Source organism: Curtobacterium sp. PhB172 (genome assembly GCF_003752545.1).
Classification (GTDB): Bacteria; Actinomycetota; Actinomycetes; order Actinomycetales; family Microbacteriaceae; genus Curtobacterium.
The window spans coordinates 562,571-620,241 of record NZ_RKIF01000005.1; the positions used below are offsets into that span (position 1 = coordinate 562,571).

The 57,671-nt window shown below is 70.5% G+C and carries 49 protein-coding genes and 1 tRNA gene (2 of these 50 running past the window's edge); 27 read left to right on the top strand and 23 right to left on the bottom strand.

Annotation, left to right across the window (positions count from 1 at the left end):
• The 7 genes from pstB to EDF42_RS03790 form a co-directional block, all read right to left on the bottom strand.
• A protein-coding gene (gene pstB, locus EDF42_RS03760; RefSeq protein WP_123671492.1) for a phosphate ABC transporter ATP-binding protein PstB crosses the window boundary here: on the bottom strand, positions 1–690 show its 5' portion. The gene continues 90 nt to the left of window position 1, outside the view; only the first 690 of its 780 coding nucleotides appear in the window; it begins with the start codon at positions 688–690; the stop codon falls past the left edge of the window.
• A 34-nt stretch (positions 691–724) separates the two neighbouring features.
• On the bottom strand, positions 725–1,810 hold the full coding sequence (pstA, locus tag EDF42_RS03765) for a phosphate ABC transporter permease PstA (RefSeq protein WP_123340920.1): 1,086 nt from the start codon (positions 1,808–1,810) through the stop codon (positions 725–727).
• A 12-nt stretch (positions 1,811–1,822) separates the two neighbouring features.
• Complete coding sequence (gene pstC, locus EDF42_RS03770) at positions 1,823–2,773, bottom strand: phosphate ABC transporter permease subunit PstC (RefSeq protein WP_123340919.1); 951 nt, start codon at positions 2,771–2,773, stop codon at positions 1,823–1,825.
• Between the two features lie 173 nt (positions 2,774–2,946).
• Positions 2,947–4,050 (bottom strand): phosphate ABC transporter substrate-binding protein PstS, encoded by a 1,104-nt coding sequence (gene pstS / locus EDF42_RS03775; protein WP_123340918.1) that lies wholly within the window; start codon positions 4,048–4,050, stop codon positions 2,947–2,949.
• A gap of 210 nt (positions 4,051–4,260) precedes the next feature.
• A complete protein-coding gene (locus tag EDF42_RS03780; protein ID WP_123671493.1) occupies positions 4,261–5,208 on the bottom strand; it encodes an NUDIX domain-containing protein in 948 nt (315 codons plus the stop codon).
• Entirely contained in the window at positions 5,205–7,370 is a 2,166-nt protein-coding gene (locus EDF42_RS03785) for an RNA degradosome polyphosphate kinase (RefSeq protein WP_123293277.1), read from the bottom strand. Before EDF42_RS03785 ends, EDF42_RS03780 begins: the two co-directional genes overlap by 4 nt.
• Before the next feature lie 75 nt (positions 7,371–7,445).
• Positions 7,446–8,441: a DUF418 domain-containing protein gene (locus EDF42_RS03790; protein ID WP_123671494.1), complete on the bottom strand. Its 996-nt coding sequence runs from the start codon at positions 8,439–8,441 to the stop codon at positions 7,446–7,448.
• A 213-nt stretch (positions 8,442–8,654) separates the two neighbouring features.
• On the opposite strand from EDF42_RS03790, the gene EDF42_RS03795 reads away from it, so the two are divergent.
• The 3 genes from EDF42_RS03795 (at position 8,655) to EDF42_RS18620 (ending at position 14,825) form a co-directional block, all read left to right on the top strand.
• Positions 8,655–8,936, top strand: coding sequence for a hypothetical protein (locus EDF42_RS03795; protein WP_027466625.1), 282 nt, complete (start codon positions 8,655–8,657; stop codon positions 8,934–8,936).
• A 106-nt stretch (positions 8,937–9,042) separates the two neighbouring features.
• Entirely contained in the window at positions 9,043–14,436 is a 5,394-nt protein-coding gene (locus EDF42_RS03800; protein WP_123671495.1) for a DUF6531 domain-containing protein, read from the top strand.
• Positions 14,437–14,456: 20 nt separating this feature from the next.
• Entirely contained in the window at positions 14,457–14,825 is a 369-nt protein-coding gene (locus tag EDF42_RS18620) for a hypothetical protein (RefSeq protein ID WP_148053891.1), read from the top strand.
• 66 nt (positions 14,826–14,891) lie between these two features.
• Here the strand turns inward: EDF42_RS18620 and EDF42_RS03810 are convergent, their stop codons facing one another.
• Positions 14,892–15,305, bottom strand: coding sequence for a hypothetical protein (locus EDF42_RS03810; RefSeq protein WP_123340913.1), 414 nt, complete (start codon positions 15,303–15,305; stop codon positions 14,892–14,894).
• 351 nt (positions 15,306–15,656) lie between these two features.
• On the opposite strand from EDF42_RS03810, the gene EDF42_RS03815 reads away from it, so the two are divergent.
• Positions 15,657–16,004 carry a hypothetical protein gene (locus tag EDF42_RS03815; RefSeq protein WP_185021209.1) on the top strand — a complete coding sequence of 116 codons (348 nt, stop codon included), beginning with the start codon at positions 15,657–15,659 and terminating at the stop codon, positions 16,002–16,004.
• A gap of 18 nt (positions 16,005–16,022) precedes the next feature.
• On the opposite strand, the gene EDF42_RS03820 is transcribed toward EDF42_RS03815, so the two are convergent.
• Positions 16,023–16,616, bottom strand: a complete 594-nt coding sequence (locus EDF42_RS03820) for a hypothetical protein (protein WP_123340911.1) — start codon at positions 16,614–16,616, stop codon at positions 16,023–16,025.
• Positions 16,617–16,868: 252 nt separating this feature from the next.
• Here EDF42_RS03820 and EDF42_RS03825 point away from each other — a divergent pair, with 252 nt between their 5' ends.
• Genes EDF42_RS03825 through EDF42_RS03835 form a run of 3 tightly spaced genes read left to right on the top strand, consistent with a single transcriptional unit; the run spans position 16,869 to position 25,324 of the window.
• The gene (locus EDF42_RS03825) at positions 16,869–19,625 is read left to right on the top strand and encodes a hypothetical protein (RefSeq protein ID WP_123671496.1); all 2,757 of its coding nucleotides are present in this window, start codon (positions 16,869–16,871) and stop codon (positions 19,623–19,625) included.
• Positions 19,622–21,034, top strand: a complete 1,413-nt coding sequence (locus EDF42_RS03830) for a hypothetical protein (protein ID WP_123671497.1) — start codon at positions 19,622–19,624, stop codon at positions 21,032–21,034. The genes EDF42_RS03825 and EDF42_RS03830 overlap by 4 nt, the downstream gene beginning before the upstream one ends.
• Before the next feature lie 36 nt (positions 21,035–21,070).
• Complete coding sequence (locus EDF42_RS03835) at positions 21,071–25,324, top strand: FtsK/SpoIIIE domain-containing protein (protein WP_123671498.1); 4,254 nt, start codon at positions 21,071–21,073, stop codon at positions 25,322–25,324.
• A 90-nt stretch (positions 25,325–25,414) separates the two neighbouring features.
• Here EDF42_RS03835 and EDF42_RS03840 read toward each other — a convergent pair whose 3' ends face one another.
• Genes EDF42_RS03840 through EDF42_RS03850 form a run of 3 tightly spaced genes read right to left on the bottom strand, consistent with a single transcriptional unit; the run spans position 25,415 to position 29,000 of the window.
• Positions 25,415–27,421 carry a serine/threonine-protein kinase gene (locus EDF42_RS03840; protein WP_123671499.1) on the bottom strand — a complete coding sequence of 669 codons (2,007 nt, stop codon included), beginning with the start codon at positions 27,419–27,421 and terminating at the stop codon, positions 25,415–25,417.
• Positions 27,422–27,477: 56 nt separating this feature from the next.
• The gene (gene mshD, locus EDF42_RS03845) at positions 27,478–28,317 is read right to left on the bottom strand and encodes a mycothiol synthase (protein ID WP_123671500.1); all 840 of its coding nucleotides are present in this window, start codon (positions 28,315–28,317) and stop codon (positions 27,478–27,480) included.
• A complete protein-coding gene (locus EDF42_RS03850; protein WP_123293289.1) occupies positions 28,317–29,000 on the bottom strand; it encodes a winged helix-turn-helix domain-containing protein in 684 nt (227 codons plus the stop codon). Before EDF42_RS03850 ends, mshD begins: the two co-directional genes overlap by 1 nt.
• Positions 29,001–29,157: 157 nt before the next feature.
• On the opposite strand from EDF42_RS03850, the gene EDF42_RS03855 reads away from it, so the two are divergent.
• The 3 genes from EDF42_RS03855 to EDF42_RS03865 all read left to right on the top strand — a co-directional run bounded on the left by EDF42_RS03855 (position 29,158) and on the right by EDF42_RS03865 (position 31,273).
• Complete coding sequence (locus EDF42_RS03855) at positions 29,158–29,439, top strand: hypothetical protein (RefSeq protein WP_123936868.1); 282 nt, start codon at positions 29,158–29,160, stop codon at positions 29,437–29,439.
• Positions 29,440–29,576: 137 nt separating this feature from the next.
• Positions 29,577–30,179, top strand: coding sequence for an FABP family protein (locus EDF42_RS03860; RefSeq protein WP_123293291.1), 603 nt, complete (start codon positions 29,577–29,579; stop codon positions 30,177–30,179).
• Complete coding sequence (locus EDF42_RS03865; RefSeq protein WP_123671501.1) at positions 30,179–31,273, top strand: folate-binding protein YgfZ; 1,095 nt, start codon at positions 30,179–30,181, stop codon at positions 31,271–31,273. The genes EDF42_RS03860 and EDF42_RS03865 overlap by 1 nt, the downstream gene beginning before the upstream one ends.
• A gap of 99 nt (positions 31,274–31,372) precedes the next feature.
• On the opposite strand, the gene EDF42_RS03870 is transcribed toward EDF42_RS03865, so the two are convergent.
• The gene (locus tag EDF42_RS03870; protein WP_123671502.1) at positions 31,373–32,149 is read right to left on the bottom strand and encodes a class I SAM-dependent methyltransferase; all 777 of its coding nucleotides are present in this window, start codon (positions 32,147–32,149) and stop codon (positions 31,373–31,375) included.
• A 45-nt stretch (positions 32,150–32,194) separates the two neighbouring features.
• Between EDF42_RS03870 and EDF42_RS03875 the strand changes: the two genes are divergently transcribed.
• Complete coding sequence (locus tag EDF42_RS03875; protein ID WP_123293294.1) at positions 32,195–32,941, top strand: phosphoglyceromutase; 747 nt, start codon at positions 32,195–32,197, stop codon at positions 32,939–32,941.
• 188 nt (positions 32,942–33,129) lie between these two features.
• On the opposite strand, the gene EDF42_RS03880 is transcribed toward EDF42_RS03875, so the two are convergent.
• Both EDF42_RS03880 and phoU read right to left on the bottom strand, forming a co-directional pair.
• Positions 33,130–33,669: an AAA family ATPase gene (locus EDF42_RS03880; RefSeq protein ID WP_123340902.1), complete on the bottom strand. Its 540-nt coding sequence runs from the start codon at positions 33,667–33,669 to the stop codon at positions 33,130–33,132.
• A gap of 45 nt (positions 33,670–33,714) precedes the next feature.
• Positions 33,715–34,383, bottom strand: coding sequence for a phosphate signaling complex protein PhoU (gene phoU / locus EDF42_RS03885; RefSeq protein ID WP_123293296.1), 669 nt, complete (start codon positions 34,381–34,383; stop codon positions 33,715–33,717).
• Between the two features lie 146 nt (positions 34,384–34,529).
• On the opposite strand from phoU, the gene EDF42_RS03890 reads away from it, so the two are divergent.
• The gene (locus EDF42_RS03890) at positions 34,530–35,696 is read left to right on the top strand and encodes a cell wall metabolism sensor histidine kinase WalK (RefSeq protein ID WP_111085243.1); all 1,167 of its coding nucleotides are present in this window, start codon (positions 34,530–34,532) and stop codon (positions 35,694–35,696) included.
• Positions 35,693–36,373, top strand: a complete 681-nt coding sequence (locus EDF42_RS03895; RefSeq protein WP_111085241.1) for a response regulator transcription factor — start codon at positions 35,693–35,695, stop codon at positions 36,371–36,373. The genes EDF42_RS03890 and EDF42_RS03895 overlap by 4 nt, the downstream gene beginning before the upstream one ends.
• Before the next feature lie 79 nt (positions 36,374–36,452).
• On the opposite strand, the gene EDF42_RS03900 is transcribed toward EDF42_RS03895, so the two are convergent.
• Positions 36,453–36,917, bottom strand: a complete 465-nt coding sequence (locus tag EDF42_RS03900; RefSeq protein ID WP_148067609.1) for a hypothetical protein — start codon at positions 36,915–36,917, stop codon at positions 36,453–36,455.
• 209 nt (positions 36,918–37,126) lie between these two features.
• Between EDF42_RS03900 and EDF42_RS03905 the strand changes: the two genes are divergently transcribed.
• Genes EDF42_RS03905 through rlmB form a run of 4 tightly spaced genes read left to right on the top strand, consistent with a single transcriptional unit; the run spans position 37,127 to position 41,308 of the window.
• Positions 37,127–37,609: a CarD family transcriptional regulator gene (locus EDF42_RS03905; protein WP_017888066.1), complete on the top strand. Its 483-nt coding sequence runs from the start codon at positions 37,127–37,129 to the stop codon at positions 37,607–37,609.
• A 41-nt stretch (positions 37,610–37,650) separates the two neighbouring features.
• The gene (gene ispD / locus EDF42_RS03910) at positions 37,651–38,841 is read left to right on the top strand and encodes a 2-C-methyl-D-erythritol 4-phosphate cytidylyltransferase (protein WP_123671504.1); all 1,191 of its coding nucleotides are present in this window, start codon (positions 37,651–37,653) and stop codon (positions 38,839–38,841) included.
• Between the two features lie 18 nt (positions 38,842–38,859).
• A complete protein-coding gene (gene cysS, locus EDF42_RS03915) occupies positions 38,860–40,269 on the top strand; it encodes a cysteine--tRNA ligase (RefSeq protein ID WP_123671505.1) in 1,410 nt (469 codons plus the stop codon).
• Positions 40,270–40,297: 28 nt separating this feature from the next.
• Positions 40,298–41,308, top strand: coding sequence for a 23S rRNA (guanosine(2251)-2'-O)-methyltransferase RlmB (gene rlmB, locus EDF42_RS03920; protein ID WP_111085235.1), 1,011 nt, complete (start codon positions 40,298–40,300; stop codon positions 41,306–41,308).
• Positions 41,309–41,566: 258 nt separating this feature from the next.
• Here the strand turns inward: rlmB and EDF42_RS03925 are convergent, their stop codons facing one another.
• Both EDF42_RS03925 and EDF42_RS03930 read right to left on the bottom strand, forming a co-directional pair.
• The gene (locus EDF42_RS03925) at positions 41,567–42,877 is read right to left on the bottom strand and encodes a DUF4032 domain-containing protein (RefSeq protein WP_123671506.1); all 1,311 of its coding nucleotides are present in this window, start codon (positions 42,875–42,877) and stop codon (positions 41,567–41,569) included.
• 88 nt (positions 42,878–42,965) lie between these two features.
• Positions 42,966–44,066, bottom strand: coding sequence for an ABC transporter ATP-binding protein (locus EDF42_RS03930; protein WP_123293301.1), 1,101 nt, complete (start codon positions 44,064–44,066; stop codon positions 42,966–42,968).
• 264 nt (positions 44,067–44,330) lie between these two features.
• On the opposite strand from EDF42_RS03930, the gene EDF42_RS03935 reads away from it, so the two are divergent.
• Positions 44,331–45,281, top strand: coding sequence for a thioredoxin domain-containing protein (locus EDF42_RS03935; protein WP_123671507.1), 951 nt, complete (start codon positions 44,331–44,333; stop codon positions 45,279–45,281).
• A 3-nt stretch (positions 45,282–45,284) separates the two neighbouring features.
• Here EDF42_RS03935 and EDF42_RS03940 read toward each other — a convergent pair whose 3' ends face one another.
• Complete coding sequence (locus EDF42_RS03940; RefSeq protein WP_123340896.1) at positions 45,285–46,178, bottom strand: neutral zinc metallopeptidase; 894 nt, start codon at positions 46,176–46,178, stop codon at positions 45,285–45,287.
• Between the two features lie 112 nt (positions 46,179–46,290).
• On the opposite strand from EDF42_RS03940, the gene EDF42_RS03945 reads away from it, so the two are divergent.
• Positions 46,291–47,433, top strand: coding sequence for a glycerol dehydrogenase (locus tag EDF42_RS03945; protein ID WP_123671508.1), 1,143 nt, complete (start codon positions 46,291–46,293; stop codon positions 47,431–47,433).
• Positions 47,434–47,459: 26 nt separating this feature from the next.
• Here the strand turns inward: EDF42_RS03945 and EDF42_RS03950 are convergent, their stop codons facing one another.
• Positions 47,460–48,158 carry an NAD(P)H-hydrate epimerase gene (locus EDF42_RS03950; protein ID WP_123671585.1) on the bottom strand — a complete coding sequence of 233 codons (699 nt, stop codon included), beginning with the start codon at positions 48,156–48,158 and terminating at the stop codon, positions 47,460–47,462.
• 34 nt (positions 48,159–48,192) lie between these two features.
• Here EDF42_RS03950 and EDF42_RS03955 point away from each other — a divergent pair, with 34 nt between their 5' ends.
• Both EDF42_RS03955 and EDF42_RS03960 read left to right on the top strand, forming a co-directional pair.
• A complete protein-coding gene (locus EDF42_RS03955) occupies positions 48,193–48,972 on the top strand; it encodes an alpha/beta fold hydrolase (protein ID WP_111085229.1) in 780 nt (259 codons plus the stop codon).
• 81 nt (positions 48,973–49,053) lie between these two features.
• Positions 49,054–50,085: an aldo/keto reductase gene (locus tag EDF42_RS03960; protein ID WP_123340894.1), complete on the top strand. Its 1,032-nt coding sequence runs from the start codon at positions 49,054–49,056 to the stop codon at positions 50,083–50,085.
• A 199-nt stretch (positions 50,086–50,284) separates the two neighbouring features.
• Here the strand turns inward: EDF42_RS03960 and EDF42_RS03965 are convergent.
• Both EDF42_RS03965 and msrB read right to left on the bottom strand, forming a co-directional pair.
• A tRNA-Thr gene (locus EDF42_RS03965) sits at positions 50,285–50,360 on the bottom strand.
• Positions 50,361–50,397: 37 nt separating this feature from the next.
• Positions 50,398–50,805, bottom strand: coding sequence for a peptide-methionine (R)-S-oxide reductase MsrB (gene msrB, locus EDF42_RS03970; protein ID WP_123340893.1), 408 nt, complete (start codon positions 50,803–50,805; stop codon positions 50,398–50,400).
• 65 nt (positions 50,806–50,870) lie between these two features.
• Between msrB and EDF42_RS03975 the strand changes: the two genes are divergently transcribed.
• The 6 genes from EDF42_RS03975 (at position 50,871) to groL (ending at position 55,730) form a co-directional block, all read left to right on the top strand.
• Positions 50,871–51,344, top strand: coding sequence for a GNAT family N-acetyltransferase (locus EDF42_RS03975; RefSeq protein WP_185040749.1), 474 nt, complete (start codon positions 50,871–50,873; stop codon positions 51,342–51,344).
• Positions 51,344–52,423: a DUF2332 family protein gene (locus tag EDF42_RS03980; RefSeq protein WP_123671509.1), complete on the top strand. Its 1,080-nt coding sequence runs from the start codon at positions 51,344–51,346 to the stop codon at positions 52,421–52,423. Before EDF42_RS03975 ends, EDF42_RS03980 begins: the two co-directional genes overlap by 1 nt.
• 97 nt (positions 52,424–52,520) lie before the next feature.
• Positions 52,521–52,862, top strand: coding sequence for a DUF3263 domain-containing protein (locus EDF42_RS03985; protein ID WP_123671587.1), 342 nt, complete (start codon positions 52,521–52,523; stop codon positions 52,860–52,862).
• On the top strand, positions 52,859–53,461 hold the full coding sequence (locus EDF42_RS03990; protein ID WP_123671510.1) for a LytR C-terminal domain-containing protein: 603 nt from the start codon (positions 52,859–52,861) through the stop codon (positions 53,459–53,461). The genes EDF42_RS03985 and EDF42_RS03990 overlap by 4 nt, the downstream gene beginning before the upstream one ends.
• 181 nt (positions 53,462–53,642) lie before the next feature.
• Positions 53,643–53,846, top strand: a complete 204-nt coding sequence (locus EDF42_RS03995; RefSeq protein ID WP_111085222.1) for a cold-shock protein — start codon at positions 53,643–53,645, stop codon at positions 53,844–53,846.
• 261 nt (positions 53,847–54,107) lie between these two features.
• Positions 54,108–55,730: a chaperonin GroEL gene (gene groL / locus EDF42_RS04000; RefSeq protein ID WP_111085221.1), complete on the top strand. Its 1,623-nt coding sequence runs from the start codon at positions 54,108–54,110 to the stop codon at positions 55,728–55,730.
• Between the two features lie 529 nt (positions 55,731–56,259).
• Here the strand turns inward: groL and EDF42_RS04005 are convergent.
• A protein-coding gene (locus EDF42_RS04005) for a cell wall metabolism sensor histidine kinase WalK (protein WP_123671511.1) crosses the window boundary here: on the bottom strand, positions 56,260–57,671 show its 3' portion. 313 nt of this gene lie beyond the right edge of the window; 1,412 of the gene's 1,725 nt are visible here — the last part of the coding sequence; the start codon falls outside the window, past its right edge — the gene reads right to left on this strand; the stop codon is at positions 56,260–56,262.

Genomic DNA, 57,671 nt, shown 5'->3' on the forward strand with positions numbered 1-57,671 from the left:
GCCCGGCGCACCGGTGCCGGCGATGTTGAAGAAGGCCGTCTTGTCGCTGACGCGCGAGGCCTGCTGCATGTTGTGCGTGACGATGACGATCGTGAACTCCTTCTTGAGCTCCTCGATCAGGTCCTCGATGGCCAGGGTGGAGATCGGGTCGAGTGCCGAGCAGGGCTCGTCCATCAGCAGCACGTCGGGCTGCACCGCGATGGCGCGGGCGATGCAGAGACGCTGCTGCTGCCCACCGGACAGGCCCATGCCGGGCTTGTCGAGGCGGTCCTTGACCTCGTTCCACAGGTTCGCGCCCTGCAGGGACCGCTCGACGATGTCGTCGGCCTCGGACTTCGAGACGCGCTTGTTGTTGAGCTTCACGCCCGCGAGCACGTTGTCCTTGATGGACATCGTCGGGAACGGGTTCGGACGCTGGAAGACCATGCCGACCTGGCGACGGACGAGCACCGGGTCGACCCCGGGGCCGTACAGGTCGTCGCCGTCGATCTTGACCGAGCCCTCGACCCATGCGCCGGGGATGACCTCGTGCATGCGGTTCAGGGTGCGGAGGAAGGTGGACTTGCCGCAGCCGGACGGGCCGATGAAGGCGGTGACGGTGCGGGGCTCGATGGTGATGTCGACACCCTCGACCGCCTTGAACTTCGAGTAGTAGACGTTGAGGCCGTCGACCTCGATGCGCTTGGACACGTTGATCCTTCTGGTGGGTGGGGAAGTGGGTTCGCTAGCGCGAGAGCTTGGGGGCGAAGAGTCGGGTGACGAACCGGGCGAGCAGGTTGAGCACCATCACGATGAGGATGAGCACCAGCGCGGCGGTCCAGGCACGGTCGACGAACGGCTGCGGGTTGGCACCCTGCTGCGAGTACTGCGTGTACGCGTACACCGGCAGGGTCATCATCGGGTCCTTGAACAGGTCGTAGTTCATGCTCGCGGTGAAGCCGGCGGTGACGAGCAGCGGGGCCGTCTCGCCGATGACGCGGGCGATGGAGAGCATGACGCCGGTGGTGATGCCGGCGAGCGACGTGGGGAGGACGACCTTGAGGATCGTGAGGTACTTCGGCACCCCGAGGGCGTAGGACGCTTCGCGGAGCTCCATCGGCACGATCTTCAGCACCTCTTCGGTGGAGCGCACGACGATCGGGATCATCAGCACCGACAGGGCGACCGAGCCGACCAGGCCGAAGCGGGCACCGGGGCCGAGGAACAGCGCGAACAGTGCGTACGCGAACAGACCGGCGACGATCGACGGGATGCCCGTCATGACGTCGACGAAGAACGTGATGCCCTTCGCCAGTGCGCCGCGGCCGTACTCGACCAGGTAGATCGAGGTGAGCAGCCCGATCGGCACCGAGATGAGCGCCGCGAACAGCGTGATCTCGAGCGTGCCGATCAGCGCGTGGATCGCGCCGCCGCCCTCGGAGATCACCCCGCGCATCGAGTACGAGAAGAAGTTCGCGTCGAAGCGGGCGAGACCGTCGGCCAGGACCGTCCAGAGCAGCGACACCAGCGGCAGGACCGCGATGACGAAGGCGGTGATGACGAGCGAGGTGATGAGCCGGTCGACGGCCTGGCGTCCGCCTTCGACGATGCGCGAGACGACCACGATCAGGACGTCGAACAGGACGGTGCCGAGGAAGAGCGCTGCGACGACGTTGAAGTCCTTGACCGAGCCGCCGGCGTTGAGCAGGGCGAACACGGCCACCAGGGCGACCCAGCTGCCGACCAGCAGCAGCCACGGAACCGAGCGGTGCAGCTTGCCGTTGGCGTAGACGTTGCCGGCGGTGCCGGTCTGACGGAGGGCGAGGGACATCGGGTGGACCTCTCAGCTGACCCGCGTGCGGACGATGTACCGCGCGAGCATGTTGATGACCAGGGTGATGACGAACAGGATCAGACCCGACGCGATCAGGGCGTTCAGGGCGGTCCCCGATGCCTCGGCGAACTGCAGCGCGATGTTCGCGGCGATCGTCGAGGGGTTCTGCGAGGTCAGCATCTGGAAGGTGACGTTCGTCGAGACCGACAGCACCAGGGCGATCGCCATCGTCTCACCCAGGGCACGTCCGAGCCCGAGCATGATCGCGGACACGATGCCGGACTTCGCGAACGGCAGCACGGACAGTCGGATCATCTCCCAGCGCGTCGCACCGAGGGCCAGGGCGGCTTCCTCGTTGAGCGTGGGCGCCTGCAGGAAGATCTCGCGCATGACGGCCGTCATGATCGGGATCGCCATCACGGCGAGGACGATCGACGCGGTCAGGATGGTGCGGCCGGTGCCGGACACCTGGCCGGAGAAGAGCGGGAACCAGCCGAGGTACTCGTTCAGGAAGCCGTAGAAGGGCTTCACGAACGGCGCCAGCACCACGATGCCCCAGAGGCCGTAGACGACCGACGGGACCGCGGCGAGCAGGTCGATGACGTAGCCGAGCACCGGGGCGAGGCGCCGCGGTGCGTAGTGCGAGATGAACAGGGCGATGCCGAGGGCGAGCGGGACCGCGATCACGAGCGCGATGAGCGCGGACCAGACGGTGCCGAAGACCAGGGGGCCGACGTAGTCCCAGAAGTTCGTGGCGTTGTTCGGCAGCTCGCCGACCTTGGCGGCGAACGCCGGGATGCTCTGCCAGACGAGGAACGCGGCGACGAGCACGAGCACGAACAGGATGAGGCCGCCGGCGATCACCGAGGCGGCGGAGAACACCCGGTCACCGACGCGGACGACGGCCTTCGGCTTGGTCGGGGTGACGGTGGCCCCTGGCTGGGCCGGTGCGGTCGTCATGGGACTCCTGTCGGAGGAACGCCGGGGGAGGCGACGGGTTCGGGTGGTGGAGCGTGGAACGGGGTGCTGGTCGGACGGGCGCTGGCGGTGGAGCCGGGCTGCTCGCGTCGCGACGAGCAAGGGCCCGGACGCCGGTCAGGTGGGTGGGACCGGCGTCCGGGCGCTTGGGGGTCTTACTTGATGGAGTCGACCGCGGCAGCGGCCTTCTCGGCCAGGTCGGACGACAGGGCGGCCGACTTGGCCTCCTTCGCCGCGGCGTCCTGGGCGTCGCCGGTGACGACGTAGCTCAGGAAGCCCTTGACCAGGTCGGCCTTGTCCGAGTCCTTGTACTCCTGGCACGCGATGGCGTAGGAGACGAGGACGAGCGGCCAGGCACCGTCAGCGGTGTCCTTGCGGTCGATGTCGATCGCGAGGTCGTTGTCCTCGCGGCCGGTGGCGACCTTCGAGTCGGCGACGACCTGCGCGGCGCCGTCGGCCGAGATCTCGGTGGCCTTGTCGCCGACCATCAGCTTCGCCTTGTCGAGGTCACCCGCGCCGGAGTCGTCGATGTAGGTGATCGCGTTGGAGGCGCTGCCCATGGCGGAGGCGACACCGGAGGTGCCCTTCGCGCTGTCACCGACCGAGTACGGGAAGGTCTGGCTCGGCTCTTCGGTCCAGACGTCGCCGGCGTTCGCGGAGACGTACTCCGAGAAGTTCTGCGTGGTGCCCGAGTCGTCGGAGCGGTGCACGACCGTGATGTTCGCGTCCGGCAGCTTCGCGTCCTTGTTCAGCGAGGCGATCTCGGAGTCGTTCCACTTGGTGATCTTGCCCGAGAAGATGCCCGCGATGGTCTTCGCGTCGAGGGTCAGGTCGCTGACGCCGTCGACCTTGTAGGCGATCGCGATCGGGGAGATGTAGACCGGGATGTCGATGGCCTTGGTGTCGGCCTTGCACAGGTCGAAGGAGCCCGAGAGCTCCTCGTCGTTCAGTGCTGCATCGGAGCCGGCGAAGTCCGCGGCACCCGAGATGAAGTTCTTGCGGCCGGCGCCCGAACCATCGGGCGTGTAGTTGACCGTGACGCCCGAGGCCTGGTCCTGGAAACCGGCGGCCCAGGTGGCCTGCGCGGTCTGCTGGGCGGACGAGCCGGAGCCGGTCAGGGTTCCGGTGAGGCTCGAGGAGCCGGAGTTGCTCGAGGAGGACTCGGTGCTGCCCGCGTCCTCGTTCGCCGCGCACGAGGAGAGCACGACTGCGCCGGCGATCGCGATTGCTGCGATCGAACCGATTCGCTTGATGTTCACAGGGGTCCCTTCGGGGATGGGGTGCAGTGGGACCACTGCGGTCCCTGGGCCGGTGCCGACCCGGGAGCGACTGTAGGGACGCGAGGTGACGGGGATCACGCGCGTTGGTGAACGGAAGGTGAACGAGGGGTTGTGCCGACCGGGAGGCGCGGATCGCGTTCCGGGCGCGGCGGACGCCCGGCACGTGGCCGGGTGCAGGGCGTGTGGTCGCTACGCCGGGATCGTGTTGCGGTGCGTCTCGACGGCGACGAGGGTCTCGCCGGCGATGTGCATCACCGAGAAGTCGCCGACCGAGAGCATCGCGGCGCGGCGGAGGTCGAACCGGCCGGAGTCGTCGGCGGTCGCGGTGGCGATCCGGGCGATGATGTCCGGCACCACCGGCCCGTGCGAGCACAGCACCGCGGTCTTGCCCTTGTCGAGCCGGCGGCGGACGACGCCCTTGACATCGGCGGCGCCGCGGTCGTGGGCGTCCTGGCTGATGTCGGGGGTGCTCGAGACGCCGAGCTTCGTGGTGGCGGACAGCGGTTCGACGGTGGCGAGGCACCGGGCCGCCGTGCTGCTCACGATCTTCTTCGGGCCGAACGCGGCGACGGGCGATGCCGCGGCCTTGGCCTGCGAACGACCGACGGGCAGGAGTGGACGGGTGGCGTCCGGGCCGTTCCAGTCGGAGCCGGGCACGGTCTTCGCGTGCCGGAGCGCGATCAGGGCGAACGTGCGGTGGTGGCCGGCGGCGGCGCGTTCGGCGAACCGGTCGAGGATCGCCACGTCGCGCTCGTACGTCAGACGGTTGCGGGCGTCGTCGATCGTGACCCACTCGAGGGCGGCGACCTCGTGGTTCGGGGTGAAGTCACCCGCGCGGGCGTACTCCTTCGACGAGACGCGGGCGGCCCAGTAGTGCACGACCTTGTCGCGACCGTTCGGCAGCACGTACTCCGCGGTGCCGAGCGGGGCACCGAGGTGCACGCGGTACCCGGTCTCCTCGTCGATCTCGCGCACGGCGGTCGTCGGGACGGCCTCGCCCGGGTCCACCTTGCCCTTGGGCAGGGAGACGTCCTTGTGGTGGTCGCGGTGGATGAGCAGCACGAGGGGCGTGCCGTCCTGTTCGCGCCAGACGACTGCGCCGGCGGCGAGGACGGGGCCCGAGGGACCGCCGCTCACCGAGTGGAGCGCTTCCGAGCCGAGATCTTCCGCATCGTCACATTCTGCACGTCTTCGAGCGGGCGACCGTCATCGTCGGTCGAGTGGCGGGTCCACTCACCGTCGGACTCGAGGTGCCACGAGCTCGCGGTGTCGGCCATCGCCAGGTCGAACATCGCGAGCACCTCGTCGATGTGGTCCGGTGCCGTCAGTCGCACGAGTGCCTCGACGCGGCGGTCGAGGTTGCGGTGCATCATGTCGGCGCTGCCGATGAAGACCGCCGGGTCGCCGTCGTTGTGGAACGCGAACGCGCGGGAGTGCTCGAGGTACCGCCCGACGATGCTCCGCACGCGGATGGTGTCGCTCACGCCTTCCATCCCCGGCTTGAGCGAGCAGATGCCGCGCACCCAGACGTCCACCGGCACGCCGGCCTGGCTGGCCAGGTACAGGGCGTCGATGATCTGCTCGTCGACCATCGAGTTGACCTTGATCCGGATGCCGGACGGCTTGCCGGCGCGGGCGTTGTCGGACTCGGTCTGGATCCGCTTGAGCAGCCCCTTGCGCAGGTGCAACGGCGCGACGAGCAGCCGCTTGAACTTCTTCTCGATCGCGTAGCCGGACAGCTCGTTGAACAGGCGGGTCAGGTCCTTGCCCACGGTGTCGTCCGCGGTGAACAGGCCCATGTCCTCGTAGATGCGTGAGGTCTTCGGGTTGTAGTTGCCCGTGCCGATGTGGCTGTAGTGCTTGAGCGTGCCGCCCTCTTGCCGGATGACGAGCACGAGCTTCGAGTGCGTCTTCAGCCCGACCAGTCCGTAGACGACGTGCACGCCGGCCTTCTCGAGCTTGCGGGCCCACGTGATGTTGTTCTGCTCGTCGAAGCGCGCCTTGATCTCGACGAGCGCCAGGACCTGCTTGCCAGCGGCCGCCGCGTCGATCAGGGCCTCGACGATGGGGCTGTCACCCGAGGTGCGGTACAGCGTCTGCTTGATCGCGAGCACGTGCGGGTCGGCCGCGGCCTGCTCGAGGAACGCCTGCACGCTCGTCGCGAAGGACTCGTACGGGTGGTGCACGAGGACGTCGTTCGCCTTGATCGCACGGAACAGGTCGGGCTTCGTGTTCGGCTCACCCGGCTGGAACTGCACCGGGGTCGTCGGCACGTGCTTCGGGTAGTGCAGGTCCGGGCGGTTGATCTTCGAGAGCTCGAACAGGCCACCGAGGTCGAGCGGCGACGGCAGTCGGAAGACCTCCTGCTCGGTGATGTCGAGTTCGCGCACGAGCAGGTCGAGGGTCACCGGGTCCATGTCCTCGGTGATCTCGAGGCGGATGGGCGGACCGAACCGGCGACGCAGGAGTTCGCGCTCAAGGGCCTGGATGAGGTTCTCGGCCTCGTCCTCCTCGATCTCGACGTCCTCGTTGCGGGTGACCCGGAACACGTGGTGCTCGAGCACCTCCATCCCCGGGAACAGGTCGTCGAGGTGGTTCGCGATGAGGTCTTCGAGGGGGATGAAGCGCATCCGGCCGGAGTTGTCGTCCGGCAGCTTGATGAAGCGGGAGAAGTTCTGCGGCACCTTGAGGCGCGCGAACTCCTGCCGCTGCGACTTCGGGTTGCGGACCCGGACCGCCAGGTTGAGCGAGAGCCCGGAGATGTAGGGGAACGGGTGCGCCGGGTCGACCGCCAGGGGCATGAGCACCGGGAAGATCTGCTCGTTGAAGTACTCGCGCATCCGGAGCCGGTCGGCTTCGTCCAGGTCGGACCAGTGCTCGACGTGGATGCCGGCGGCGTCGAGGTCGGGCTTGAGCGACCCGATGAACGCCTGGGCGTGCCGGTCCTGCAGCTCGTGGGCCTTCTTCGCGATGTCGCGCAGGACGTCGCTCGGTGCACGTCCGACGTTGGTGGGCACGGCGATGCCGGTGTCGATGCGGCGCTTCAGGCCCGCGACCCGGACCATGAAGAACTCGTCGAGGTTGGACGCGAAGATCGCCAGGAAGTTCGCCCGCTCGAGCAGGGGCTGCGTGCGGTCCTCGCCCAGCTCGAGCACCCGCTGGTTGAAGCGGAGCCAGCTCAGCTCGCGGTCGAAGTAGCGGTCCGACGGCAGCGACTCGTGCTCGATCTCGACGACCTCGTCGAAGTCGTCGAGGTCGGGTGCGACGGATTCGCCGTCGAGCTGCGGTTCGGTGTCCATGTCCACATCCTGCCACCCGGGCCCCGTGGCCGGAGGGCCTCCGGTGGACGCTGTGGAAACACGCGGTGAACGCGCTCAGCCGGACGTCGACGGTCGGCGCAGGACCGGGACGTGGCCCCACCGCGTCACGACGCGCCACGACCACTCGACCGGGCCGTACGTGAACCGGCGCAGCCAGAGTCGGCTCGCGATCGACTGCACCGTGATCGAGAGGACTCCGATCACGACGACCGGCCACGAATCGGCACCGTGCTGCAGGTCGAGGGCCGGTCCCGCGACCCAGGCGATGACGGCCGCGGCCACGAAGTTCGTCAGGGCCATCCGGCCGAGCGGCTCGAACACGGCTGCGAGCACCCGCTGCGCCGGAGTGTGCCAGAGCAGGGCGAACCCGGCCGTGTACGCGATCGCCATGACGACCCCGGCGATGCCGCCCGGTGTGGTGAAGCGCGGATCGCCGGGCGTGGTCGTCTGCCACAGCGCTGCCGGGACCGCCGCGACGGCAGCGCCCCCGAACACCACACCGATCCACCTGGTGCCGCGCTCGGCGACCCACGGCAGCCCGAACGCGGCCGACCCGGCGCCGAGCAGCATGAGTCCGGGCAGGCTCAGCACACCGCCGCCGGTGGACACGTACGCGGCGACCGTCCCCACGGCCCCGAGCAGCAGCACCGGGAGCCGGGGGAGCAGCAGGACGAACGGCATCACCACGAGACCGACCACGCCGTACTCCGCCAGGATGTTCCCGGGGTAGATCAGCCAGAGCAGTGCACCGATGGCGAAGAGGGCGACCAACCGGCGGACGAGCACCGCCCAGACGGCCGCACCACGTCGGCGCGCACCGTCCTGCACGAACCACAGGCCCATGCCGAACAGGAACGCGAACACCGGGACGAAGCGCGTCTGCACGGTGAAGTCGAGCACGTCCCGCACGGGGTCGTCGTGCATCGGGTCGAGGGCGGCCCCGATCTCGGTGATGTCAGCGATGTTCACGGCGATGATGCCGGCGAGTGCGAACCCGCGGACGGCGTCGAGCAGGTGTGCGCGGTGGGGGAGTTGCGGTGAGGTGGTCATACCTCCGACCTCAGCGGAGGACGCACCGGTCTCGCGTCGTCCCGACGGATGATATTCCGTACATCACCAGAAGTGTCGCGCTACGGCGTGGAAGAATGGTCACGATATACGAACGGTGACATCTGCGTCGGTTTGTGGGTATGGTGGTCCCGTCAGAGCCTCCGGGGGGATTCCACTGCGCGGGGGTGCAGCTACGAATGAAAGAGGTTCATCATGTCGCGTGTCCTTTCGACCGAGCAGGCCAAGACCGCCATCCGTCAGGTCCAGTCGATCATCAACGGTGGTTTCACCGACCAGATCTCGCAGCTCGACGCCCAGGGCCGGATCCTGTCCGACTCGAACGTCTGGGACGGCCCGCTCGCGGCGACCTTCCGTGGGTCGACCTGGCCGGAGACCAAGGCCGCCCTCGACAAGGCGAAGACCGAACTCGAGCAGCTCCGCACGCAGCTCGACAAGATCTCGCAGGACATCTTCACCGCGGGTGGCGGCGCGTAAGCAGCCACTCGTTCCGCCCGGACCGTCGCGCTCGCGGCGGTCCGGGCGTTCGCGGTCGGTGGGGCCGCGTGACCAGCACGACCAGTACGACTTCGGGGGATGAACCATGGCTGACCTGCACGGCAACGATCCGGTCAAGTTCGACAACGGCACGGCCGACGCACTCCGCACGGCGCTGAACAGCGCAGCCGAGTCGATCGAGGGGCAGGCCGGCTCGCGGCAGTCCTACGTCACCACCGCGTCGCAGGAGTTCCGCGGGCACTTCTCCGAGCTCTTCGCGCAGAACGCCGGCACCGCGAAGAGCGACGCCGAGGACATCGCCACGAACCTGCGCACGGTTGCGGGCTGGGTCGACCAGATGAAGGAAGCCGCCAAGAGCGAGAACGCTCGCCGCAAGACGGCGAGCGACTGGTACGAACACCACGAGAACCGCAACTTCATCGAGGTCGCCGTCGACTGGGCCAGCGGTAACGACAACCCGCCCGAGGTCAAGCACGAGGATGCTCCGACCTTCGCGCCTGCCAGCGGAAAGTCGACGACGCGTCAGACGCCCAACCCCGGCGCCGGTGGTGGCGGTGGTGGCGGGACGTCGTCGGCGAAACCGGAGGACCTCCGTTCCTTCGCCACCGGATCGACGTCGCTCAACAGCGACCTCGCCGGCAAGCCCGCGGGGCTCCGCGGCAAGCTCGACGACTTCGCGACGAAGTGCTCGTGGGGCACGATCAACGCCGACGGGCTCGTGTCGGCGTTCGACAAGTGGCTCGCCGCCAACGGCCAGGACGTCACCTGGGCGAACACCATCGCCGACGCGTTCGCTGCTGCCGGCGGTGAAGGCGCCGTCTCCACGGTCTCAGACGCCGCGCTCGCCGCAGCCCTGGCCGCCGCGGGGGTCTCGCAATACCGCACCGACCTGCAGTTCGCTCCGCCGTCGGCCTACGGGGCCCAGCCGACGACCGGCTACTCGATGGACCCGGTCAACACCACGACGGGCAACTTCCTCGAACCGGAGCTCGACCTCGGGTTCACCGGTGCATCTGCAGCGCTGCAGGTCACCCGCATGTACAACTCCCTCGACCAGCACGTCGGGCTCTTCGGTCCGGGGTGGGCGTCGATCCTCGAGACCCGCCTGCTCCTCGACGACGAGGGCGCATCCTTCGTCGGGGCCGACGGCCGTCAGGTCCGGTTCCCGCGCGACGGCGAGGGCTGGGCGCGCGGAGTCGGCGAGAACCGCTGGCTCGCGGCCGAGGGCGACCGGCTCGTCGTCCGCGACAACCAGGGCGAGCGCATCGAGTTCTCGCCGTCCGGGCAGTGGCTCGGGCAGCGGGGCGGCGCCGGTACTGCGGTCCGCGTCGAACGGGACAGTGACGACGTCGTCGTGCGTCTGGTGCACGAGCGCGGACGTTCGATCGACGTCGACCACGTCGACGGCCGGGTCGCGGTGCTCCGCGCGTCCGACGGCCGCCGGGTCGAGTACGGGTACGACGACCGGGGCCGCCTCGTCACGGCGACCGATGCCGTCGGTACCCGGACCTACGGCTGGAACGACGACGACCTGATCACCACGGTCACCAGCGCGGCCGGTGTCGTCGAGGTCGACAACACCTACGACGACCAGCGCCGCGTCGTCGAGCAGGTCAGTCCGCACGGCCGAACAGTGCGGTTCGCGTACCTGCCCGGCCGGGTCACAGTGGTGTCCGACCACGACGGCTCGCGGTCGAACTCCTACATCGCCGACGCCAAGGGGCGTCTCGTCGGGGTCATCGACTCCGACGACCGCCGCCAGTCGATGAGCTACGACCGGCACGGCAACCTGGTGTCGGCGACCGAGCGCGACGGGTCGGTGACCGTCCACGCGTACGACGACCGCGGTCGGAAGACCCGCACCGTCACGCCGTCCGGCGGCGACCTGACCTACGGGTACGACGACCAGGACCGCGTCACGACCGTCGTCACCGAGGCCGGCGCCGTCGTCGCGTACGAGTACGTGGGCGACGACCGCGACCCGTCGGTCATCACCGACCCGATCGGCGGCCGGACGGAGCTGACCTGGGAAGACGGCGCCCTCACCCACGTCGTCGACCCGACCGGCGTGGTCCTGACCTTCGACCACGACGCGTTCGGCGAGCTCGTCGCGACCACCAACGCCGTCGGCGACACCGCTCGCATCGAGCGCGATCCGGTCGGTCGCCCGGTCGCCGCGGTCAGCCCCTCCGGCGCACGGAGCGAGTACCGCTACGACGCCGCCGGGCTGCTCGTCGAACGACGTGACGCCGACGGAGCCGTCTGGCGCTTCGAGTACGGCGCCGGCTCACGCATCGCAGCAGTCGTGGACCCGCTCGGCGCTCGGACCACGTTCGACTACGCCCCGAACGGCGAGCTCGCGACGACCACCGACCCGCTGGGTCGGCGTGTCTCGCGGACGTTCGACGACCAGGGGAACCTGGCGGAGCTCGCATTGCCGGGCGACGCGGTCTGGACGTTCGCGCACGACGCCTTGTCGCGCCTCCAGGCCGTCACCGACCCCGCTGGCGCGACCTGGCGGCGTGAGTACGACGTCGTCGGCGAGCTGACGGCGACCGTCGACCCGACGGGTGTCCGCCAGGAGTTCACGGACGACGTCGCGACCGGTGTCGCGACGCTGCGCGACGCCTTCGACACCGCGACCGTCCGGTTCGACGAGTACGGCCGACCCGTCGAGTCCACGTCTGACGAGACCGGTTCCGAACTCATCACCTACGACGCCGCCGGTCGCCCCGTCGAACTCGTCGACGGCGAAGGCGGACTGACCCGACTCGAGCGCGACCTCGCCGGTCGCGTTGTCGCATTGGTCGCCCCCTCGGGCGCGCGCTCCACGTACGAGTACGACGCCTGCGGGCGTCCCGCCGCAGCCACCGACGCCGCGGGGGCGCGGACGACGCTCACCTACGACGCGGACTCCCGTGTCGTGGCCCGGACCCTGCCCACCGGCGAGGTCGAGGAGGTCACGTACGACGCAGTCGGGCGCGTGGTCACGCAGACGACTCCGGGTTCCGGCACCGCGCGGTTCCGCTACGACCAGGCCGGGAGGCTCGTCTCCAGCCACGACGCACGCTTCGGCCGTCGTCGGTTCCGCTACGACGCAGCCGGGCAGCTGATCCAGGTCGTCAACGGTCTCGACGGGGTCACCTCGTTCGAGTACGACGAGCGCGGGCGCCTGGTGACGATCACCGACCCTGCCGGCGGGACCACACGACGCGAGTACGACGCCGCCGACCGTGTGGTCGCCGTCACGGACCCGCTCGACCGCACCGCCACAGCGGCCTACGACCCGGCCGGGCGCCAGATCCGCCAGACGGATCCCGACGGCCGCACGACGGAGTGGACCCACGACGCGGCTGGCCGACAGCGGGCCGTGCTCGTCGACGGTGCGGTGCAGTCGGAGATCTCCCGCGACGCCGTCCACCGCACGGTCGTCGTGACGGACCACACCCGTGGTGCCGGTCGGACGATCGAGCACGAGCTCCAGCACGACCGCCGTGGCCTGCTCGTCCGCCGTGCCCGAGGCGACCAGTCCGTCGCGTGGGAGTACGACGCCGACGGCAACCGCACGGCTCGGGTCGACCCGAACGGCACCCGCACCACCTACCGTCGCGATGCCGTCGGCCGCGTCGTCGGGGTGGAACGGGACGGCGCCCCTGCCGGCACGTTCTCGTACGACGCCTCGGGTCGGATCGTCCAGGCGGCCACGGGCGACCTGGTGCAATCGTGGTCGTACGAGGGTGGCGCACTCGTCGCGCACACCTCGACGACGCTCGACGGTGCCACCACCACGCGCATCGAGCGCGATGCCGACGCGCGGATCACGGCGATCGACGGACCGTCCGGAATGGTGTCGTACGAGTACGACGCTGCCGGCCAGCTCGTCCGCGCCGGGGGCTCGACGTGGACCTACGACGACCGTGGGCGGCTCGTCGCCGAGACCGTCCGCGGGGCCGAGACACGCTCCGAGTACGACGCTGCCGGTCAGCTGGTCGCGACGATCACCGAGGCCGGCCGGACCGAGTACGTCCACGACGGTCTCGGCCGACGCATCCGGCGGACCACCGCCGACGGTTCGACCACCGAGTACGCGTGGTCCGACCTGGGGTACCTCGCTGCCGTCGTCGACCGCGACGCCGCGTACGCCGAGACCGGTCGGCTCGACGTCTGGGTCGATGCCCTGGGTGAACTCGCCGAGGTGGCCGGGGTCGCCGCGTGGTGGGACTCCGCCGCGGTCGTGCCGTCGCTCATCAGCATCGCCGACACGTCGTTGCTCGACCTGCCGGGGGGTGTCACCGCGATCGGCGATGTCGTCGCGCAGCCCGCGTGGCGCAGTGCTCGCGCGACCGACGCTGCCGACCCTTGGGCGGCGCTCGCTGCCGTCACCGACGTCGGACTGCCCGCGGGGGTGGCACTGACCGGTTCCGGTGGGGTGTCCGTCGCGGGGCTGGAGTGGCTCGGCGCCCGTGTGTACGACCCGGCGGCGCGGGGCTTCCTGTCGGTCGATCCGCTCGCGCCGATCCTGGGTGCGGCGTGGTCGGGGAACCCCTACTCGTACGCCGGCAACGACCCGTTGCAGGCCGTCGACCCGCTCGGGTTGCGGCCGGCGACGGACAAGGACCTGCAGGCGTACCGGGATGCGCACCAGGGGGCGATCGCGGCTGCCGGGAGCTGGTGGAACGACAACTGGGAGTACGTCGCCGCAGGTGCTGCGATTGGACTGGGTGTCGCGCTCATGTTCACCGGGGTCGGCGGCCCTGCTGGAATCGCGCTCATGGCTGCGTCTGGGGCGTTGCTCAGCGGGGGCGTCTCGGTGGCGTCGCAGAAAGCACAGACCGGAAAAGTAGATTGGGGCAGAGTCGGAGTCGACACTGCTGTGGGCGGCGTGCTCGGTGCAGCCGGTGGCGGAGCAATGATGTTCGGCAAGGCTGCCATGGCAGGCGCACCTGCAGGCCAAGCGGCGCGAGCCGTCGCGGTCAACATGGGTGTCAACGGAGGGGTCGGTGCTGTGAGTGGTGGTGTGACCAACCTTCAGAAGAACGGCTGGCAGATCCGCAACGGGTGGGAGTTTGCGGGGGACGTCGTCGGCGGTGGGGTGTCCGGTGCTGCCGGAGGAATGGCTGGTCCGGCCGGGGGCACGATCGCTAAGGAAATCGGGTACTCAGCGTCCGGAGCGCTCGCTCAGGGGACGTCCTTGGTGCTGAGCGGCGCATCAACGGCGGCCGGGACGGCAGTCAGTCAGGTGATCAGCGGGGACGGAGTGGATCTCGGCACTGTGGCGCAGAACGGAGCCACGGGTATGGCGGGCACGTACGTCAGCGGGAGGATCCTCCCGGGTCAGCACGGAGTGGATACCCTTGCGCAGATGCCCTACTTCCACCCGCGAACCCCCTCCGGCGCGTTCAACTTCTTGCAGAAGAACACGAGCACCTTGTGGGGATCGGCCGTCGGCGGTTCGGTCGTGGGAGGTCTTTTCGGATGACGAGTCGATCAAGCCGTCGAATGCGACCTTGGTTCGTCGATGCTGTTGCAGCCATCGCTTGCCTGGTAATCGCCTGGTGGCGCTTGCGGAGTGGTCCCCAGGACATCAACGTCCCCGCGGCGATCATTGTCGGTGCCGTTGCACTCGGCTACGGGAGCGCCGTCGGATGCTGGTCGAAGCTGAACGATCGTCGCCCGGTGGTACTGGCCGCGCTGATGGTGGTTGTGGTCTTGGTCTTCATCGGCCTCGTCGGCGCTGCTCGGCCGATTGCGGGTCTTCAATGGTTGTGGCTGCTCACCGCCTTTGCCGGTCTGATCAGTGGCGCAGCGGTCGGCGATCGCGTGAGCGTACGGCTCCGGGGAACTGCGCAACCGAGGATCGAGCGCTGACCAATCCTGTGTGAGCTGCTTGGTGCAGACAAGCGGTGTCCGTTGCGGAGTCGACGGGGCAATGGGTCAGCGCGCACATTCTCGTAGCCAAGAATGCAGTCGCTCGACTTCGACCGCCGTGAGCGTGTGCGCGACGGCCTCGACGTTCGGCGTGATGACGAGAGCGATTGCGTCGCCCGGCACGTTCTGTCGCGCCGCATCGATGGGTGCTCCCGTGACCTGTTCTCCGCCGAAGAACAGGAATGCGGTCGGAGTCGAATCAGACTCGATCTGTTGCACCCGACGGTTGACAAGGCTCGAGAGCTCTTCGCCACGAAAGACGGCGACGACGCTCGCAAACTCCATTGTCACGATGAGCTGGAGGCGACGGGTCAAGCCGCGGGGTTCGGCGGAAGCTGTGATCCGAAGACCGCCGGAATCCCACGTCGACGGTGACGGCATCTGGATCGCTCCCGCCTTGGAGGCACGTTTTTCGAACATGCCGAAATGCTACTGACGTGTGCTGCTGGGCGGGCCGCCCGCGAGCAGGAAGGCCCTCGCAGGCCCCGATGAAACCAGTCAGATCGACGTCCAACGGCGACGGCTCCATCACCCTCGGCGCCGACGGCCGTCCCCTTGAAGCCGACGACGGCGCGGGCGGACTGACCCGCCTCAGACCTGATCTCGCAGGCCATCCTGGGAGGGTGGACTGCCTGCCGGCTGGCCAGATTGTCGGCACGACGGGCGTCGGAGTCACGGTTGACTGACACCGGCGCTGAACGAGTCGCGCGGAGAAGGCGCGTGCGGCGGGACAGGGTTGCGGCATCGATCGTCCTCGCTGTCGTTGTCCTCGTGCCCCTGCTGGGCTTCTTCGTCGGGCCGATCACGTTGAAGGTGTACGACGCAGGACACCGGGTGCATGCAGTCTGTACCGTCACTTCTGCCCACAGCAGCGCCGGATCGTCCCACTCTCTGAAGGGGATCGGTTCGTCGATGGCGCAGATCGTGTTCGAGACTTCGGACTGCGGAACACTCGTTCTGCAGCGGGGCGTCACCCGCGACAACGAGGACGACCTCGCCGAGAGCATCGTCCCGGGCGAGCGCTACGAGTTCGACGTCGGCGCGGCCTCCTTCGCCATGCGGAGCTTCCTCAACACGATTCGACAAGCCGTCTACGTCAACAGCTTCGAGCTGGCCTGAGGGCGGCTGAGGCGCTCGTCAGTGCCCGAAGACCCGGACGAATTCGTTCCACTGCGCCGGCGCACGCTGCTCGAGCCATGCGCACAGTTCCTGGTAGGCGGCATCGATCGACAGGACGCTGATCACACCCCGTTGGCCGTGCACCTTGATGTCGAGCCCACCGAAGCGGTTCGTGGTGGGTCGGATGTGCTTGATCGCCGCCGGGTCGACGGTCCGCGGGGCGCGGAACATCGGGGTGACCACCAGCTGCGAGTCGTACGCCTCGACGCGACGGCGTTTCTGCCCGACGCCGAGGTAGAGGAACAGGAGCCCGAACAGCACCATGCCGACGCCGGCAATGAGCATCCCGATCGCGTCGGGGTCGTCGAGCAGCGTGAGCGTGGCGAGGAAGAAGAACCCTCCCACGACGATGAACACGATCCCGATGATGCGGAGCAGCAGGTAGCTCCACCGGCGTGCGCGGACGGTGAAGAGCACGCCGTAGGCCTCGTCGCCGACGACGGTGGACGGTGGTCGCTTGCGATCGCTGCGGCGGACGAGCGCACTGACGGCGGCCGGGATCGCGATCATCGCGAGCAGCGCGATGAGGACCGGCGAGAGGTTGAGTGTCACCGATCTGCCCCCGTTCGTGCGTGCGGACGTCGTCGTTCGATGGGCCCGAAGCCCTGGTCCCCCTGGATCATGCGTGCAGAGTATCAGCGCGGTTGTGGACGGCGAAGGCGCAACTCGCTGGATGCGATACGTTGTATTCCAGTCGGGGCGTGTGGCCCGAACGGGGGCGGCCAGGGCGGCCGATCGACGCGAACCCGACGCCATCGAGCAACTAACATCGATGTGCTCGACGATTCTCTTGGGGGGAAGACCGTGATCAACCAGCGTGCCGGGAACACCGGAGCACGAAGCACCACTCGCCGGCTCGTGGGGGCGGTCGCCGTCACCGGCATCGCCGCGCTGGTGCTCGCCGGGTGCACGTCCGACGACAAGCCGGTGGCTGACCCGTCACGGATCCTGCAGACGGTCGACACGCGTCTGGCCGCGGACGGCTCGATCACGTCGATCTCCGACACCGCGATCTCGGTCGCGGGCAAGGACTCCTCGTCAGCGACGACCGACCACGACCCCGCGAAGGCGGCTGGTGACCTCCCGCTCCGCATCACGACGCAGTACTCGACGTCGAAGGAGACCGGTACCGACCTCGCCGACCTCGACGGGTACTCGGGCCGGATCGCGATCGACCTGACGATCGAGAACCTCACGGTCACGTCGAAGAACCTGACCTACGACGTCGCCGGGACCTCTCGCTCGACTCCGGCGCTCGTGGGTGCACCGTTCAGCGTCGCGGCCTCGACCGTCCTCACCGGCACCGCGGCCGACCGCATCGTCACCGATGCCGCTGACTCCGGTTCGTCCACCGACGGCGTCGTCAGCACCAACGAGGACGGGGACGCGGTCGTCCAGTGGGGTCGCCTGCTGGCACCGCCGACATCCGGCGCGAGCAGCACGCTGCACCTCGTCGCCGACGTCAAGGACTTCACGGCGCCGACGTTCGACGTCGCCGCGCAGCCCGGGCTGTCCACGGACCTGTCCTCGACCGGCGTGGTGAACGCGGCGTTCGGGTCCGACAGCGACTCCGAACTCGCGCTCCAGCGCCGCACCATCGACCTCATCTCGCAGGTGAACGAGGTGCTCGCACGAGCGGGCGGCACGATCACCGAGGTCCGGTCCAACCTCGAGACCACGTCGAAGACCCTCGGCGTCAGCACGGCCGAGCGGCTCAAGGAGAGCAGCTCGTCCCTGGCGGGCACCATGCGGTCCCTGTCCGGCGAGCTCGGCTCCCTGAACGGCGACCTCGGCACGACCGTCAAGGCGACGCAGTCCACCGTGCTGCAGCAGCTCCAGCAGACCACGACGAGTCTCGACAGCCTGCTCGGCGACACCTCGGCGACGGCCCCGGCCCCGGTGCTCGACGGCAACGGGTGCGCGGCGACGCCGAAGACCTCGACCGCGGGCGGCAGCGTCTACGGCAACCTGCTCCGCGTCTCGTCCCAGCTCGAGGGCTACGCCGACGCGAGCGAGGGGTGCAAGCAGCAGGTCAGTGCGCAGCTCTCCGCTGCCGTCGGCCCGACGGCCCCGGACGCGACGACCTGCGCCGCGACGGACGCGCGAGACTCGCTGACCTGCACGCTCTACGAGTCGTCCACCGCGATCAACGGCTCGCTGATCGGACTGGTGAGCACCGGACAGGCGCTCGCCGCGCGGTTGCAGCCGGAGACGGTCGACGACGCCATCGCGAGCGTCGCCGACCTGGACGAACAGCTCACGACCATCTCGACCACACTCGACGAATACGAGAACGGCGGGGACGGTGGCACCGGGGACGCCCTCCGCGCACTGTCGACGAGTGCGGACCAGATCGGCACGCGGCTCGACGCACTGGCGACGGGCGTGCAGACAACGCACGACCGTGCCGAGGCGGCACGTGACCTGGTCGACGGCGCAGGGTTCCCGCTGTCGATGCAGCGTCAGAACTCGGCGGTCGCGGACCAACTCTGCACCCTCGCGACGCTCGGACAGCTCGACCAGGCCGACGCTGATCGCCTCCGCGGCTACCTGACGGCCGAGCCCTGCGCCGGTGCGCCGGAAGGAACCGTGCTCCAGCCCGGTCTCGGGTTCACCGACCCGATGGACGAACGACTGGACGACCAGACGGCGCGCTGGCAGGACGTCGTCGACTCGACCAGCGCCGACGCGACGACCGAGGGCACCATCGGCAGCGCGATCGCCGGCCTGCGGACCGATCTGGACGCGCTCGACAACAGCATCCGCGCTGTCCGTGACGCCGTCCGTGGTGGGAGCGACGACGTGGGTTCCACGATCGAACGCCTTCGCGCAGCAGTCGCGGACGCCGACCGTTCGCAGGCGGTCGTCGCGACGCAGCTCGGGACGGTCCGCCAAACGCAGATCGACCTCGCGGCCGAGGTCGAGAAGACCTTCAAGGACGCTTCCGACCAGTCGTCGGAGACCTTCAAGAAGGCCATCGACGCGCAGGTCCGGAAGGTCTCGACCACGGCGTCCGAGAGCAACCAGGCCGTCCGCGACGCCTTCGACAAGTCGATCTCGGGCCTGCGGTCCACCGCTGACGAGGTCACGAAGGACTCGAAGGGCACGATCGACGAGCAGAAGAGCACTCTCGAGCAGGAAGGCTCGGAGCTCTCCTCCGCGGTCGACCGGCAGACGGTGTCCAGCCTCGAGCGCATCGCGGCCAGCACGAGCGCCTCGACGCGTGACGTGCAGGGCGCTTCGACGCTGCTGACCGGCGACCTCAACCGGGTGATGCTCGACCTGGGCGACCGCAAGGTCAACGGCTCCGGCATCCTCGGCGCCATGGCCACCAGCGCGGCGAAGTCCGACTCCGCCGACTACCAGCTCGCCCTGGCGTCGCAGAACGCCGCGGGCTACGCGAACGTCCGAGCAGAGGACGTCGCCGGCATCCTGCTCCAGCAGGAGCAGTTCCGTGCATCGCTCGATGCGGCGACGACGCTGCCGGCGTTCCAGCTGAAGGTCCCGGCCAGCGCGACGTCGACCACGCTGTACACCTTCCGGATCGGGGCCGACCGATGAGTGACCAGACGACCGAAGCCACTGCGTCCGAGGGCGCTGACGGAACGAGTCCGCGCAGCCGCCGTCCGCTGCTCTTCGTCGGCATCGCGGTGCTCCTCGTGGCCGCGGTCGTCGCCGCCGTCCTGACGTTCCGGGCGTTCGGCAGCAGCACCCCGGCCGAAGCGGTGTCCGCCACCGTGCCGGTGGAGATCACGGTGGCGCACGTCCCGGCGAAGACGAAGATCGGCATCATCGTCACGCTCGGCGACGGTGAGGGATCCGAGTGGAACGAAGCGGCTCAGGGCGCGCTGGTGGCGGAGCGTCGGCTCGCACTCGGTGGCGCCGACGTCGCGCTCGTCACGAAGAACGACGGCGGGACCGCAGCCGGGGGGAAGGCTGCGGTCGACGCTCTGGCGAAGAGCGGCGTCGCCGGCATCGTCGTCGCCTCGTCGGGCAGCCACGTGTCCGGCGCTCTCACCGCGGCGGCGGCGAAGGGAATCCCGGTCGTCCTGCCCTACGCACCGGCGGAGAAGGACTCCTGGTCGACTGCACCGGCGGCTGGCTCGATCAGCAAGGCGATGACCACGGCGCTCGGCGACGCCGACGCTCCACTGCTGGTCGACCTGGGCGGCGGTGCTCCGGCGGACCTGCGGGTGGCGCACGTCCTGGACGGTGACGAGACCGCGGACACCGCAGCGCTCGCCACGACCGTCGCCGAGCGCACCGGCGCGACGAGCAACGAGCATGACGCGGACGCAGACGCCGATGCCGACGCGAAGACCCCGACGCCGGACTCCGACGCCGTCGTCGTCAGCGGCTCCGCGGAACGCCAGGGTGCCTTCGTCGCCGCGCTCCAGGCCGAGAACGTCACGGTGCCGGTCGTCCTGACGCCGGATGCGACGAGCCCGGCGTTCGGTGCCGCACTCGTCGAGGCCGGCGGCAGCCTGAGCGGTTCCTTCCGGACCGTGGGTGTCGCCACCGACGACGCTCGAGCGCTCGCCTCCGACTCCGGGGGCCGGGCGATGTCCGCGTTCCTCGGTGGTGTCCGGGTGCTCGCCGGGGACCACGACGCCGAGAACCTGACCGGTGACCAGCCGTTCTCGGCGGTCGCGGGCGCGGCGGACTCGCGCAGCCACGACGCCGTCATCGCCCTGGTCCGCGCCGTCGGCACGGCGAGGAGCGTCGAGCCGGCGGACGTCACCGACGCCCTCGCCGCGCTCGACCTCGACACCGATGCGGGCATCGCCGGTCCGGCGCTCGACTTCACGCAGCAGCAGGCACTCGGGACGCCCGCGACGGTGCTCGCGGCGTCGGCGCAGCAGCTCGGTCTCCGTCCGGCCAGCACCGCGTCCGGCGACGGCACCGGCAGCGGAACCGACGCCGCCCAGACCACGTCGCTCGTCTGGTTCGACGACTCCAGCACGGACTGACCCACCCACGCACCGACCCGGAAGAGGAACGCGAGCATGCGCCTGCTGATCGAGCTCGACGACCGACGTGAAGCGGTCGAGGTCGACGGGTGGTCCGGCGCGTCCTCGCTGGGGGAGCTCATCGCGGCGGCGATCGGCGTCGAACTCGACGCCGAGACGACCCTCGCGGTCGACGGTCACCGCACCAGTGCGGCGACCCCGCTGCGCGACCTCGTCCTGCTCGAGGGCTCCCGCATCGGCCGCGCACCGCAGGAGCGGCCGCAGACGATCGACGGGTGGAGCGTCACCCTCGTCGGGGGACTCGACGCGGGTCTCGTCGTACCGGTCCCGCGCAGCCGGAAGCTCGTCGTGGGCCGGGCTCCGCAGGCCGACGTCGTGCTGCCCACCGAGAGCGCTTCGTGGGAGCACTGCACGATCGAGCGCGAGGACGACGGGGTCCGGGTGCGTGACGCCGGGTCGACGAACGGCACCGTCATCGCCGGGGAACGCATCGATGCCGAGGGCGTCCTGCTCACCGGGACGACGAGCGTCATCCTGGGCGGGGCCGTGCTGCTCGTCCGGCCAGCGCTCGACGAGGTGCCCGTGCCCGCGGCCGGCTCGCTGGCGAACCTGACCCCGGCGGCGACGGCGCCGTTCAACCGACCGCCGCGCGCCGGACGGACCTCCGACGCCGAGACGGTCGTGCCCCCCGGACGCAAGGACGTGCCACCGGCGTCGAAGTTCAGCTGGATCACCGTCGCTGCGCCCCTGGTGCTCGCCGGGGCGATGGTGCTCCTGCTCGGCGACGCACGGTTCGCGCTCTTCGCCCTGCTCTCTCCGGTCACCGCGATCGGGATGTGGTTCGAGCAGAAGCACCGCCGCGCGAAGAACCTCAAAGAAGAGGACACCCGCTTCGCCGAGGCCGTGGAGTCCTTCCGCGGTGAGATCTCCGAAGCCGCGGCCGTCGAGGCTGCCCGCCGCCAGGAGCTCGTGCCCGACCCGGCGACCGTGGTGCGGCGAGCCGAAGTGCCGACCACACTGCTGTGGCAGCGTCGCTCGGACGACGAGGACTTCCTGAGCCTGCACGCCGGCACCGGAGACGCTCCCTGGCGACCCGAGGTCGACCAGCGTGCGGCGTCCGCGAAGCTCGAGGACGAGGCGAAGGCCGCCATCGCCGACAGCCGTCTGACGGCCGCGCCGGTGGTGGCCGACCTGTCCGACGCCGGCGTCGTCGGGATCGTCGGCGATCGTCAGGGCGCCCTCGCCCTGGCGCGAAGCCTGCTCACGCAGGCCACCGTGCACTGCGGTCCCGCGGACCTGACGGTGGGCGTCTTCTGCGACGCGGGCCGCGCGGAGGACTGGGGGTGGGCCTCCTGGCTGCCGCACGCGCGTGTGGCGGGGAGCAGTACCGGCGCCCGCTGGATGTCGGCGCAACGCGACCAGAGCGCGGCGATGCTGCGCGGCCTGCGGGAGTCGCTCGACGAGCTGCCGACGCCGAACCTGCTCGTCGTGGTCGACTCCGAGGTGCTCACCGAGGGTCGGGATGCCCCTGCCCGCAACCTGCTCGGCCAGGGCCGCTCGGTGCCCGGGCAGTCCCTGCGCCCGGGGGAGCGACCACGCCGGGTGAGCGGGATCGTCATCGCGACGAACGAGCAGCAGCTCCCCGCCGCCTGCACGTCGATCATCACGGTCGGTGCCGATGCCGCCGCCACGGTCTACCGCCCAGAGGACCGGACCCGTGTCGAGGACGTCGTGCTCGCCGGCCTCAGCGTCGAGACCGCCGAGCGCAGTGCCCGGAGCGTCGCCCACTTCGACGACCCCGAGCTCACGGTGCCCGGTGCCTCGTTGCCGTCGCTCGTCCGCCTGCCCGAGCTGTTGTCGAGCGAAGGGATCCGCACGGCGTGGGACGCCCGCACCGGCTTCTCGACCCCGATCGGCTCGTCCGAGAGCGGTGTGCTCGAGATCGACCTGGTCCGCGACGGCCCCCACGGCCTGGTCGGCGGTACCACCGGTTCCGGCAAGAGCGAGTTCCTCCGGTCCCTCGTGGCCGGGCTCGCCGCGCGGAACGACCCGACGCGCCTGAACTTCCTGCTCGTCGACTTCAAGGGTGGTGCGGCCTTCGCAGCGTGTGAGCGCCTCCCGCACACCATCGGCACGATCAGCAACCTCGACGAACAGCTCGCCGACCGTGCGATCCGGGCACTCGAAGCCGAACTCGAACGACGCCAGCGGGTGTTCGCCGCAGCCGGAGCCGACATCGACAACCTCGATGCCTACCTGGCGACGAAGCCGGTCGAGCCGATGCCGCGGCTGCTGCTGGTCGTCGACGAGTTCGCGATGCTCGCGAAGGACTTCCCGGACGTCCTGACGTCGCTCGTCAGCATCGCGGCCGTCGGCCGAACGCTCGGCGTCCACATGATCCTGGCGACCCAGCGGCCGGCTGGTGTGGTGAGCGAGGACATCCTCGCGAACACGAACATGCGGGTCGCCCTGCGGGTGCAGAGCCGTGAGGACTCGACGAACGTCATCGGTGTCCCCGCCGCAGCCGGGATCGGTCGACAGCAGACCGGCCGCGCCTACGTGAAGCTCGGGCAGGACGACATCACCCCGGTGCAGACCGCCCTCGTCACCGGCCGGGCCCGTGACGAGCGTGCCGAGCAGCCGGTCTCGGTCCGGCCGACCGACGTGTTCGGCGTCCCCGCTCCGATGCCGGCTCCGGCTCCGACCGCGTCGGACGTCACCGACCTCGACCAGCTCATCGAAGCGATCGGGCAGGCCAACGCGGCAGCCGGGTACGCCCCGCCGCGTCCGATCTGGCCCGAGGCGCTCGGCGAGCGCGTCGAACTGGCGGCCCTCACCGCCCCAGGCCCGGGAACCGCCGCAGGCCCGGGCACCGACCCGCGCCCCGCGACGGTGCCCGTCGCCCTCGCCGACGACCCGGACCACCAGCGTCAGGTCACCAGCGGCTGGGACCTCGACGAGGGCAACCTCATGCTCATGGGCATCCCGGGCAGCGGGACGAGCACCGCCCTCGCCACGATCGCGCTGCAGCTCGCGGCGTCGTCGAGCCCCGATGAGCTCGACCTCCTGGTGCTCGACATGGGCCCGGGGGACCTCGCTCCACTCGCGCAGCTGCCGCACGCGACGGCCTACGTCGGCTCCGGTGCGGGTGCGGGGGAGCTGCAGACGCGGTTCCTGCGGCACCTCCGCGTCGAGCTCGAGCGTCGTCGTGCGGCACCCGGTGGGCGCCGTGCCGTGGTGCTCATCGACGGCCTCGCCGCCCTGCGTGACGAGTACCAGGACTTCGAGGGGCAGCAGCTGCTCGACGCGCTCTACCGGGTGTACGCCGAGGGTCCCGCGCTCGGCATCTCCTTCGCGGTCTCGACGACCCGCGCGAAGGCGGTTCCCTCCGCCATGGACGAGGTCACCACGCAGAAGTGGATGTTCCGCCTCGCTGACCCGTACGACTACGCGTCCATCGGGGTCCGCCCCAAGGACGTCCCGCCGCCGGTGCCCGGCCGCTTCATCGACTCGACCAGGCGGCTGCAGTCGCACGTCGCGACACCGGACGTCCCGCTCGCGCAGGCCGTCGCACGGATCGCGGAGATCCGCTCGGGCAGCAGCAGGAAGGCGAGCGCGGTCGGTCGGCTGCCCGATGCCGTGCTCGTGGACGAGCTCGGCGCCGGAGCGGTGTTCGCGGGAGAGCCCTGGCGGATCCCGATCGGCATCGCGGAGGACGACCTGCAGCCGGCGTGCGTCGAGGTCTACGACGGCGAACACGTGCTCGTCGCCGGCCCGGCCCGGTCCGGTAAGTCGAGCGTGCTCCTCGCCGTCGCCGAGCTCGCGCGGACAGCCGAGGGCGTTCGTCCGGCAGTCTGGGCGATCTGCGACCGCCGGTCGCCGCTCGCCTCGGGTTCGTTCGACCGGATCGCCGTGGGCCCGGACGAGGTCCCGGCCCTGCTGGCCGGGCTGCGGCTCGAGCGTGGACCGGTGCTGCTGTTGATCGACGACGCCGAACGCTTCGAGGACGGCGACCAGGCCATCGCGACGCTGCTCACGACCGAGCGCCCCGGACTCTGCGTCGTGGCGGCTGGCCGCTCCGCGGACCTCCGGTCGCTCTACAGCCACTGGACCCGAGCGGTCCGCAAGTCGCGATGCGGCGTACTCCTGCAGCCGGACGTCGACTACGACGGCGAGCTGCTCGGGGTCACGCTCCCGCGCCGCGCACCGGTGGCGCTGACCGTGGGTCGCGGGTACGCGTCCTCCGGCGGCGCCGTCCGCCTCGTGCAGACCGCATCCGCCGGCAACTGACCGAGAGACACCGAGACCTTCGGCCTGGAGGCCCGTGGCCGCGTCCGCCACGGACCGCAGGGTCGACCCGCAGTCACGACCAGAGCGCGCTCAGTCGCGCGTCGTGATCCCGAAGGGCGAGCTCTCGAGGTTCGTGAAGTTCCCCACCGTCGCCCGGACCGTGCACGACGGGGCGACGGACAGCGCGGTGACGACGAGCCCGTCGGACGACACGGCCAACGCGCCCGAGCAGGCGTCGGCGAACCGCACGCCGGACTCCCCGCCCGCCACGTCGACGAGCATCTGTGACGGACGACCGGTGGCGGGACTGCGGTAGAGCGGGTTGAGTTCGTCTGCGCCGCTCGGCCACACCGGCACGAGCGTGACCGGCAGCGCTGTCTGGCTGACCGTGCGGTCGGGCGTCCGGACCTCGATGCCCTGCAACCGCTGCACCGGGTACGCGGTCCCGCGCACGGAGTCGTCGGTCAGGGCAGTGGTGGTCGCCTCGCCCACGCCGTCGAGCCACGTCTGCAGCGCCGCGCCGTCCGTGACGGATGCGAGCGGCACGGAGGCCTCGACCGTGACGTCACCGCCGGCGGGGACCTCGACGCCGGAGAGACTCCAGGCGCACGTGGTGTCGACACCGGTCAGCGAGGGTTGGTTGCGTTTCGCCGTGATCCCTTCGCCGCTCCAGGTGACCGCGGGGCAGGACGCCCCCGAGCGGGAGCCCGGCACGACTTCGAGGAACGGACCGGTCAGGGCCGATGCCTGCGCCGCGTACGTGACGCGCAGGTCGACGGTGCCCTTCGCCGGGTCGATGGTGGCACGGCGGGTGGTCGCGAGGCCCGTGGGCAGTGGGCGGTCCTGCTGGTACGCGTTGGCGGCCTGGGCGGTCGCCGTGCCGCTACCCGGCGTCTTCCGCAGCGCACCGGGCAGCCAGACGACCCCGCCGACGACGAGCGCGGCGACGAGCACGACGCCGATGCCACCGAACAGGAGCGCACGGTCCGTCAGCCACTCGGGACGAGCGAACCGACGCGGCGGTGCCGACTCGGCAGCGGGGGCGGTGGGCAGCGGCTGTCGGGCCATCGGCCGGATGACCGTCTGCGACCCGGCGGGGCCGAGTTCCGGAGCCGGCCCGGCCACCACCGCTGCGTCTTCCGGAACCCCGGTGCCGCCCCGGTCGGCGTCGCCATCGGGGCGGAGCCCGCGGACCACGGTGGCGGGCCGTTCGACCTCGTCGAACGCATCCGGGTCGCTCGTCGCGGGCATCGCAGGGGCCGAGGCGAGGGAGCGCGCGAGGCGGCGCAGGGTCGCCGCGGCGTCCGCTGCTGCCGGACGGCTGTTCGGGTCCTTCTTCAGCAGGGCGGACACCGCGGACCACAGCGCATCGGGCACGTCGAGCGGCGGTGGGTTCGAGGTGACGTGCCGGTACGCGACGGCGAAGTCCGTGCCGGGCCCGGCGAAGGGCGTGCGGCCGGACAGCAGCTCGTAGAGCATCACGCCGGCGCCGTAGACGTCCGCAGCGGGACCGGCGCGGCCGTGACTGATCGACTCGGGGGCCATGTACTGCGGCGTGCCGAGGAGCCCGGTGGTGGTGCGCTCCCGCTCGGCGACCACCGACGCGATGCCGAAGTCGGTGACCCGGACGTCGCCGGACGCACCGGGGACCCAGGGGGTCTGGAGCAGGACGTTGTCGGGCTTGACGTCGCGGTGGGTCACGTCGCGCTCGTGCGCTGCGGCGAGGGCGTCGAGGGTCTCGGCGGTGATCGTCAGGGCGTCCCGCGGGGTCAGCGGCCCGGTCGATGCGAGCAGATCGCGCGCGGACCCGCCGGGCACCAGGTCCATGACGATCGCGAGCCGGTCGCCCTCGACCACGAGGTCGCGGACGCGCACGATCGAGGGGTGCTGCAGTGCGAGGAGTACCGAGCGTTCGCGGACGAAGCGTTCGACGATCTGCGGGTCGGCGGCGAGCTCGGCACGGAGCAGCTTCGCGGCGAAGTGTTCTCCGGTCGCGGTGTGCTCGGTCCGCCAGACCTCGCCGGTGGCACCGGTCCCGAGCAGCTCGACCAACCGGTACGACGCACCGAGTGGCTCACCCTGACCGTACTGCGCCACTGCGTCCCCGACTTCCCGATTCCCCCGCTGGCCGACCCCTCGCCGACCACGCAATGTTACCGGCCGGTCGGCGCCTCCGCCTGCTCCGGCGCGGCGTACTGCACGTCGATCGCGTACTGCTCGAACCCGGACCGTCGGTACAGCGCCAGCGCGGGTTCGTTGTCGCCCTCGACGTACAGTGCGGCGGCGGTCAGCCCACGCCCGGTCAGCCGAGCCGTCCCCGCGCGCATGAGCACCCCGCCGAGCCGCTGCCCCTGCAGGTCGGGCCGGACGGCGACGGCGTAGAACTCGCCGATGCCGTCCTCGACCTTGAGCCAGCACGAGCCGGCCAGCTGCCCGGAGGCGTCGCGGAGCAGCAGCAGGTCCTCGCCGGAGAACCAGGCGTCCGACTCGCGGGCGTGCAGGTCGTCGAGCGTCATGCGGCCCTGCTCGGGGTGGTGCGCGAAGGCCGCGGCGTTCAGGGCGAGCCAGTCGGCCTCGTCCTCGGTGCCGGGCCAGAACGCGGACAGGCTGTACCCGACCGGCACGTCGGCAGGAGCCGCGTCCGGAGAGGGCCCGGCGCCGTCGATCGGCGCCCGGAGCTGCAGCAGTGTCCGAACCGCGCGCCAGCCGAACCGATCGGCCAGGGCCCGCGCTGCGGGGTGGTCCCCGTGTGCCCAGGCGAGCACGGGAGCGGCCCCGCCGCCCAGGGCGAGCGCCTGCGTGACGAGGGAGGTGCCGGTGCCGCGACCACGGGCCTCCCGGTCGACCACGAGTTCCAGCTCGCCGTCACGGACCACGGCGACCCCGTCGTCGACGGCGAGGACGGTCGCGCGCCCCGCGCGGACGTCGACCAGGGTCTGGTCCGAGAACGGCGGTGCTTCACCGGGCACGACGAACCGTGCGAGGTCCGGCACTACTGGCCCATCAGGCGCTCGGCCTCGTCGTCGTAGACGTTGAAGCGGTACCCGACGTTGCGGACCGTGCCGATGAGCGACTCGAGGTCGCCGAGCTTGGCGCGGAGACGTCGGACGTGCACGTCGACCGTGCGGGTGCCACCGAAGTAGTCGTAGCCCCAGACCTCGCTGAGCAGCTGCTCGCGCGTGAAGACCCGGGACGGGTGCGTGGCGAAGAAGCGCAGGAGTTCGAACTCCTTGAACGTCAGGTCGAGCGGCCGGCCGCGGACCTTCGCCGAGTAGCTGGCTTCGTCGATGACGACACCCGACGCCTGGATCTTCGAGCTGGACTGCCCCTTGGCCGCACGGCCCGCGGACAGCCGGATGCGGGCGTCGATCTCGGCGGGGCCCGCGCTCTCGAGCACCACGTCGTCGACGTTCCACTCGCTGTTGACGGCGGTCAGGCCGCCCTCGGTCACCACGAGCACGATGGGCGTCGTCGAGCCGGACGAGGCGAGGATCTTGCACAGGGCCTTCGCGCTGACGAGGTCGGTGCGGGCGTCCACGAACATCAGGTCGCTCTGCGGCGCGTTGACCAGCTGTGCGGCCTCGGCCGGCACGTGACGGATCCTGTGGCTCAGGAGACCGAGGCTCGGCAGGACGTCGCCGGGCGCGGTCGAGGTGAGTACCAGGAGCTGTGCCACAGGACCTCCGCAGGTGGATGACGTCGTGGACACATCCTAGTGATGCTCGGGAAGTCCTCATCCGGCCGGACGGTTTGCGCGGCAACCCGCAAGCGCGCGCCGGGCGCGCAGTCGCTGTGCCTGCGCGCCGGGCGTGACCCCTGTCATGATGGAACGCGTGACCCAGCCAGTGCAGCCCACCGACCAGCGGCGCCTCAAGCTGACGTCCGTCCTGCCGGTCTGGATCCTGGCCGTCGTCGGGGCGGTGCTCGTCCTGACACTCGCCGAGCGCGACGCCTTCGCCTGGCTGCTGCTCGTGTTCGTCGCCTGCGTGATGGTGAGCTTCGTGCTCCAGCTCATCACCGCGACGAAGGACGGACTGGTCGAACGGATCAGCATCGCCTCGTCCGGTGCCTTCGTCGTGGTGCTCGTCACCGCGGTGGTGCTCCTGGCGCGTTGAGCCGAGCCGCGTAGACTCCGGGGCATGGATTCGCTGCTTGCGCTCGAGCTGTTCTACGTGGGCCTCCTCGGTCTGGCGTCGCTCGCGATCGCGTTCATCTCGGTCGTCGTCGTCGTGAAGCTGTTCAAGGGTCAGCGTTGATCGAGCTCCCCGAGGGCCTGGCGCCCGAACTCGTCCCGTTGTCGTGGCTCGTCGGCGTCTGGGAGGGCACCGGCGTCGTGGAGTACCCCGTCGGTGACGAAGAGGCGCCCCGCACCTACGAGTTCGGCCAGCGCGTGAGCTTCAGCCACGACGGACTTCCGTACCTCAACTACTCGTCCACCACGTGGCTGCTCGACGACGACCACACCCCGCTCGCCGCCGAGATGGGCTACTGGCGGATCGATCGTCCGACCGAACCCGGTGACCGCGGCCCCGCGATGCTCCTGGGCGAGGGACCGACCCCGTTCACCACCGTCGAGAGCGTCGAGGCGCTGCGCAACACCACCGACGGCTTCGACGTCGAAGCCGCGATCGTGCACCCGACGGGCGTCAACGAGCTCTACGTCGGCCGCGTCCTCAAGGGTCGGATCGACCTGGCCACCGACGCCGTGATGCGCTCGCCGAACGCGAAGGACTACTCCGCCGCGACCCGCCTGTACGGCCTGGTCGAGGGCAAGTTGTTCTGGGCGTGGGACATCGCCGCGCTCGGCCGCGAACTCACCTCGCACGCCTCGGGGCAGCTCGCGAAGGTCGACTGATGTCGGCGTTCGCGGTGCGCGACGGGTTCGTCGCGGCATCTGACGCGCCCGACGCGCCCGCAGCTCACTTCGGCAACCCCCTGGGTGAGCAGCGGCTGCTGGCCCGTGGCCGCGCGGTCGTCGATCTCGGCCTCGGTGTCGTCACCGTCTCCGGCCCGGACCGCCTGTCCTGGCTCAACTCGATCACCTCGCAGCAGCTGACCGGTCTGCCGACCGGCGTCAGCACCGAGACCCTCGTGCTCGACCAGTCCGGCCGCGTCGAGCACGCCGCCCGCGTGGTCGACGACGGTGCGATCGCGTGGCTCCTCACCGAGCCGCAGGACGCCGCACCGCTCGCCGCCTGGCTCGACTCGATGCGCTTCATGCTCCGGGTCGAGGTCGCCGACCGTTCGGCCGACTTCGCGACCATCGGCTGGTTCGGCGAGGCCGCCCCGTTCGCGTCGACCGTCCTGCCGGACCCGCCCGTCGTCGAGTGGGTCGACCCGTGGGCGGCCGTCACACCCGGTGGGTGGAGCTACGCCGCCCAGGAGGCCCACCCCGGCTCCGACTGGACCCTCTGCATCGCCGTGGTCACGCCCGGCACCTCGGCCGCGATCGCTGCGTCGGACGAACCCGTCGCGGGGCTGCTCGCGTACGAGGCGCTGCGGATCGCCGCCTGGCGTCCGACGCTGTCCGACGCCGACGAGCGCACCATCCCGCACGAGCTCGACTGGCTCCGCTCCGCCGTGCACCTGACGAAGGGCTGCTACCGCGGGCAGGAGACCGTCGCGAAGGTGCACAACCTCGGGCACCCGCCGCGTCGGATCGTGCAGCTGCACCTCGACGGCTCCGACGCCGTGCTGCCGGCCCCGGGGACTCCCGTGATGCTCGGCGACAAGGAAGTCGGGCGACTGTCGGCCTCGGCGGTCCACCACGAGCTCGGCCCGATCGGACTGGCCGTGGTCAAGCGCTCGCTCGACCCCACCGCGACGCTGACGCTCACCGCCGACGACGTCGTGGTGACGGCGGCGCAGGAGACCATCGTCCCGCCGGAGGCCGGCGCCACGGCGAACGTCCCGCGGCTGCCCCGGCTCGGAGCCGTCAAGCGCTCGTAGGCTCCGTCCGGGGTCGATGCTGGCGCGAGACTCGGCCTGAGCGACACTTCTCGGGCCCCGGAGCGCGAGATCAGTCGCTGAGCGCGAGACTCGCCCCCTTCAGGTGGCGGGCTCGACCGCGGCCCACGGCACGCTGAGCTCGCCGAGCCGCCACCGGGTCGGCCCGTGCAGCACCGGCCACCCGCGGTCGCGCAGGCCCCGCACCGTGGCGATCCACCGCTGCCGGGGCCCGTACGTGCCGAGCGGCGCCGCGACCGCCCACGACAGGTCGAGGTCGCGCAGGAACGCGTGCACCCGCTCACCCGGCACGTTCCGGTGGATGAGCGCCTTCGGCAGCCGTTCGGCGACGATCGACGGCACGTCGAGTCCGGCGAGCCGCAGCGACACCGTGAACGACACCGGCGCGTGCTCGTCCAGCGTCACCCACGAGGCCACCCGCCCGACCTCGTTGCACGTCCCCTCGACCAGCGCGCCGCCGGGCTGCAGCCGGTCCTGCATGATCCGCCACGACCCCACCACGGCGGACTCGTCGTACTGCCGCAGCACGTTGAACGCCCGGATCACGGCCGGTCGGCGGTGCCCGGGCGTGGGCGTCTCGAAGCCGCCGAGCCGGAACGTCACGCCGTCGCGGGTGCCCGCGTTCGCGAACGCCACGCGTGCCGGTTCGATCTCGATGCCGGTGACCTCGACGTCCGGACGCACCAGGGCCAGACGGTCGCGCAGCTCGAGCGTCGTCGTCGGCGAGGCCCCGTACCCGACGTCGGCGACCAGCGGGTCGTCGGCCTTGCGGAGCGCCGGCAGCGACGCGATCCACCGGTCGACACGGCGGAGCCGGTTGTACCCGGTCGTTCCGCGCGTCACGTTCCCGATGGGCATGACGTCAAGGGTACGGGCCTGCCGACGCTCGGTAGACTCGGCAGCATGACCTCCACGCTCGTCCTGCTCCGTCACGGAAACAGTGACTGGAACCAGAAGAACCTGTTCACCGGTTGGGTCGACGTCCGGCTCAGCGAGCTGGGCGAGAAGGAGGCGAAGCGCGCCGGCGACCTCATCGCCGAGTCGGGCATCGTCCCCGACGTCCTGTACACCTCGCTCCTCACCCGCGCGATCCAGACGGCCGACATCGCGCTGCTCCAGGCCGATCTCGCCTGGCTGCCGGTCAAGCGGGACTGGCGCCTCAACGAACGCCACTACGGCGACCTGCAGGGCAAGGACAAGGCCCAGACGCTGGCCGAGTACGGCGAGCAGCAGTTCATGGAGTGGCGCCGTTCGTTCGACGTCCCGCCGCCCCCCATCGCCGACGGCGCCGAGTGGTCGCAGGCCGGTGACCGCCGCTACGCCGACCTCGGCGACCAGCTGCCGCGCACCGAGTCGCTCAAGCTCGTGATCGACCGGCTGCTGCCCTACTGGGAGTCGGACATCACGAAGGACCTGGGCGAGGGCAAGACCGTGCTGGTCACCGCGCACGGCAACTCGCTCCGCGCGCTCGTCAAGCACCTCGACGACATCTCCGACGACGACATCGCCGGCCTGAACATCCCGACGGGCATCCCACTGGTGTACGAGCTCGACGACGACTTCCGTCCGACGAAGCCGGCGTACTACCTCGACCCCGAGGCCGCTGCCGCCGGCGCTGCCGCCGTGGCTGCCCAGGGCGCCAAGAAGTAGCACCGCACGCATGAACGCCCCGCCCGGTCTCCGGGCGGGGCGTTCTTCGTTCGACCTGGTGGGTTCGCGAAAGCGACAGGGTGCCGCGAACGTTCCGCCGACTCCTGTCGCTCTGCCGGGAGGAACGGATCACCGCACCGACGACGTGTCGCTTCGACGGAGCGGTCGGCTCCTCGAGCCTCGGCTGGTCAGACGAAGTGCGACGCGATCTCCTGCACGAGGGCACCGACGTCGTAGGGCTTCGTCGTGTCGACGCGGACGACGGGGAGCAGCCCGGTCGGCCCCGCGGTGGGGCCGAGGGTGTCCCAGGTGTCGAGGATCGATGCCAGGTCGCCGTGGACCTCGTGCCGGATCGGAGCGTCCGGCTCGTAGCGGTCGCGCAGGCGTTCGTCGGCCGTGGCGCGGTCGACGTGGCACCAGACCTCGACGGCACGGGGCGAACCGGCCGTCAGGAGCCCGGCGGTCAGGAAGTCCCGGCTCTCCGGGGTGACCCAGACGGCGTCCAGGACGACCCCGTTCTCGACCGCGCCGGCCATCGCCCACACGGTGTCCATCGCGATGCCACCGAGCGGACGCGACGCGATCATCGGCCCGACGATGTCGGCGAGGGGCTCCTTGATCCGGTCCTTCGACAGGAACGGGCAACCGAGCACCTCGGCCAGCGCAGCTCCGATCGTGCTCTTGCCGGAACCGGGCATGCCGTTGACGATGATCGCGACCTGAGCCATGCGTCGATCCTCGCAGACCGCGCAGCCGCGGTCAGACCACGGCGGTCAGACCGCGGCGGTCGAACTCGAGGCGCCGGTCCAGTCGCCGGTCGCCAGGTACTCGACCTTCTTGGCGATCGACACCGCGTGGTCGGCGAAGCGCTCGTGGTAGCGGGAGGCCAGGGTGGCGTCGACGGTGTCGATGGGTCCGCCCTTCCACGCCTCGCCGAGCACGAAGTCGAACACGCTCGCGTGCAGTTCGTCGACGGCGTCGTCCTCGTCGCGGATCTCCGCGGCCAGGGCGATGTCCTCGGTCGCGAGCAGCCGCGTGAGCTTCTGCGACATCGCGACGTCGTGCTTGCCCATCTCCTTGAAGGTGCCGCGGAGGCCCTTCGGCACGACCTTCTCGGGGAAGCGCTGGCGGGCGAGCTGCGCGATGTGCTCGGCCATGTCGCCCATGCGCTCGAGCGAGGAGCTCACGCGCAGGGCGGTGACGACGACGCGCAGGTCGCGGGCGACCGGTGCCTGGCGGGCCAGGATGTCGATGGCGATCTCGTCGAGGCTGTTGGCGGCCTCGTCGATCTTCTGGTCGTCGGCGATCACCTCCTCGGCGAGGGCGACGTCGGAGTCGCTGAAGGCCTGGGTGGCCCGGGTGATGGCGGACTCGACGAGTCCTGCGATCTCGGTCAGTCGCTCCTGGACGTCCTGGAGTTCCTGCTGGAAGACTTCGCGCATGGGGGAGTACCTCTCTCTGCGTACCGGACGAGTGTCGTCAGCCCAGGTGAACGAACGGTGACGTGGGGCTGAACGCTTCGCGATCCGGCCTTCCGGGACGGGTGAACGGTACCGGAACCCCGCATGACCATCCCTACACTGGCGGCATGGACAACGCGTGGCTCGTGCCACTGTCGATGCTCCTCGGCGGGGTCTTCGGCGCGGGCGTCGTGGTGCTGATCATCACCGCCGAGCGCACGGCTCGTGCAGCAGACGTGGCGGAACGCACCCTGCCGGACGGTGTCGCAGCGGTGATCGCGACGATGCACAACCCGGCGGTGGTCATCGACCCGTCGAACACGGTCGTGGCCGCATCGCCCCAGGCGCTGACCGTCGGACTCGTCGTGCGGCGCCGGCTCGTGCACCAGGAGCTCCTCGACCTGGTCGACCGGGTGCGCAAGAGCGGCGAGATGGGGGCGGAGGACCTCGAGCTCCCACGCGGACGACACGGGGAGCTCATCGGCTACCTCAGCTTCCGGGCCGCGCAGCTCGGCAACCGGTACGTGCTCATCACGGCCGACGACCTGACCGAGAGCCGGCGCATCGACGAGGTCCGCCGTGACTTCGTCGCCAACATCTCGCACGAGCTGAAGACCCCGATCGGCGCCATCGGCCTGCTGTCCGAGACCCTCGTGATCGCGGCCGACGACCCGGAGCACGTCAAGAAGTTCGCGGCGCAGCTCATCACCGAGTCCGAGCGGCTCGGCGCCCTGACGAAGGACATCATCGAGCTGTCCCGGCTGCAGTCGGTCGACGCGTTGGAGAACAGCGAGGAGACGGGTGTCGACAAGATCGTGCAGGCCGCGGTCGACGCGAACGAGGTCGTCGCGCGCGCCCGCTCGATCGAGATCATCCGGGCGAAGAAGTCGAAGCTCCGGGTGATGGGCGACCCGGGCCTGCTGCAGGTCGCCGTCTCGAACCTCATCGCCAACGCGGTGAAGTACTCGCCCGACGGCACCCGCGTCGGCGTGGGCGTCCGGTCCGCGAAGGGCTTCGTCGAGATCGCGATCACCGACCAGGGCGTCGGCATCCCCGAGGCCGACCTGGACCGCGTGTTCGAGCGGTTCTACCGTGTCGACCCGGCACGGTCACGGGCCACCGGCGGCACCGGCCTGGGGCTCGCCATCGTCAAGCACGTCGTCGGCAACCACGGCGGCGACGTCCGTGTCTGGTCGCAGCCCGGCAAGGGCTCGACCTTCACCATCCGCCTGCCCGAGGCGGACACCGAACTGACCACCGCACTCGAAGAGCAACTGGAAGAGCAGCCATCGTGACCAAGATCCTCATCGTCGACGACGAGCCGGCCCTGAGCGAGCCCCTGGAGTTCCTGCTGCAGCGTGAGGGGTACGAGACCTCCGTCGCGGCCGACGGCGTGACCGCGCTGTCGAAGTTCGACTCGGAGAACCCGGACCTGGTGCTCCTCGACCTCATGCTGCCGGGGCTCTCCGGCACCGAGGTCTGCCGCCAGATCCGCACCCGGTCGAACGCGCCGATCATCATGCTGACGGCGAAGGACTCCGAGGTCGACATCGTCGTCGGGCTCGAGCTCGGCGCGGACGACTACGTGACGAAGCCGTACTCGACGCGCGAGCTGCTGGCCCGCATCCGTGCGGTCCTGCGCCGACGCACCGAGGACGACCCGGCGGACAGCGGGATCCTGCAGGTCGGCGGCATCCGGATGGACGTCGAGCGGCACACGGTGTCGGTGGACGGGTCGGAGACGGCGATGCCGCTCAAGGAGTTCGAGCTGCTCGAGTTGCTGCTCCGGAACGCCGGCCGGGTGCTCACCCGTGGGCAGCTCATCGACCGGGTGTGGGGCTCCGACTACTTCGGCGACACCAAGACCCTCGACGTGCACATCAAGCGCATCCGCTCGAAGATCGAGCGCGTGCCGTCCACCCCGGAGATCCTGGTGACGGTCCGCGGTCTCGGGTACCGCATCGAGGCCTGAGACGCACGGACAGGAGGCCCGGTGCGAGTCCCAGGGACTCGCACCGGGCCTCCCGGTCTGAAGCGCGTGCGCGGTGCGGCTACTCGCCGTCCGTCGGCGTGGCCGACGGGGTCTCGACCGGCAGCGTGATCTGGCTGGACGGCTCGGGGGTCGAGGTCGGCGCGAGGGTGGCGTACTCCTCTTGCGCGGTGGTCAGCACCGGCACGTTGGCCGAGACACCCTCGGCGTCGGGGTACGAGAAGTACACCTTGACGAGCGAACCGGGCTTCGCGTCCGCGCCGTCGAAGTCGAGGGTGTCGTGCTGCGAGTCGTTCGCCAGGTCGACGTGCGAGTTCGCCGGCACCAGCACGGTCTCGGTGTCGCCACCGATCTCGACCGACACGGTGATGCCGTCGGTGTCGGAGTTGTTCACCAGCGTCCCGATGAACCGCGCACCCTCGCCGTCGTCCGAGATGAGGATGGCGTTCCGCACGTCGACCTTGCCGGTCGAGACGTTCACGCCGTCGGTGATCTGCTTGATGTCGACGGTGTGCGCAGGCGACATGAACTCGCACCCGGTGGCGCCCAGCGCGATGGTTGCCGCAACGGCGACGGACACGAGTACCCGAGCTCGCAAGAGATTCCTCCGTAAGTCGATGAGGACCAGACGGTCCCGCTCCATCTTAGCGATCACCGGGAAGGCCCAGTGCTGAGGGTCCCCTTACCCGAACACCCCTTGTGGTAAACTGGAAGTCTGGGAACGGAGCCTGATACATGCAATTCGAGGTCGGCGAGACCGTCGTCTACCCCCACCACGGGGCGGCAACCATCTCTGAAGTCAAGACGCGCGTCATCAAGGGCGAGGAAAAGGTCTACCTGAAACTGCGGGTCACGCAGGGTGACCTGACGATCGAGGTGCCGGCGGACAACGTCGACCTGGTCGGAGTCCGCGACGTGATCGGCAAGGAAGGGCTCGACAAGGTGTTCGAGGTCCTCCGGGCGCCGTTCACCGAAGAGCCCACCAACTGGTCGCGCCGGTACAAGGCGAACCTCGAGAAGCTCGCTTCCGGGGACGTCATCAAGGTCTCCGAGGTCGTCCGCGACCTCTGGCGACGCGATCAGGACCGCGGCCTGTCCGCGGGCGAGAAGCGGATGCTGGCCAAGGCGCGGCAGATCCTGATCTCCGAGTTGGCCCTGGCCGAGAAGACCGACGAGGACAAGGCATCGACCGTCCTCGACGAAGTCCTCGCGTCCTGAGCGCACTGCACACCACGACGACCGCACGGTTCCCCGAAGGGGTGGACCGGGCGGTCGTCGTCGTTGCAGCCGGGTCCGGAACCCGGCTCGGCATCGGCACCGCGAAGGCGTTCGTGCCCGTCGCGGGGCAGCTCATGCTCGCGCGGGCGCTCGAGCCGCTGTTCACGTTGTCGGCTCCGACGCTGGTCGTCGTGGTCGCGCCGTCGGCCCTGCTCGAGGACTGCCGTCAGGTGGTCGCCTCGGTCGCGGGTGCTGCGGTCGTGTACACGGCGGTCGTCGCCGGAGGCACGGATCGCCACGGCTCGGTCCAGGCCGGCCTGCGCGTGCTGCCGGACTCCGTCACCGCGGTGCTGGTGCACGATGCGGCGCGGTGCCTCACGCCGGCCGCGCAGTTCGACCGGGTGTTCGACGCGGTCGAGGGTTCGGTCGCGACCGGCACCGGTGACGGCGTCGTCCCCGCGCTGCCCGTCACCGACACGGTCAAGCGGGTGTCCGGCGACGTGGTCGTCGAGACCGTCGACCGGTCCGCGCTCATCGGGGTCCAGACGCCGCAGGGCTTCCCGCTCGACGCACTCCGGCGGGCGTACGCGGTGTCGACGCAGCCCGAGACCGACGACGCGGGCGTGTTCCAGGCGGCCGGTGGAGCGGTGCGTTTCGTCCCGGGCGACGCCGATGCCTTCAAGATCACGACGCCGTGGGACCTCGGACGAGCAGAGTCGATCGTCCGGTCGCGCGCCACGGTCCCGGGCGACCCCGGTGCCTCGGCGGTCCGGCTCGGGCTCGGGGTCGACGTGCACGCGTTCGACGTCGAGTCGCCGTGCCGCGTCGGCCTGCTCGACTTCCCCGGCGAACCCGGCCTCTCCGGGCACAGCGACGGTGACGCCGTGGCGCACGCGGTGTGCGACGCCCTGCTCTCCGCGGGTGGCCTCGGTGACATCGGCGGGACGTTCGGCACCGCGGACCCCGCCTACGCCGGTGCCGCCGGGGACGTCTTCATCCGCGGTGCCGTCGGGTTGCTCGCCGACGCCGGCCTCGTCCCCGTGTCGGTCACCGTCCAGGTCATCGGGAACCGGCCGCGCATCGGGGCCCGTCGTGCGGAGATGCAGGACGCCCTGTCCGCCGTCGTCGGTGCCCCCGTCGCGGTGTCCGGCACGACGACCGACGGCCTCGGCTTCACCGGCCGGGGCGAGGGGCTCGCCGCGATCGCCACGGCCGTCACCCGACCGGCCTGACGTCCTAGGCTTGGGATCGTGACCGTTCGCCTCTACGACTCCCGCGCCGCAGCCGTCGTCGACCTCGTCCCCCTGGTCGACGGACAGGTCAGCGTCTACGTCTGCGGTCCGACGGTGCAGTCGTCGCCGCACATCGGGCACCTGCGCTCGGCCCTGGTCTACGACATCTGGCGCCGCTGGCTGACGTACCGCGGTCTGCGCGTCACCCTCGTGCGGAACGTCACCGACATCGACGACAAGGTGCTCGACCTGGCCGCCGGTACCGACGAGGCGTGGTTCGCCCGCGCCTACCGCGTCGAGCTCGAGTTCACCGCCGCGTACAACGCCCTCGGCATCCTGCCCCCGACCTACGAGCCGCGGGCAACAGCGAGCGTGCCGCAGATGCACGACATCATCACGAAGCTCATCGACCGCGGTCATGCCTACGTCGCCGCCGACGACTCGGGCGACGTCTACTTCGACACCGGCAGCTGGGAGTCCTACGGGGCGCTCACCCGGCAGCGTCGCGAGGACATGGTCGAGGCCGCCGACGCCGACCCCCGTGGCAAGCGCGACGCCCGCGACTTCGCGCTCTGGAAGGGTGCGAAGCCCGGCGAGCCGTCGACCGCGTCGTGGGACTCCCCCTGGGGCCCCGGTCGTCCGGGCTGGCACATCGAGTGCTCCGCCATGTCACGGCGGTACCTCGGTCCGGCGTTCGACATCCACGGCGGCGGACTCGACCTGCGGTTCCCGCACCACGAGAACGAGCTCGCGCAGTCCACCGCGGCGGGCGACCCGTTCGCGTCGTACTGGTTGCACAACGGGCTCGTCACGGTCGAGGGCCAGAAGATGTCGAAGTCGCTCGGCAACTCGATCTTCGCCGCCGACTTCCTCGCCGCTGCCCGTCCCGCCGTGGTGCGGTACTTCCTCGGCGCCGCGCACTACCGCTCCTCGATCGACCACCACGACGGCTCGTTGGCCGAGGCCGAGGCCGCCTACGACCGCATCGACGGGTTCCTGCAGCGGGCCGAGGTGCGGCTCGAAGGCGTGCACCTCGCCGACGCCCCCGCCGTGCCGGACGCCTTCGCCGCCGCGATGGACGACGACCTCGCAGTGCCCCAGGCGCTGGCCGTCCTGCACGAGACCGTGCGCACCGGCAATGCCGCCCTGGATGCCGACGATGCGGAAACGCTCGGGGTCGCGTACCATCAGGTGGCCGCCATGGTAGAGGTCCTCGGCATCGACCCGCGAGCCGCCCACTGGTCGGGGGGCGGTCAGGACACCTCGGCAGGCCCGCTCGCCGCTCTCGTCGAACGCCTCGTGCAGGAGCGCGCGGACGCCAGGGCAGCACGGGACTTCGCTGCGGCCGACCGCGTGCGCGACGACCTCGCCGCCGCGGGCATCACGATCGAGGACACGCCGTCCGGAACACGCTGGAGCATCGCCTGAACACGGCAGTGCCGAACAGGAGCTACGCATGAAGAACGTCTCGGGAAGCAAGAAGGGTCGGCCCGGCGCCGTCCGCACCGGTCGCAAGGGCAACAAGCAGGTCGGTTCCGGTGGTCAGGGTGCCCAGGCGCTCGAGGGCCGCAAGCCGACCCCGAAGGCCGAGGACCGGCCGTACCACCCCGCCGGCAAGCGCAAGGCAGCGAAGGACCGCTTCGAGGCAGCCAAGGGCCGTCACGGTTCCTCGAGCACCCCGCAGGGCCGCACCGGTCGCCCGCCGGCCCGGAAGACCGATGACTCCGAGCTCGTGACCGGACGCAACTCCGTGCTCGAGGCGCTGCGCACGAAGACCCCGTCGACGACGCTCTACATCGCGTCGCGCATCGAGGTCGACGACCGCGTCAAGGAGATCCTGACGCTCGCGAACCACCGCAGCGTGCCGATCATCGAGCTCATGCGCCCCGAGCTCGACCGCATCACCGGCCACGACAGTGTGCACCAGGGCGTCGCGCTCAAGGTGCCGGCGTACGAGTACGCCGTGTCCGAGGACATCGTCGAGCAGGCCTTCTCGCGCGACCAGGTCCCGCTGCTCGTCGCGCTCGACGGCATCACCGACCCCCGCAACCTCGGTGCGATCATCCGATCGACCGCCGCGTTCGGCGGACACGGCGTCATCGTGCCGCAGCGTCGCTCGGTCGGCGTCACCGCGTCGGCGTGGAAGACCTCGGCCGGTGCCGCGGCCCGCACGCCCGTCGCGATGGCCCCGAACCTCACCCAGACGCTGAAGTCCCTAAAGTCGATGGGCCTGTTCGTCCTCGGTCTGGACGGCGACGGCGACGTGGAGCTCGACGGCCTCGCGCTCGCCGACCGCCCGATCGTGATCGTCGTCGGTTCCGAGGGCAAGGGCCTGTCGCGCCTGGTCACCGAGACGTGCGACGCGATCGTGTCGATCCCGATCTCGAGTGCGACCGAGTCGCTCAACGCCGGCATCGCCGCGAGCGTCACCCTGTGGGAGGTCGCCCGGCGCCGTCGCGCCGAGTAGCCGCACCGGCGTCCGCCCCGTCGCTGCGGGCCGTCGACGTCACTGCTTGGAGGCCCGGTGCCGGTCCGCGAGACCGGCACCGGGCCTCCTGTGCGTCCGTCAGGTTCCTCGACGCGCCGCACGCGTCGCGTCGAGGTTCCACGACTCGCCGCGTGCGTTCTGCCGAGGTTCCACACACGGCCGTCTTGCGCGCCGAGGTTCCGAGATATCGGAACCTCGGCGGAACGGCGCGGGACGGGACGCGCGGGCGCGGGCGGGTCAGACGGTGGTGCGCCAGTCCTGGACGTCGGCGTCGTCGTCCGCGGGGTCCGCGTCGTCGACCACGGGGATCGGCAGCGTCATCGACGACGTCGGCGGGTTGATGAGCAGGCGCTCGTCGCGGCGGTGGCGCAGCACGTCGTTGATGTACGCCGTGGTGGCCTCGGGCAGCGAGACCGACCGCTCCTCTTCCTGTGACATGAACCAGCGGTGCTCGAGCAGCTCGTGGAAGACCTCGGCGGGCTCGAGGCGACCGCGCAGGTCACGGGGGATCGAGCGGACCACGGGCTCGAAGACCCGCGAGACCCACTCGTGCGCCACCATCTCCTCGTCGAGCTCGTCGCGGCCGTTGCGTGCCCGGTACGAGTCGAGGTCGTTGAGCAGGCGTCGGGCCTGGTTCTCGCCGGCGTCCAGGCCGGTCAGCCGCAGCAGGCGTCGCTGGTGGTGTCCGGCGTCGACGACCTTCGGCTGGATCCGCACCTGCGAACCGCCCTCGGTCGTGTGGATCGAGAGCTCCTCGATGTCGAAGCCGAGCTCGTTGAGCCGCTCGACGCGGTCGTTGATGCGCCAGCGTTCCTTGATGTCGAACTGCTCGGTGCCCGTGAGCTCGGTCCAGAGCGTCCGGTACTGCGCGACGATCCGGTTGGAGACGTCGACGGGGTCGGCGTTCTCGTCGAGCCGGCCGCCCGCCTCGAGGTCGAGGAGCTCGCCGGCGATGTTCACGCGCGCGACCTCGAGGTCGTTCTCGCGCTGCCCGTTCGACAGACCACCGGGGTAGAGCTTGCCGGTCTCGGCGTCGACCAGGTACGCGGCGAACGAGCCCGCGTCGCGACGGAAGAGCGTGTTCGAGAGCGACACGTCGCCCCAGTAGAAGCCGATGACGTGCAACCGGACGAGCAGCAGCGCGAGGGCGTCGACGAGACGGGTTGCGGTCTCCGGGCGCAGGGTCTGCGAGTACAGCGCGCGGTACGGCAGCGAGAAGCGCAGGTGCCGCGTCACGAGCACGGGGTGCAGCTGCTCGCCGTCCGCGTCGACCCGACCGGTGATGACGGCGACGGGGTCGACGCACGGCACGTCCATGCGCTGCAGCGTGCGGAGCATCTCGTACTCGGAGCGCGCGATCTCCTCGCCGGTCTCCTTCACGGCGGCGACGTACCCGCTCAGGTGCACGAAGCGCACGAGGTGCCGCGAGATGCCCTTCGGCAGGGCCACGATGGTCTCGTCCGGCCAGTCCGCCAGCGGCAGGTCCCACGGCAGGTCGAGCAGGCCGGGGTCGACGGTGGCTGCGGTGATGGACATCGAGTCGGGCACGGTGGATCCTTCGGTGTCGTGGGGGACAGCCGAGAGCCCGCGACCCGCCCTTGTGAGGCGGCGCGGGCTCTCGGGGAGTGCGCTTCGGTTACGCGCTGACGACGGCCTTGTCGTCCAGGCGCTCGCCCGACTCGGTGTCGAAGGCGTGCACGTGGCCCGACTTCGGCGTCACCACGATGGTGTCACCGATCGACGGGTGCGAACGGCCGTCCACGCGGGCGACGATGTCGACGCGCGTGCCCTTGACGTCGGCGTGACCGTAGAGGTAGCCGTCGGCGCCGAGTTCCTCGACCACGTCGACCGTGACCGGCAGGCCCTCGCCCGACTGCGCCACGACGACGTCCTCGGGGCGGATGCCCACGGTGATCTGGGCGGAACGCGCGTTGGAGAGCGTGTCGCGGTCGATCGCGTGGTTGAGCGTGCCGAACTTGATGCCGCCCTCGACGACGTCGGCCGGCAGCAGGTTCATCGCCGGCGAGCCGATGAAGCCCGCGACGAAGACGTTGTTCGGCTTCTCGTACAGGTCGCGCGGCGTGCCGACCTGCTGCAGGATGCCGTCCTTGAGCACCGCGATGCGGTCACCCATGGTCAGTGCCTCGGTCTGGTCGTGCGTGACGTAGACCGTGGTGACACCGAGACGACGCTGGAGCGACGCGATCTGCGTACGGGTCTGGACGCGGAGCTTGGCGTCGAGGTTCGACAGCGGCTCGTCCATGAGGAACACCTGCGGCTGACGGACGATCGCGCGGCCCATCGCGACGCGCTGACGCTGACCACCGGAGAGCGCCTTCGGCTTTCGGCCGAGGTAGTCCTCGAGGTCGAGGAGCTTGGCGGCCTCCTGCACGCGGGTGGCGCGCTCGTCCTTGCCGACACCGGCGATCTTGAGCGCGAAGCCCATGTTCTCGGCGACGGTCATGTGCGGGTACAGCGCGTAGTTCTGGAACACCATCGCGATGTCGCGGTCCTTCGGCGGGACGTCCGTGACGTCGCGGTCGCCGATGCGGATCTGACCGGAGTTGACCTCTTCGAGGCCGGCCAGCATGCGGAGCGAGGTGGACTTGCCACAACCCGAGGGGCCGACGAGGACGAGGAACTCGCCGTCGGCGACGTCCAGGTCGAGGGAGTCGACCGCGGGACGGTTGCCTCCGGGGTAGAGACGGGTTGCCTTGTCATAGGTGACGGACGCCATGAGCGTTCGGTCCTTTCTTCACCGGCAGGTACGTGCCGGACGATCCGAGTGAAGCGGTCAGCCCGCGAGGGCCCCGGATGGTCGTCGTCGACCATCGAGGTTCATACAACACGAGTTCTCGCGGGTGCGCCAGTGTTTTCCACCTGGCCGGTCGGTTCCCAGAGCGTGGTTGGGTGGTTCCCAGAGCGGCCCACTACAATCGCCGGGTCCGTCCGCCGAGCGGGGGTAGGTCGTGCGGACGCCGATCAGGAGGACGACGCACCGATGACCAACCGCCCCGAGGGTGACGCCCGCGCCGCGCGGAACGAGCGCCGCGAAGCCGCCCGACAGCGAGCGCAGCGCCACAGGACACAGCAGAAGCGCCGCCAGCGCGGAACCCGGCTCGGACTCCAGATCGGACTCGGTGTCGTCCTGCTCGCAGCGGCCGCCGTCGTCACGCTCGTCCTGGTCGACTCCGTGAAGCCAGCAGGCCCCGGACCCTCGACGATGTCGCAGGGCGGCATCACCCTCGGCGAGGGGCTCAAGCCCGTGACCGCGTCGAGCAGTGCATCGCCGAGCGCCTCGACCACGGCCGGCGCGGGCACGGTGCGCATCACGCTGTACGTCGACTACCTCTGCCCGACCTGCGGCGAGTTCGAGCAGGCCAACGGCGACTACATCGAGAGCCTCGTCGACTCCGGGGCCGCCACCGTCGACATCCACCCCGTCGCGATCCTGTCGAACCGCTCGCAGGGCACGAAGTACTCGCTCCGCGCGGCGAACGCTGCGGCCTGCGTCGCCGAGCACTCGCCGGACCAGTTCTCCGCGGTCAACAAGGCGCTCTTCGCCGAGCAGCCGGAAGAAGGAACACCCGGGCTCACCGACGCGCAGCTCACCAAGGTCGTCACCGGGGTCTCCGGCCTGCAGGACCGCCGGGCCGTCACGAGCTGCATCGCCGACCAGGACTACAGCAAGTGGGTCGACGAGCAGACGACCGCGGTGTCCGGCGGGGACATCCCCGGGTCGACACTGAGCGACTTCCCGGGCACGCCACTGGTGCTCGTCAACGGGCAGCGGTACGAGCTCACGTCGCCGATCACGAACGACGACTTCCGCACCTTCGTGGTCACCGCGGCCGGTGCCACCGAGGCGACGCCCACCCCGACCCCCACGCCGAGCGCGACGCCGTCCCGCACGCGGAGCGCGACACCGACGCCCACGCCGACGAAGGGCTGATCGCTACAGCGACGAACCGGGGACGCTGAACGTGTCGCAGCTCGTCGCGCCCTGCTGGTAGCCGCGGACGAACCACTTCTGCCGCTGCTCGCTCGACCCGTGCGTGAAGGAGTCCGGGTCGACCCGGCCGCTCGAGCGCTCCTGGATGCTGTCGTCGCCCACGGCGCTCGCGGCGGACAGGGCATCGGCGATCTCGGACCGACTGATGGGCTCGAAGAAGGTCTCGCCGCTCTCGTCCTCGGTGTTCGCCGCGTCGCCGACCCAGGCGCCGGCGTAGCAGTCGGCCTGCAGCTCGACGCGGACACTGCCGGACGACGCCCCGGTGCCCGAACGGTCCGTGCTCGCGAAGGCACCCTGCAGCTGCTGGATGTGGTGGCCCCACTCGTGCGCGACGACGTACATCTGCGCGAGCGGCCCGCCCGACGACCCGTACTTCGACTGCAGGTCGTCGTAGAACGCGGTGTCGAGGTAGATCGCGCGGTCCGGCGGGCAGTAGAAGGGCCCGGTTGCAGCGGACGCCTGACCGCACGACGTGTCGGTCGAGCCGTCGAACAGGAAGAAGTCCGGCGCCGTGTACGAGATCCCGAGCTTCCGGGCCTCGGCCGTCCAGTAGCCGTCGAGCGACTCCGCGGCGCCCTCCATCCGGCACTCGACCTTGAGGTTGGCGTCTCGCCCGGTGCGGCACTCCGGCGCGGCGTCCACGGTCTCGCCCTGCTGCTGGATCTGCGTCGTGCCGCTGCCGCCGTCGACGAACCCGCTGAGGTCGAAGCCCGTGAACTGCGCGATCAGGAAGACGACGATCGCCGTGACGCCGACTGCACCGCCGCCGACCGCGGCCGTCCGACCCCGGCGCTTCACCCTGCCGCCCTTGAGCTGCGAATCGTCGTTGAACGTCATGCCCCCGAATGTACGGCCCACGGGACTCGCACGCCGCACGCATGCCCCGCGCGTACCGTCTGGGACGTCGGCGACCCCGACATGTGTCGTACAACCGGAAGGAACCGCAACCATGGCCACTCCCATCAGCACCGTGATGAGCCCCGCCCGCTACGTGCAGGGCAAGGACGCGATCACCCGCGTCGGCGAGTTCATTGCCCCCATCGGCAAGCGCCCCCTGATCGTCGCCGACGACGTCGTGTGGGGCATCGTCGAGGCCGCGGTGACGACGAGCTTCCAGGCGGCCGACCTGCGGGTCGAGCGGGTCGGCTTCGGTCGCTTCGCCACTCCGAAGGCGGTCGACGACCTCGTCGAGCAGATCCGGTCGACCGACGCGGACGTCGTCGTCGGGCTCGGTGGCGGTTCAGCGATCGACGCGGCCAAGGCCTCCGGACACCTGGCCGGAATCCGCTGGGCGAGTGTCCCGACGGCGGCGAGCACCGACGCCCCGACCTCGGCGCTCGCGGTGATCTACTCCGAGGAAGGGGAGTTCATCGAGTACCGGTTCTTCCCGCACAACCCCGACCTCGTGCTCATCGACACGAAGCTCGTCGCGAACGCTCCCGTCCAGTTCCTGGTCGCGGGCATCGGCGACGCCCTGGCCACCTGGGTCGAGGCCCGTGCCGCCAAGCGTGCGAACGCCGACACCATGGCCGGTGGGCTGCAGACCGAGACCGGCGTCGCGCTCGCCGAGCTGTCCTGGAAGCTGCTGCACGAGAACGCCCCGCAGGCCATCGAGGCCGTGAAGGCCAAGGTCGTGACGCCCGCCCTCGAGAAGGTCGTCGAGGCGAACACCCTGCTGTCGGGCCTCGGGTTCGAGTCCGGCGGACTGGCGGCAGCGCACGCGATCCACAACGGACTGACCGCTGCTCCGCAGGCGCACGGCCTGGCGCACGGGCAGAAGGTCAACATCGGCACGATCGCGCAGCTCGTGCTCGAGGGCGCACCGGCCGAGGAGATCGAGGACTTCGTCGTCTTCACCACGAAGGTCGGCCTGCCGAACACCCTGACCGAGATCGGCCTGACCGTCGACGACACGACGGAACTCCGCGCCGTGGCCGAGGCCGCGACCGTCGAGGGCGAGACCATCCACAACATGCCGTTCCCGGTCACGCCGGAGCTCGTGGTGGACGCGCTCATCGCCGTCGAGGGCATCGCGCGGAGCATCCGCGCCGAGCACGGCCTGCCGGAGCCGGTCCTGTACCAGCACCACTGAGGGACGGCTGCGCTGACGGATCGGGGTCAGGTGCGGACCAGCGGCTCCATCGTCGCCAGGTCCGCACCGATCCCGACGTCCACCAGCTCGATCCGTCCCGCGAGGGTGGCGGCCGGCCCCGTCAGCAACCCGGCCTTCACCCCGCCGAACGTGACCGTGACGTCGGCGTGCAGGACGTGGTCGTCCGCGATCCCGCCGGTGTCGACGTCGATGCCGCTCGGCACGTCGACGGCGACGACGAACGGTGCGCGCTGGTCGCGGGCGAGTTCACGGATGGCGTCGACGACCTCGCGGGCGGGGGAGCGGAGGGCCGCAGGCCCCCGCACCCCGATCCCGAGGATCGCGTCGAGCACCAGGTCGGCGTCGATTGCCGCGTCCGTCACCGCAGCCTCCGGTCCGGCAGGATCCTCAAGGAGGCGCGCCCCGCCTTCCAGCGCCGCTGCCAAGCCCGCCTCGTGCACGCGTGAGCCGACGCGCAGGACCGCCACGTGCCTCCCGGCCGCCGCCAGCCGCGCACCCGCGAACAGGGCGTCACCGCCGTTGTCGCCGCTGCCCACCAGCAGCAGGACGGACCCCGGTCCGTCGCCCGGCCGGACGGCCGGATCGTCGAGCAGGTCGCCGACGATGCGGGCCAGCCCGTCGGCCGCTCGTTGCATGAGGGGCTCACCCGCGTCGAGGTGCGGCCGCTCTGCCGCCCGGATCTGGTCACCGCCGTAGCCGTCCATGGCCACCACAGTGCCCCGGTACCCTGGAGGGGACATGTCACTCGTCCCCGAAGCGCCCCGTCCCCGCATCGTGATGTCGCCCGACGGCCTCCGGATCGCGACCTACGACTTCGGCGATCCCGACGCCCCCGCAGTCGTCGCGGTGCACGGGTTCGCCTCCGGTGCGGTGCTGAACTGGCACGCCTCCGGCTGGACCCGCGACCTCGTCCGCGCCGGGTACCGCGTGCTGGCGTTCGACCAGCGCGGCCACGGCGCGAGCGCGAAGCCGCGCGACCCCGGTGCGTACTCGATGGACCTGCTCGTGGCGGACGTCACCACCGTGATCGACACGTACCTGCTCGACGAGGTCGCGTTCCTCGGGTACTCGCTCGGCGCACGTGTCGGCTGGCACACCGCCGAACGGCTGCCGGACCGCATCACCCGCGCGGTCTTCGGCGGGATCCCCGACGCCGACCCGATGCGCCGCGTGCGGGTCGACCAGGCGAAGGCGTACCTGGCGGACGGCACACCGATCGAGGACCGCGTGACGAACGGCTACCTGACCATGGCGGGGAACGTCGAGGGGAACGACCTCGCGGCGCTCGTGGCGATGGTCGAGGGGATGCGGAACAGCATCGAGCCGACGCCCGACAACGCCCCCGCGCAGCCGATCCTGATGGCGGCCGGCAGCGAGGACGGCATCCGCGACAGCGCCGTGCGGTTGGCGCAGGCGGCCCCGGACGCGTCGTTCTTCGAGATCCCGGGGCGGAACCACTTCAACGCACCGACGTCGCGGGCGTTCCGCGAAGCCGCGCTGGCGTTCCTGCGTTCCTGACCGACGCACGCTGTCCTCGTCGCGCTGACGGGTACTCGCAGGTCCCCTCTGTCACCGGACACCGCGCGTACCGTCCCCGCCATGGACTACAGACTCCTCGGCAACAGCGGGACATCGGTGTCGACGCTGACCCTCGGCACCATGACGTTCGGCAGCGAAGCCGACGAACCCACCTCCCACACCATCATCGACACGTTCGTCGCGGCCGGCGGCACCCTGATCGACACGGCCGACGTCTACTCGGGCAACGAGTCCGAGCGGATCATCGGCCGCTGGCTCGCGGCACACCCCACCGAGGCGCAGCAGGTCGTGCTCGCCACCAAAGGCCGCTTCCCGCAGGGTGACGGTCCGAACGACGTCGGCCTGTCGCGCCGGCACCTCCGGGTCGCCCTCGACGCCTCGCTCGAGCGCCTCGGCGTGGACCACATCGACCTGTACCAGATGCACGCCTGGGACGCCCTGACGCCGATCGAGGAGACGCTCCGGTTCCTCGACGACGCGGTCTCCGCCGGCAAGATCGGCTCGTACGGGTTCTCCAACTACCTCGGGTACCAGATCACGAAGGCCGTGTACGAGGCGAAGGCGCACGGTTGGGCGCCGCCGGTCACCCTGCAGCCGCAGTACAACCTGCTCGTCCGCGACATCGAGCACGAGATCGTCCCCGCCAGCCTCGACGCCGGGATCGGCCTGCTGCCCTGGTCGCCCCTGGCCGGCGGCTGGCTGTCCGGCAAGTACCAGCGCGACGAGGCGCCCACCGGCTCCACCCGCCTCGGCGAGAACCCGGCACGCGGCATGGAGGCGTGGGAAGCACGGAACGGTGACGAGCGCACCTGGGCCGTCCTCGACGCGGTGTCCGCGGTCGCCGACGCGCACGGCGCCTCGCGGTCGCAGGTCGCCCTCGCCTGGCTGCTCGCCCGGCCGGCGGTGACGAGCGTGATCCTCGGCGCGCGGACGGTGTCCCAGCTCGAGGACAACCTCGGTGCAGCTGACCTCGTGCTGACCGACGCGGAGCTCACGCAGCTCACCGACGCCAGCGCCCCGCGCATCGACGACTACCCGTACGGCACCGCGGGCGTCGCCCAGCGAGAGCGCAAGATCACGGGCGGACGCTGAAGATCCGTGCACGTTCGTGCGGATTCGCGCTGATGTGGGGTCCGGGTGTGGACGCACGGTTCGGTGAGGTGTCATCCTCGTCGCACGACCGGCTGGTTACCGCGTCCAGCGCCCGGAACACTCCCTGATCCGTGTTCCACACGCGCCGATGCCCCGGATGAGTGATCACCCGGGGCATCGTTCCGCCCGACGGCGGCTGTGGGGCCGGCAGCGGGACTTGAACCCGCAACCCCCGTATTACAAGTACGGTGCGCTACCAATTGCGCCATGCCGGCTGACGCCGCTCATCTTACCGGTGAGGGCGTCGGGGTCTCACTCGGCCGGCTTCTCCGCGAAGTTCAGCGAGATCGAGTTCATGCAGTACCGGTCGCCGGTGGGCGTGCCGAAGCCGTCGGGGAACACGTGGCCCAGGTGCGAACCGCAGTTCGCGCAACGGACCTCGGTGCGCACCATGCCGAGCGACTTGTCGTCGATCAGCTGCACGGCGTCGGGGTTCACCGATTCGTAGAACGACGGCCAGCCGCAGCCGGAGTCGAACTTCGTGCCGCTCTTGAACAGCTCCGCGCCGCAGGCCGCACAGGTGTAGACGCCGGCACGCTCCTCGTCGAGGAGTTCACCGGTCCACGGCCGTTCGGTCCCCGCCTGACGCAGGACGGCGTACTGGTCCGGGGAGAGATCCTCGCGCCACTGGGCGTCGGACTTGTCGACGTTGTATGCCATTGTTTCCTCCTGCTTCCGGTCGGGTTCTTCCGGGCACTCCCGACCACTTCAGTAAACTCGCGACGATGTCCGAGCATTCCGTGCACCACGCCCGCTGGACCCGTCTGACGACGGACGAACTGTACGGCATCGTGGTGCTCCGGAACCGCGTCTTCGCACTCGAACAACGGGTGACGGCCGAGGACTTCGACGGCCGTGACCGCGAGCCCGAGACCGAGCACTGGTGGTTCGGTACGGACACCGAAGCGGTTGGGTACCTGCGCCTGATCCGACCGGCTGCGGACGAAGAACACCCGGCCGACGCACCGCCGCCGTCCTGGGTGATCGGCCGGGTCGCGACGCACCCCGACCACCGTGGGCAGGGCATCGCCGGCCGGCTCGTCGCCGCCGTGCTCGCGGCCCACGGGCACGAAACCGTCGTCCTGCACGCCCAGGAGTACGTCGCCGCGCTCTACGAACGCCACGGCTTCGTCCGGTTCGGGGCGCCCTACGACGAAGCCGGCATCCGGCACGTCGGCATGCACCGCCCGGGGCGCTGATGGACACCCTCGGCCGGTACGCCGCCTACGCCGACCGCATCGAGGCCGTGTCCCCGTCCTACGCCGCCTGGGCGCGGTCGCTCGACCCTGCGTTGGTCGCGCTCCTCGACGAGGTCGCGGAGCAGCAGCGGCAGCCGGAACTCCTCTTCGCGGTCGCGCGGCGGCTGGGTGCGGACCCGTCGGACCCCGGTGCGCTGCGCGCGATCGGTCGGGAGGCCCGCCCCGCCCTGGTCGCGGCCCTCGCCTCCGCCACGGTGCAGGCCAACGACCCGCGGCGGCTCGGTCCCGTCGTCCCGCTGTTCGCGGCGCTCGCCGAGCGGGCCTCGCGGCCGCTCGGTCTCGTCGACGCCGGCGCGGCGGCGTCGCTCTGCTCGATCCCGGACCGGGTGACGCTCGACCACCGGACGTCGGAGTCCCGGGTGCCGGCGGAACGCGCCCCGGTGCCGTCGTCGCGCCCCGACTCCTCGGGGCGCGATGACCACGGCGGGGCGCGCACCGAGCTCGTCCGGATGCACACGGCGGTCGGCGAACCCGCGGTCCGTCTCGTCGCGGACGTCTCCGGGGCCCTTCCGGCTCCGGCGAGCAGGCCGATCCTAATCGGCGCGCGGATCGCCCTCGACCCGAACCCGATCGACCTCGCCGCACCCGGCGCGTTCGACCGGTTGGTCGAGGCCGTCCCGCCCGAGGCGACGGACCGGATCGCCCTGATGCGCGAGGCGGCGCGCGCGACGCTCGCCGTGCCTCCCGTCCGGCTCGTCGGCACGCTGCCGGGTGACCTCGACCGTGCACTGGACGCCCTGCCGGACGACGTGGAGCCGGTCGTGCTGACCACCGGCACCCTGGTCTACGTGCCGGGTGCCGAGCGCCAGCGGTTCGTGGACCGCGTCCGCGAACGCGGTGTGCACTGGATCGCGCTCGAACGCACCGGGATCCTGCGCGGTGTGGCGGCGACGCTGCCCGACGACGTCGACCCCGCAGATCCGGACGCCTTCGCCACGGCCTCGATGGACGGCACCGCGGTCGCCGTCTCGGACCCGTTCGGCACCCGCGTGCGCTGGTTCCGCGACCCGAACCTGTGACCGGTCTTCGCGACAGTCCAGCGCCGTGCCAGGGTCCGGATGCGCTCCGCCCCTACGATGTGCGAGACCCGTTCCCCGATACGTGATCGGAACCGCCGTGACCAGCCCCACCGACGAGCACCGCGCTGACCAGCACCGCGCTGACCAGCACCGCGCTGACCAGCTCAGCGAGCTCGCGCAGCGTGTGCTGTCGTTCGAGCACGACCGGGCACGGCACGACCGCACGAAGGAAGCGGAGATCCGGGTCGAGTTCGAGATGTCGGCGGCGCGCTACTACCAGGTGCTGAACCGCGTCATCGACTCGCCCGCGGCACTCGCGTACGACCCGCAGCTCGTCACCAGGCTGCAGCGGCTCCGACATGCGCGCACCAGCGCCCGGGCGACGCGCAGCTTCGTCGCGCCCGGTGCTGCTCCCGAAGGACGTGAAGAGGAACGATGAGCACCAGATTCCCCCGTGACCGGTTCGACGACGTCGCCGACGGCCCCCGGGTCGGCGCACACCGCGGTGCACAGCGCCGGGGCCGTGGCTGGGTCGCGTTCGCCTGGGCGGCACTCGCCACCGGTGTGCTCGTCGGCATCGGCGTGCTCGCCCTCGCGCTCCTGAACGGCAGCTACTCGTTCAGCGGGTCGGACTCGCCCTCGGGATCGGCGTCGGCGACGTCGTCGGCGACCGCGAAGCCGTCCGCGTCGGCCTCCCCGTCCTCGTCGGCCGGAACCGGTGCCGGCGACGCCGGCGCTGCCGCTGCGACACCGGCCCAGCAGGGCACGACCACCGTCGTCGTCCTGAACGGCACGACCACCTCCGGCCTCGCTGCCCGGGCCAGCGCGGCGCTGACCGGTGCCGGCTGGGGAGTCGCCTCGACCGGGGACGCCGGCACGACCGGGTCGACCTCGACGGTCGTGTACTACCAGCAGGCCGCACAGGCGGCGGTCGCGCAGGGCATCGCGAAGCAGCTCGGGGTCACCGCCGTGCAGCAGTCGACGGCGTTCCCGAACGCCGACGTGAGCGTCGTGCTCGGAGCCGACTACACCGGCTGATCCGCATTCCGCGGGCGCTCCCCGCCCGCATTTGTGACGGTCGTGTTTCGGGCACGTTGATTTCTGACGGAATCGACGTGAAACAACGTCACACCTCTTGCCGGATCGGCGCGCTTCGAGCAGAGTCCCTTGCAGACGGCGAACACGTCGTTCGCACAGCAGTACCAGGGAGCAAGAGATCATGGCCAACGGAACCGTGAAGTGGTTCAACGCTGAAAAGGGCTTCGGCTTCATCACCGTCGATGGAGGAGGCCAGGACGTGTTCGTGCACTACTCGGCCATCGACATGTCGGGTTACAAGGTCCTCGAGGAGGGCCAGGCAGTGGTGTTCGACGTCGGCACCGGGTCGAAGGGCCCGCAGGCGGAGGCAGTCCGACCGGCCTGAACGCACGACACTCATCGCGAACGCGCCGTCCCGTCAGGGGCGGCGCGTTCGTCGTGCGCGGCCCGCGCTGCATGACGTGCGTGGCGGGCGGTCCGTGGCGGTGGTCGGGGTGCGCTGTTGGCGGAGCGTGTCCTGGGAAGACGTGACGAGCCTCCCGATCGTGTTGCACTCGCACCGGGCGAGTGCCAGAATCGGCGTTGGCACTCGCTCACGTTGAGTGCCAGCACGACCCCACGACGTCCGGGAGGGACGAGAACTCACATGGCTAAGATCATTGCTTTCGACGAGGAGGCCCGCCGTGGCCTCGAGCGCGGCCTGAACCAGCTGGCCGACGCCGTGAAGGTGACGCTCGGCCCGCGCGGCCGCAACGTCGTCCTCGAGAAGAAGTGGGGCGCCCCCACGATCACGAACGACGGTGTCTCCATCGCCAAGGAGATCGAGCTCGACGACCCGTACGAGAAGATCGGTGCGGAGCTCGTCAAGGAGGTCGCCAAGAAGACCGACGACGTCGCCGGTGACGGTACGACCACCGCGACCGTCCTCGCCCAGGCACTCGTCCGCGAGGGCCTCCGCAACGTCGCCGCAGGCGCCGACCCCGTGTCGCTCAAGCGCGGCATCGAGAAGGCCGTCTCCGCCGTCTCCGACCAGCTCCTCGCCAACGCGAAGGACATCGAGACCAAGGACCAGATCGCCGCGACCGCGTCGATCTCGGCCGCAGACCCGACCATCGGCGCACTCATCGCCGAGGCCATCGACAAGGTCGGCAAGGAAGGTGTCGTCACCGTCGAGGAGTCGAACACCTTCGGCACCGAGCTCGAGCTGACCGAGGGCATGCGCTTCGACAAGGGCTACCTGTCGCAGTACTTCGTCACCGACCCCGAGCGTCAGGAAGCCGTCTTCGAGGACGCCTACATCCTGATCGTCAACTCGAAGATCTCGAACATCAAGGACCTCCTGCCGGTCGTCGACAAGGTGATCCAGGCGGGCAAGCAGCTCCTGATCATCGCCGAGGACGTCGACGGCGAGGCCCTGGCCACGCTCGTCGTGAACAAGATCCGCGGCATCTTCAAGTCCGTCGCCGTCAAGGCCCCGGGCTTCGGTGACCGCCGCAAGGCCATGCTGCAGGACATCGCGATCCTGACCGGTGGCCAGGTCATCTCCGAAGAGGTCGGCCTCAAGCTCGAGAACGCGACGCTCGACCTGCTCGGTCGTGCCCGCAAGGTCGTCATCACCAAGGACGAGACCACGATCGTCGAGGGTGCCGGCGACGCCGAGCAGATCGCCGGCCGTGTCCGTCAGATCCGCGCCGAGATCGACGCGACCGACTCCGACTACGACCGCGAGAAGCTCCAGGAGCGCCTCGCGAAGCTCGCCGGTGGCGTCGCCGTCATCAAGGCGGGTGCCGCGACCGAGGTCGAGCTCAAGGAGCGCAAGCACCGCATCGAGGACGCCGTCCGCAACGCGAAGGCTGCCGTCGAAGAGGGCATCGTCGCCGGTGGTGGCGTCGCCCTCATCCAGGCCGGCAAGGTCGCGCTCGACGCACTCACCCTCGAGGGTGACGAGGCGACCGGTGCGAACATCGTCCGCGTCGCGATCGACGCACCGCTCAAGCAGATCGCGCTGAACGCCGGTCTCGAGCCGGGTGTCGTGGCCGCCAAGGTCCGCGAGCTCGAAGCAGGTTGGGGCCTCAACGCCGCGACCGGCGAGTACGTCGACCTCATCGCCGCGGGCATCATCGACCCGGCCAAGGTCACGCGTTCGGCGCTGCAGAACGCTGCGTCGATCGCTGGTCTGTTCCTGACGACCGAGGTCGTCGTCGCCGACAAGCCCGAGCGTGCCGCGGCCGCTCCGGCCGGCGACCCGACGGGTGGCATGGACTTCTAAGCAGTCCTGTTCGAAGGGCCCCGCACGCTGCGCGTGCGGGGCCCTTCCGCGTGCGGGGGGGGGGGGGGCTGGCGCGGATCTCGTCCCCCGAGGTTCCGAAATCTCGGCATCTCGGTGCCCGGTTCGCCAGGCTCTGGAACCTCGGCGGTCAACGTGCGGCATGTTGTGGAACCTCACCGACCCAGTCGGGTCGGACTGGAGGCCCGCCCAGCGTCGCTCTCCGCACAACCGTCCGAGCGTGGCCGGGCCCGGCGTCTCGTGCGCGATGCTCCGGCCGGGGCGAGGGCATCGCGCGGCTCTGGTCGAGGAATGCCCTCGCTGATCGTTGGGACGCGGCTCCGTACGGGCGGCTATCCGGTCGACCTGCCCCGTCGAGGTTCCACGACTCGCCGTGTGCGGGACGCCGAGGTTCCGAACCCGAGCGCGATGTGGCGCGAGATGCCGAGATTTTGAAACCTCGGGCGAGACGGACGGGCGCGCGGACGGACGCGCGCGCGGACGGACGCGCCCGCGCGGGCGGGCGCCCGCGTCAGGCGGCGTAGTCGCGCGGCAGCAGGGGCAGCCAGACGCGGAAGGTCGCGCCGCCACCCTCGGTGTCGAAGACCTCGACCGAGCCGTGGTGTGCCGCGACGATGCCCGACACGATGGCGAGCCCGAGGCCCGAGCCACCGGTGTCCCGCGCGCGCGAAGTGTCGGCACGCCAGAACCGCTGGAAGATCTTGTCGCGCAGCTGCGCCGGGATCCCCTCACCGTGGTCGATGACGTCGATGTGGGCCATGCCGCGGTCGTCGTCCACCCCGACGCCGATCTCGATCGGGTCGTCGTGCTCGGTGAACCGCATGGCGTTGCCCATCAGGTTCGTGACGATCTGGCGGATCTTGTTCTCCTCCGCCAGCACGATCGGGGGACGCTGGGGCATGACGACCGTCGGCAGTGGCGTCGTCTCGTCGGTGGGGGCAGCACCGGCCTCGATGTCCATCGCCCGGGTCCGACGAGCACGCAGCCGCGCGATCGTCTGCCGCGAGAACGCGATGGGACCCGTGGTGTTCGCCGACGTGGGCGATGCCGGGGGGACCTCGCCCGTGTCGGACAAGGAGCCCGACGAGTCCGACGACCCCGACGAGAGCGAGGACGACGACGCGGGCGGCCGCACGGCCTGCGGCACGCTCTCGCCCGTCATGGCGTCCTCGACCAGGACCTGGATCTCGCGGTCGGGGTTGGACGCCATGGTGTCGAGCGCCGAGTCACGGGCGATCGCGACGAGGTCGACCGGGCCGAGCTCGAGCGGCTTGGACTCGTCGATGCGGGCGAGCTGGAGCAGGTCCTGCACGAGCAGGCCCATCCGCTTCGCCTCTTTCTCGATGCGCTCCATCGCCTGGGCGACGTCTTCTTCCTTGCGGAGGGCACCCATGCGGTACAGCTCGGCGTACCCGCGCAGGGACACCAGCGGGGTGCGGAGTTCGTGCGAGGCGTCGCCGACGAACCGGCGCATCTGGTCGATGGTGCGCTGGCGGTCCTCGAACGCGGTGTCGATGCGCTCGAGCATGACGTTCAGGGAGCGGTTCAGTCGCCCGACCTCGGTGTTCGGGGTGTCGGCCTCGAGGCGCTGGTTGAAGTCACCGGCGGCGAAGCGTGCGGCGGTGTCCTCGACGTCGCGCAACGGGTCGAACGTGGCGGTGACGAGCAGCCGCGTGAGCATGGCGCCGAGCAGGATCACCGAGATGCCGAAGCCCAGGAAGATGACGGTGAACCGGGCGATGGTCTGGTCCGTGTCGGCGCTCGACACCGCGACGAGCACGAAGCCGGTCTCGGTGGAGCCGCTCGTCTGGTTCTGCAGTGACGCCGGGATGACCTGGGCACGCCACTCGTGGTTGTGCTGGCTGTCGTAGAGCGAGAAGCGCGCACCGTTCTGCGCCGCTGCGGAGAAGTCCAGTTCGCGGA

Coding starts and splice junctions, on each gene's coding strand:
- EDF42_RS03890 (WP_111085243.1), top strand. CDS start 34,530: ATGGACAACGCGTGGCTCGTGCCACTGTCGATGCTCCTCGGCGGGGTC.
- EDF42_RS03880 (WP_123340902.1), bottom strand. CDS start 33,669: ATGGCTCAGGTCGCGATCATCGTCAACGGCATGCCCGGTTCCGGCAAG.
- EDF42_RS03800 (WP_123671495.1), top strand. CDS start 9,043: ATGGCTGACCTGCACGGCAACGATCCGGTCAAGTTCGACAACGGCACG.
- EDF42_RS03810 (WP_123340913.1), bottom strand. CDS start 15,305: ATGTTCGAAAAACGTGCCTCCAAGGCGGGAGCGATCCAGATGCCGTCA.
- rlmB (WP_111085235.1), top strand. CDS start 40,298: ATGAAGAACGTCTCGGGAAGCAAGAAGGGTCGGCCCGGCGCCGTCCGC.
- pstA (WP_123340920.1), bottom strand. CDS start 1,810: ATGTCCCTCGCCCTCCGTCAGACCGGCACCGCCGGCAACGTCTACGCC.
- EDF42_RS03905 (WP_017888066.1), top strand. CDS start 37,127: ATGCAATTCGAGGTCGGCGAGACCGTCGTCTACCCCCACCACGGGGCG.
- EDF42_RS03865 (WP_123671501.1), top strand. CDS start 30,179: ATGTCGGCGTTCGCGGTGCGCGACGGGTTCGTCGCGGCATCTGACGCG.
- msrB (WP_123340893.1), bottom strand. CDS start 50,805: ATGGCATACAACGTCGACAAGTCCGACGCCCAGTGGCGCGAGGATCTC.
- EDF42_RS03790 (WP_123671494.1), bottom strand. CDS start 8,441: ATGACCACCTCACCGCAACTCCCCCACCGCGCACACCTGCTCGACGCC.
- pstC (WP_123340919.1), bottom strand. CDS start 2,773: ATGACGACCGCACCGGCCCAGCCAGGGGCCACCGTCACCCCGACCAAG.
- EDF42_RS18620 (WP_148053891.1), top strand. CDS start 14,457: ATGCGACCTTGGTTCGTCGATGCTGTTGCAGCCATCGCTTGCCTGGTA.
- EDF42_RS03935 (WP_123671507.1), top strand. CDS start 44,331: ATGACCAACCGCCCCGAGGGTGACGCCCGCGCCGCGCGGAACGAGCGC.
- EDF42_RS03955 (WP_111085229.1), top strand. CDS start 48,193: ATGTCACTCGTCCCCGAAGCGCCCCGTCCCCGCATCGTGATGTCGCCC.
- EDF42_RS03785 (WP_123293277.1), bottom strand. CDS start 7,370: ATGGACACCGAACCGCAGCTCGACGGCGAATCCGTCGCACCCGACCTC.
- EDF42_RS03980 (WP_123671509.1), top strand. CDS start 51,344: ATGGACACCCTCGGCCGGTACGCCGCCTACGCCGACCGCATCGAGGCC.
- EDF42_RS03995 (WP_111085222.1), top strand. CDS start 53,643: ATGGCCAACGGAACCGTGAAGTGGTTCAACGCTGAAAAGGGCTTCGGC.
- EDF42_RS03830 (WP_123671497.1), top strand. CDS start 19,622: ATGAGTGACCAGACGACCGAAGCCACTGCGTCCGAGGGCGCTGACGGA.
- EDF42_RS03960 (WP_123340894.1), top strand. CDS start 49,054: ATGGACTACAGACTCCTCGGCAACAGCGGGACATCGGTGTCGACGCTG.
- EDF42_RS03950 (WP_123671585.1), bottom strand. CDS start 48,158: ATGGACGGCTACGGCGGTGACCAGATCCGGGCGGCAGAGCGGCCGCAC.
- EDF42_RS03870 (WP_123671502.1), bottom strand. CDS start 32,149: ATGCCCATCGGGAACGTGACGCGCGGAACGACCGGGTACAACCGGCTC.
- phoU (WP_123293296.1), bottom strand. CDS start 34,383: ATGCGCGAAGTCTTCCAGCAGGAACTCCAGGACGTCCAGGAGCGACTG.
- EDF42_RS03940 (WP_123340896.1), bottom strand. CDS start 46,178: ATGACGTTCAACGACGATTCGCAGCTCAAGGGCGGCAGGGTGAAGCGC.
- EDF42_RS03835 (WP_123671498.1), top strand. CDS start 21,071: ATGCGCCTGCTGATCGAGCTCGACGACCGACGTGAAGCGGTCGAGGTC.
- groL (WP_111085221.1), top strand. CDS start 54,108: ATGGCTAAGATCATTGCTTTCGACGAGGAGGCCCGCCGTGGCCTCGAG.
- EDF42_RS03945 (WP_123671508.1), top strand. CDS start 46,291: ATGGCCACTCCCATCAGCACCGTGATGAGCCCCGCCCGCTACGTGCAG.
- EDF42_RS03795 (WP_027466625.1), top strand. CDS start 8,655: ATGTCGCGTGTCCTTTCGACCGAGCAGGCCAAGACCGCCATCCGTCAG.
- EDF42_RS03975 (WP_185040749.1), top strand. CDS start 50,871: ATGTCCGAGCATTCCGTGCACCACGCCCGCTGGACCCGTCTGACGACG.
- EDF42_RS03930 (WP_123293301.1), bottom strand. CDS start 44,066: ATGGCGTCCGTCACCTATGACAAGGCAACCCGTCTCTACCCCGGAGGC.
- EDF42_RS03875 (WP_123293294.1), top strand. CDS start 32,195: ATGACCTCCACGCTCGTCCTGCTCCGTCACGGAAACAGTGACTGGAAC.
- EDF42_RS03900 (WP_148067609.1), bottom strand. CDS start 36,917: ATGTCGCCTGCGCACACCGTCGACATCAAGCAGATCACCGACGGCGTG.
- EDF42_RS03990 (WP_123671510.1), top strand. CDS start 52,859: ATGAGCACCAGATTCCCCCGTGACCGGTTCGACGACGTCGCCGACGGC.